Consider the following 57,671-nt stretch of genomic DNA (forward strand, 5'->3'; position numbering starts at 1 on the left):
CCGTAAACTGCTTCGGTAGTCATTAAGTTAGGGTAAGTACGGGCCCAGCCGCGTGGTACGGTAGCGCCGTGAAAGTTAACCAGTAAATGGTATTTTGCAGCATCTTCCAGAATATCTATGTAATATTTCATCATATCCTGCTGGTCTCCCGCAAAAAAATCGACCTTGATGCCTGAAACCCCAATACTTCTCAGCCACGAAAATTCTTTATCTCTTTTCTCTTTTGTCAACAGCCTGTCTACCGGAGTCGCACCAAGCCAATCTGTACCGGAATTGTACCATAAAAGCGTCTTGATGCCTTTGCGCTTTGCATAGCCCAAGGCATCTTCCACCTTTCCTCCATTTGACATTACGTCCCATTCCCAGTCAATCAGTACATATGGCCAGTGCATTTTTACGGCAAGGTCTATGTATTCAATCACTTTCTTATAGTCCTTTGATCCGTGATTATATGCCCAATATACCCAGGCTGCACTACCTGGTTCAATCCATTTGGTGTCTTTAAAGGCAGTAGCCTCACTCACATCGGTAATCAATGTACTCTCTACCAGATCGGCCAACTCCCCAATGATCATCACATGCCACTGCGATTTCCAGGGAAGACTGGAAACAGCTCCGCCCAGCAGCTTCTTTTTGGCCGAAGGATAGGTTACCTTGTATACGTTTTTGTTTTCTTTATTGTTAAGCCGGGCTGCGCAATTTTCTTTGCTGATGCCCGCCTCAGAAATTAACACCCATAATGGCTGACTGTTAACTTTATATAATGCCGGATACCCCCAGTCACTATTGTTTTTTTCGTTGGTTCCTGTGGTAGAAAAAGGAAAAAAATCCTCATAAGCTTGATTATATGGCTGCATCCATCTTTCGCTGCCTATAGGAACTACATAGGCTGTAGTTTCATCTATAATGGAGAAACCAGAGTCCTTGCGATTGGGAAAGCTATACCTGAACGCAACCCCGTCGTTATAAACTTTAAAAGTGATATCCAGGGGCTGATCGGATGGATTCTTATAACTGAATGTTTTTTCAGTACCAAAATTTTCGCAGAATTTTCGCTTTCCAGTCAGCATTTCATATTTGTCATGAACAGCAACGGCCTTACCTTCTCCAATAAGCCTGAGATTTGATGCGAACTGCTGATCTTCCCTTGAAATGCCTAACGGTGAGCTGGGCAGCACTTCAATATAAGCACTTCCTTTTTTATAAAGCACTTTAAAATGTACCTGACCTGAACCTCCCTGACCAGCTTGTTGCATTTCTACAACTACTTTAATTTTTTTATTGGGCGATAGAATTTGCTGGGCATACCCAACTGAACTGAAAATAAGGCTCAGTGCTAAAAAAAGACTTTTCATTTGTTTTTTATTTTTATAAAAGTGTTGCTAAAGTTGAAATATTTATCTGTTAACGCTATTTCGCTCTTCCATTGTCAAGAAAAGAGATTCCCGAAATTCCGTATTGATTTTTTCCATTCCTGATTTGGTATTGCCTCATAATTTATGTTAAACTAAATGAAAGTTCATTAGCTTATCTATGACAAAAAATTCAGCGTTCTATAACATGCTGCTCTTTTATGTCTGGTTTATACTGGTTATATTTTATACCGTTACCATATTACTGAATCAAGGAAGATGCTATTTTCCAATCTCGAGGTCACCTGTCGGTATTATAACAAAGTTATATAAAGCCGCTTTCTAAGCGTTATACTAAATAGACTATATTTTGTACAAAACCGACAAAATACAAGCTGAAAACTAAATCCGTTCTAAAGAAAAAACATGCTCTCCTTACTTAGGATCACACTTAAATCGATTTAGGAAATCAGCTGATTTTGTCCAGAGCCGTTTTTTACTAAAAACAACGGGTAAATTCAGGACGACGGATCAGGTTCATTAGTTTACTGAAAGATATACATTATAAATGTTCATGTAAATGCATGTTTTCAAGGATATTGCCAAACGATAAGGAGCGTATCAGCTACTTTCCTGTCCTGCGGAAAACCACACCATCGACATGGTCGCCTACAAACATATTAGCCATATCTGAGGTCTTAAACCAGGCCGGCTTACTTGGCATATTGTCAGAAAATAATATCCCGTTTATTCTCAGGTCTTCAAATACAATGTTGCTAACCTTTCTCTGTTCGTCATAACCTAAAATGATTGACGGTTTTGCCTTTGTACCATCGTAGCTTACATTTTTAAATAAAACATGCTCAATACCGCGGCCAGGAGAAGTGCAATATTTGGCATTAAAAAACACTCTGATATTCACCAACTGGCCTTCCCTAAAATCCTCAACCCTGATATTCTCGAAACGGACATTGCGAATAAGATTACTGTCACCGGCGTTGAGGCTCAGACAGCCCTGATAATCGACCTGTTGCTCCTTATGGTCAAGGATGTCGATATTGATATAGCTCAGGTCTTCCAGCACTTCAGGCTTGGGTGTATTTCCATGGGTTCCAACCAGAATGGGATGGGCAACATCGGCCCAAAGGGTAGAATTACGCATGGTAACATTTTTACAGCCTCCGGTAAATCCCAAACGGGTACCGTATACAGTGGTGCAATCGTCAGAATTACGGTTGAAAACGCCATCAATGAGCACGTTGTTGCTTGAAATAACATTCATGCCGTCGCCCCATTTGTAGTAACTCATGCACTTAAAGTTGCGTATGGTCACATTGTCCGACCCTCCTGTAAAACACTGTGTACCGAACAGTCCCTCTATTTCGACATTTTTGGAATTCGCAATCCTTACAGCGCCTTTAATGGAGTGATCGATCATTCCCCTCCCGAGAACCTTAACATTTTCGACTTTATCGATCAGGATCTGGCCTTTAAGTACAGCGCCACCTGCAACATATACCGTTTTTCCTGATTGCACGTTTAATTTTCCTCCGGGGATCTCATGTAAGCCCGGCCCAAAAAAAACAACATTTTTATCGGTACTGTCTGGAATGAAAGCCTCTACCGGATTTGCAAAGAGGTGAAGGTTATGAAAGAGATCACCGTTCACCTCAACAGAAAGATTAGCAGGCTTTGCCAGTTTAAAGGTTATTGTGCTCCCCGATACTGTATGCGGAATATTATAGGAAAGCGGACGTATCCGCGAGGTGCTGATTGTTCCCTTATTGAATCTTACAGAAACCTCTACTTCTCCTGAAAAGTCAAAATAGGCCATAGACGCTTTTTCTACTGAATGGTCCAATCCCTTTACGCGGTCTACCATAACGGCATATTCAGGGAGATCCTGCCAGGACTGACCGGGCTGGCGTACCTTAACCGTAAAATCGGTATTCTGCTGAACCGATGGTGGTGCAGGATATGCTTTTAAAATCGGCTTGGTCTGTGCAGTTAAAGATTGTGTACCCGATAGGATTAAACCTATGGCAATAAAACATCCTGTGATGCGAAATAAATTCTTCATAAATTGGCTGTACGATGTAATTAGGCCAGATATTACTGGTCTTGATGATGGCAAAACGTGTTTCAGGCCTTGATGGACCAGACCGCAAAACTCTGCCCTTTTCCATCATAAGACACTCCACTCAGCCTTCCATACTCATTATTTGCCAGATGATTTTCATCACATTTTATAACAGTCTAACAGTTGAATTCCTGACAATGAAATGTGCCGGAACGATCACTTTTTGGACGGCCCTCTCTTCCAATGGTTTGTTGAGCATGCTGAGCAGCACCCTGATCGACTGCCGTGCGAGTTCAGATATAGGCTGAGCAACTGCAGTTATGGTAGGTTCATAAAAATCAAAAACCTGATGGTCATCAAATGCGATAATAGCCATTGTACCTGGGATCTTATATCCAAGCTGGTTAATCGCCTTCACACCACTAAAAGCCAGGTAATTGGTAGCGAAATAAACAGCGTCGACTCTTTTGTTCTGCCTGAGAAACCGAACAAGTTGCTTAACCGTTTGGGCAGGATCATTTCCATAAGGTATTTTTTCTATAATAACTTCCAGCCCGTGCTCAGCCATTGCTTTAGCGTAACCCTGTTTCCTATCTTCCATCTGGCTCTGGTCACTCTCCAGTGTAATGAATGCAATATGGGCAAAAGCATTGTCTGCCAGATATTTCGAAGCATTATAACTGGCTTGGAAATTATCAAGAATCACATAGCTTGATTCAATATCCGGATAATACCTATCGAACAATACAACCGGAGATCCCTCATCAATAAGGGACTGTATTTCTTTTTCCATCCCGGCCGGAGGAGTTATGATGTAACCATCTACATTGCGGTCTCTGAAAAGCTGGATAAGTTCCCTGGTTTTATCCGGATCATTATCGGTACTACAGTAAAATATTTTATATCCGTTTTGATAGGCAATTTCCTCAATATGATAGGCCATCTGGGCAAAAAAATAATCGGAGATCTTTTCTACCATCAGGCCAATAATCATTGTTTTACCAGTACTCAGGCTCTGGGCCAGGCGGCTTGGTTTATATCCGTTTTCATCAACATATTGCAGCACTTTTTCGGTTAAGGCCGAACTTATGCGTTTCTCTTTGGCTTTGCCATTGATAATGAAGGAAATCGTTGACTTTGAAATATTCAGGGCAGTAGCTATATCGCCAATGGAGATCTTTTTTATCATTACCGGAATTGGATTGATTGACCGATCAGTTGGTTATCGAAAATGTCCTTTGCATGGGAACAGCCGATTGGATCTGGCGCGCCAGAGTATTATACCCATATTGCCATGCCACCAGGGTAACCTTTATAGGCAACCTGCTCTTGGGTGGGATCGTCGTAAAATAAAGTTTGCCATCTACGATTTCTGCAGGCCCTTCCTTTACGAAATACTGTAAGGGTAGTCCGGCATCAGAATGGCCAATGAGTTTCAGGAATTTTACAGATTTTTTCTGGTCTCGGATTTCCGGAAAAATAATTTTCTGTGGAGTTCCTTTCAGATTAGAAAGGGGAATCTTCATATTTGCCTGTTGTACCGACGAGCGATATTTAGCATCTCCTTTCTGACTGGCCATTAACCAGATATCGTTGCTCCGCTTGGTATTATTAAATCCCATTCGGTAAAAAGATACCCGAAATGTAGAGTCATTGATTTTCCTGACCGGGCCGCAGATCCTGGAGATCACGATTTTCTCTTCAGGACGGTAAAGCACATCAATTGCGTGGGTTGTGGTATCTGTATTTATTGCTGAAACATGAAAGGTGATCCCATCCGCTAAGGGTTCAAAAACAGGTCTGAAGCCAGCAAAGCCTGCGGGAGGCAAAAGTTTGCCATGCTGGGTGAATCCAATTGACCGTTTTATTTTAGCCCGCGCAGCTTTATACTGATGCTCGGTTAACTTTGCCATCCGCCCATCAAATGCCCATCCGGCCTCCGCTTTGTTTCCCATATAATCATTGTAGGATGCAGAAAGGGCATTTGGCAAGCTATCCCTTCTCCATCTATCAACCAGCCATCCTTTTTTGGGGTCTATGGCAGAAAGTATCGGGAACGTGTTTAAAGGTGTGCTCTTGGGGAGCCGATTTTTTACAGCTTTAGAGATAAACAGATTAAGGTAGGCTATCAGTTCATCTGAATAGTCAAAGTGACCATGACCAGCATCACATAGAAACGCAATGGGAGCATCAGGATTATCTTTTCTATATTTCATAGCCGGGGTAATCCGCCCCTCAAGCCATTCATCTTCACCCATTACCAAAAGTCCGGGGATCCCGTTTTGGTTCCTTCCCTCCCAGTCTGGATTGGGCTTACCGCTACCAGTCATATTGGTTAATGGTGCATCTCCATGTATGGATAACACGGCAATTGTCCGATCGGGATTATAAGCTGCAAAATTCCAGGGATAGCTTGCTGCAGCAGAGTGTCCTATAGGTATAACAGGCGCAAATGCTAGTTCACTGTAACCCGATATTTCTGCCAGGTTTTTCATTGTTGCGAAAATAACTGCCGAGGAGCTAAAATTAAAGACCATATCCACTGAAGGCGTAATCCAGATTTCAGCAAGACCGAGCGCAGAAAGGTTTTTTCTAAAAGCACTGTGTTCCAATATCCCTTCTTCGAGCATATTGTGCTGCCCTATAACTACTCCCCTCACCTGCTTACAATCAGGCGGGATCCATAAAAATGCTGTTGGCAGTTCTCCTGTCTCGGAAGAAATACTGCTCTTTACTGGAACAGACCATTGCCATTCGGCAGCAAAAATGTTTTGGCACAGCAATAAAAAAGTAAAGCAGATAAAAATTATTCTGTTCATACAAATTAATTTAGATTATTACGGCTGTGGCAGGGAAAAGAAAAGTGTTCCGAAACCTGCATTATCGGCATTAAATCCTGCACCTTCTGGTCTAAGTTTATCTGCGGCCTGTTTAGTGTAACGGTACTGATCTGCCGGTATACCCTTTATACGAAAGGCATAATGGTTGTATACCTGTTCAAAGATCGAACGGAGGTTACCCCTTCCACTGGTTGATACCTTATCGGCAGGAAATCTACCACTGATGTCGGTATAAGGCTGAAAAGGTACATCCTCTCCGAGATTATAACGGGCCGTATACTCAAAGCCTTTGAGCAACCTATTCTGCGAAAAACTGTACATGTCCATTCCCTGGTTCCATCCGATTTCGCACATTTCTGCCAGGTGGCCGATCCCGAGCATACTGTGTGGCTGATCTCGTCCGCTCTCCTGGCCCTGGCCCTCTTCATTTACGATATAATGCAGCAGGCTACCGTTTCCAGGACCCTTATAGTAAAAATCAACTGCACGATCGAACATTTCATGATCATCATTAAAAACGGCAATAGCCATCATACCTTTCATGCAGGCAAGATCCCAGTTACCATGGGCCCAAAGTGCAAAATATTGGATCGGAGGATAAAATACTTCCCTGAACATCACTTTGCATTTTTCGATGTCTTCCTGTTTCCATTTTGGATAGGTAGCGCGCATGATCTCTGCGGCACTCGCCATCTTAAAAACATTTAGTCCAGCCCCTAACTCCACATCTGTCCCATCAAACACCTTGAAGGTTCCAGACCAGGCATTGATAATTTTTATGGCAGTTTTAGCATGGGCTTCATCGCCTGTAATACTCCACATCACTGCATTTTGATAAGCGGCACAAACATCTTTCTCCAGGTTTCCGATATTTTTGCCGGCACCAATTAGCAAGCTACGCTCTACATGCTGGACGGCATGAGGTTCCCAGGAAGCGCTTGACCATGGGTGCGATCTGAATTTCTCAAATGCACTCATCCATGGTTCTCTGCCCAAGGCAACCATATCTTTCATCCGCTGGAGATCAGTGCCCGAATGCAGCAGGCCGGGATGGGTAAAAGGCTTGGGATGGTAGGCGACCGGCTTTTCCAGTTTTAGCACCTGCCCGTAAGCATTTACCAAATAGAAAAAGAATATGATTAAGGTTAACGTCCATTTATTGTAGCGGATTAACCTGGTATAAACATTTAAACTATGCATGCTTAATATTTTAAAATAATTTTATTCTTGGTTTAAGGCCCTGCCCTTGATAAAAAGGTCCGGGAGTTCTTTCTAAAGTCCCGCGCACCGCATTGAGGAAATCCCTGTCAATGGTTATCTTTTTTCCATCGGGATACTCTATGTATTGCTTGCTCAGCGCAAAAAAACCTAAAAATTCAGCGGTTAGCGTCGGGATTTTTATTGGCTTGAGGGCTTCGTTTTTCCAAAATAATTCTACCCCTTTCTGGCTATGTTCCAGGCGAAAGGAAAAACTATTTTTGGCTTTTGAGCTATTCAGATCGGCCCAGCTTAGCGGAAGAGCCCCATCTGCATAAAGGTTAAAATCTGCCTCACTTCCTGCTGGCTTTGCTATGCCTGCTCCTTTGCCTATAAAAAGATTACCATACCAACGGTGGTCGATATCCAGTGCGGGGATTGTCTGTTTGATCACCAGGCTATGCGGCAAGAAATTTGAGGTTGATACCGATTTACCGGGTTGCCGACCATTGTAGAAGCTACAGTTATAGAACAGGTTCTGAACAAAAACATTTGCCTCTGATGCCTCCATTTTTACGCCTGCCATGTCTTTATCTGCAGTATCTGCCATTGCAAGTATATTGTTGTCAAATAAAACAGGCCCATGGTTTTTAAACAGGTAAAACAGGCCAGCACCACTGTCTGCAATAATATTTCTTGACAAGCGGGCTCCCTGAAAAATTGGCCCTAAAAATATACCATAGCCATTTTTCCCATAAACCCTACGGATCAGGTTATGCGTAATGGTGGCATCAACCGCCATGGCCAGCCGGATACCTGCAGATTCATTGCCCGTATAACCGCCATCTTGGTTAATGTTCTCTATCAGGTTATCTTCGATGGTGCTTGAAGTGCCACCAATTAACCCAAAAATACCAGCCTGCCCACAGTTGAAAATATGGTTTCCTTTGATCTTGTGATGCCCAACCGAAGCCAGATCTGTATAATCGTTAAACTCTGGCCTTCCTGGATTAGCATCTGTATAAACATGCCCGGTTATGCCTATCGAAATGCCTACAGCGTGGCATTCGCTGATTGAACAGCCTATTATATTCCAGTACTTTCCATTTTTGGTAGCTATTGCGCCGGGCTGTTCTGCATAAATAGAAGCATAATCATTGGAAATCTGACTGACAGCAATCCCTTCAATGGTAAGATAATCTACACCAGACCTGGCACTGATTCCGACATTTCTGACCGAAATTTCCGTTAGCCCGGCATTGGGATCAGATGTACCGAAATTCGCCCAGATTACCGTTTTTCCATTCTCCAGGGTTTTAGTCCACCGCAGCGCGTTACTGCACTCCTGAAGGGTAGATACATTGACCATTTTTTTATCATTAAAGAAGAGCATCATCCCGGTTTGGGAAGAATCCAGCATACATTTCCAGAGTTTGTTCTTGCCCTTTACCCAACCTGTTTTCCGCTCAGAACCTTTGATTGTAACTTTTGCCTGATTTAAGGCCTGCAACGTAATCCTTTTGCGATCCGAACTTCCACCACGTTCAAACACCACCGATTCACGGTAAACTCCTGCCGAAACAAGTATTCTATCTCCAGGCATTGCCTTGGAAACAGCATAACTGATCGTTCTTAAAGGTTTTGCTGCCGAGCCCTCAGCCCTATCGCTCCCAGATACGGAAACATAAATGCTTTTTGGAGGAACTGGAGCAGGAAAATGTTCAAAAGCTTTCCCCGCAAATTGCATCAGCAAGGGAAAAATCAGAAATATGATAATTTTATTCATCAATGGTTATAGGGTTTCTTTTATGTTAATGAAAGATCCGACAGGATAAAAGTTCCGGATTTTATGAAATAATGACACCAGGTTGCCGCTGGGATACTCTAAATATCCAAAAATTGTTTGTCGGAGAATATCCTGGGTATGTGAATTGCTTATATCTGGCTACCCAAACTTAATTAAACAAAACCAGTTTAGCAAAATGAACGTCTTTTTCACGTTTATTATCGCAAACTAACCCAGATGCACAGCATTATTATATAAAAATCAATACGAATGACGGGTGAATTTAAGAGAAATAATATTGCGTGGAATCGTCATTCCCAACTTGATTGGGAACCACGGAGTGTTCATGAATACCTCTGAAAAAAGGAAAACTTATGAATAATCTTAAGCTCATTGCATTACGATTCCCGCCTGAGCGGGAATGACGATCCTTGTATTGGAATCTGCCGATCTTAGCGTAGTTGAAGCGCATTTATTTGCGTTTGATCAATGCCAAGAAGTCTTCGACTACGCTCTCCACAGGAGTCCTTTGGACAGACTGACGTCAACTGTGCTTAACTTAATGACATTGACTACCCCTGGCAATCGGAAAAAAGAATCAGATAAAAAGACGATTGGTAGCGAAGCTATTTGCTACCAAGGTAAAGTAAGCCCCCAAAACCCGGTTGGTCCCGATCATAGCCTTCTGCTCCCATTTTTGCTATTACCTGCTGGGTAAACGGCATTGAAAGCCCTTTTCTGCGCACATAATGGTTATAAACCATTTGGTAGATAGGAATAAATCTTCCCCTTCCCATAACGGATATCTGTTCCCAATCACTATATTTTCCGGTAATATCCTTCCATTTTTTAAACGGTACCTGGTTGCCGAGGTTATAGCTGGCGGTGTATTCAAATCCTTTTAACAGCCGGTTATCAAGCGCACCATAAAGGTCATCGCCTTGTTTCCATGCAATCTCGCAGACAGTGGCCATCGCCCCGATCCCTAACTGGGAATGCCCCTGGTCTCTACCACTTTCCTGGATCTGTCCGGTTTCCCCGTCTACATAGTTGGCTATGGTTCCGTTATCGTTAGCATGGAGATAAAAACGTACAGCTTTATCATACATTTTCTGATCATCAAGATAGATTGCGGCCGAGAGGTAGAATTTTGTCACTATGGGTCCCCAATTGCCATTTGTATAAGCAGGACTTGCATAAAACTGCTCACAGACTGGCAAAAAAATCCCTGTTACCATGCGGGCTATCCGCTCAAGCTTTCTGGCATCAGCCCTTTTGAAATCATGTTTCAGAATTTCAAGGGCATTGATAATCTTGGTCCCCTCCAATCCGACCAATAATGGCGCATCGTTGGTAGCTGGAATGCGCTGCAGGGAATCTGCATAACTCAGCAATATTGTAATGGCCTTTTCAGCATGTTTTTGATCGCGCGTAGCTATCCACATCAGGCTGTTAAGATAGGCCGAGCTGAAGTCTGCTTCCATCAGGCTCTTGGTATTCCCGAACTCCCCATCTCTGGATATTACCCTGAACGGGCCTTTCATCTTATAGTCTGAGCTGGCCAGTGGATTATTCCTTAATAGCTCAAACGATGTATAACCGACCGAACTTTTATCCTGAGCAGCTTGGTATATCCTTTGTAGATCTGAACCTGAAAAGAGGATACCAGGGTGTATGAATTTCTGCTGTGCGGATGAAATGGAACTTAAAAAAAACAGAAAATAAGCTATTAAATAAAGACACTGTATTTTTTTCATTGTTTGGGATTAAATTATTTTATGACCTCAGTTTCTCCTGTTTTCACGTTGATGCGCCATGGTTTAGGTTCCGGAAGCCTGAGTTTGCCATCACCGATCTCAAGGGGCATCCAAAGGTATCGGGAATCCCATTGGGTACGGGGTTTCCATTTGTCTGCCACAAAGATTACAGCAGTTGATTTTGTACCGATAACCTTAAGCATAAAGGTAGACTGTGATCCATAAGTATTGGTTTCAGGTGGAGCAATATTTTCGAATTCGGACCATGGTCCTGCCAGGGATTTAGCTGTTGCGTACTTGTTGGGATTTGGGTTCCAACTGGTCAGTGCCGAACCAATCGCATAATAAAGTCCATTGTATTTTACCACCGCTCCGCCTTCTAAGGGTGCTTTAATGATACAGATATCTTTTTCAACATTCAGGTAATCCTCAGAAAGTTTTGCAATATGGAAGCCTTTAACCGGTCTGTCTTCAAAAATAAGATAAGCAGATCCGTCGTCATCTATAAACTGGCCTATATCACGGCTTTCCTGACCTAAGGGGCGGAAAGTACGAATAAACTTGTAAGGTCCTGTTGGAGAATCACCAATTGCCACACCTACCCGCGCATAGCTATAATTACCTTTCTGGCCCTTTACCTGCCCATCGATATGCATATACATGATGTATTTTCCGGTTTTGATGTTATGGTAAACTTTTGGGCGTTCCAATACCCATTTTTTTCCAAGGCTGTCAGGATCGGTCATTTTAAATACATCTCCTCTGAATTTCCAGTTCATCAGATCTTTTGATGAATAGCAGCTCACATACCTGTAGTTGGAATCCAGTCCCTGGCGGCGCTCTTCTCCATACCAATAATAGGTATCCTTCACCTTAGTAATCCCTCCCCCATGTGCCTGGATATGGTTTCCTTTATCATCTGGCCAAAGTTCGCCGGGAAGGATTGATTTTCGCTGTTGTGCCATACCTGTTGCCGTGTATAACAATGCAAACAGGAAAATGGTAAATTTGAACAGACATTTGCCTCTATGGTTCATTCTCATTTTATATCGTTTCATTTTTTTACTAAGCTGCATAAACGGCTGAAAGGTCTGAGACCTGCCGAAGCGTTTGTACTGCACGGTAAACATGGTTTATTACCGACTGATAGCGGATTTTAAGGATGTCGGCAATCTGTGGATAGCTAAGCTCATCATAAAAACGCATGGTGAGTATTTCCCGCTGTTTGGCAGGAAGCGAATTGAGCGCCGTTACCATCTGTTGCTTCATCAGGGAATCTGATTCATTAGATACCATAATCTCCTCTGCAGAAAAGACTAAACTTGGAGCGGGCATTAAAGTCAGCTTACTTTCGCGGTGTTTGGTGAGACGGATGTGGTTAAGTACAATCGACCTGGTAGATCTATAAAAGTAGGCTTCCACATTCCTGATCGTTCCGATTTTTTCTCTGTTCTCCCAAAACTTAATAAAAAGGTCTTGTAAAAGATCATTTACCAGATCATCATCATCTAACATTCTGGTGGTAAAAACGAAAAGTTTTGGATAAAGTTTTGCATGCAGTTGTGCATAATCGCGCTCATTTCCCGCCAGTGTTCCTTCCCATAGTGCAATCAATTTCTCAGTCATCATAACATATCAATATTTGGTTGATACGAAGATGGCACGAGCTAAAAAAAATGATGGGTATAAATTCGTAAAATAGGAGTGTATTTTCGCCAAACCGCTTTAGCAATGGCAAAAAAGCCATTTTTACGCCTAAAATTGGTAATGTGATGAAATAAATCTACTTCATTTTATACCTTTTATTGAAAGTCTTCCGGTGTTTTCTGATAAACTCAGAGGGGGTTGCGCCAAAAAGTTTTGAGAACTGTTTACCAAAATATTTGGCATCATTAAATCCCGAACGGAAAGCTACTTCGGTTACATTATGATCTGAGTTGATCATCAGTTCTGCAGCCTTCCTCAAACGGATGAAGCGGATGAAGGAATTCACCGATTGTCCTGAAATGCTTTTCACACGCTTATACAAATTAGAGTGGCTCATTCCGATCTCATCGGCAAGCGCTTTTATGCCAAAGTCAGAATCGGTAAGGTGATTTTCAACAACTAAGATGCAGGTATCCAAAAATTTCTTGTACTCTTCTGATACCACAACAGCATTACTTTGAAGGGTAATTTCGTTATAGAAATAGTTTTGGAGATTATTCCTGTTGCGCAGCAGATTGGCTACCCTGGCAATCAGGTATTCGCGTTCAAAGGGTTTGTTAATGTAGTCATCAGCACCACCATGTACACTTTTCAGCTTCACTTCCTGGGATGAACTTGCTGTTAATAGAATAACGGGGATATAAGAAAGCGTCGGATTTGATTTGATCATCTGACAGAATTCTATCCCATCTATCCCTTGCATTTTGAAGTCTGTAATGATCAGGTCTGGAAGTTTTTCCGCAGCGAGCTGAAGTCCCTGTTCGCCATTTTCTGCCTGGTAAACGATGTAAATGCCAGAGAAAAGACTGGAAATATACTGGCGGATATCCCTTTCATCATCAACTACCAGAATAGACTGCCTATCACTAACCAGGTTTACATCCAGACTGATATTATTCTGCGCTGCAGATTCAGGAAGTGCGGTAGCATACATTTCATTAAAAAGCGCTTCTGCCCCTTCCTGTTCTTCTTCAATGACCTGGTTAACAAGATGTTCTTTTCCCTTTAGCAGACAAATATTGAACACACATCCACCTTCGGCCCTGTTTTGATAAGAAATATGGCCAGAATGCGCCTCCATAAACTGTCTGGCCAGATAGAGCCCAATCCCAAATCCGGCTTTATGGCTCTCGTCTTTTCTTTCTGCCTGATAAAAACGGTCAAAAATCTTTTCCCCTGCGATATCAGGAATACCGGGGCCAGAATCCTGGACGGCGATTAAAAGACTTTGATCGTCTTCGGTTAGGCTTACCACTATTTCTCCTCCCTCCGGGGTATATTTCAGCGCATTGGAAATCAGGTTAAACAGCACGATTTCGATCTTTATCCTATCGGCATAAACTTCTTTATCAACAGCAGCACTTTCAAACCTATAATCGATCTCCTTGGCCGAGGCCTGTTGAACAAAGCAATAAAAAACCTCTTTGGATAGTTTTTCAAGATCAAGTTTAGCAGCTTTAATGTGCTCAAAACCTTCTTCTGCTTTTCTAAAGAGCAGCAGCTGATCTACCAGCGACAGCATCCTTTTGGCATTTCGCTGGATCATGCTGAGCTCTGCATTTTCCTTACCTTCCACACTACTGTTTTTGATCAGGTCATTAATTGGATTAATAATCAGGGAAAGCGGAGAACGGAACTCATGCGAAATATTGGTAAAGAACGACATACGCTTTTCGGAAAGTGCTTTTTCCTGCTCATTGATCAATCTCTCTTTGTCATGCGCCAAACGTTCCATATTATGCAGGGCTACCTGCGTATCATATTCAGCTTTTTTCCTTTGGGATTCGAGGCTTACGATCTGAACTTCATATTTTAAACGGGTCTGTGCCGACCGATATCGAAGATATATATAGACAACCGAGGCAATAATGGCCATATATCCGAGGTAGGCCCACCACGTTCTGTACCATGGTGGAAGGATTCTGACCTTCAGGGTAATTTCGTTGCGCCCCCACATCCCTTCCGTATTGGTACTCTTGACCCGAAATATATAACTTCCTTCAGAAATATGCGTATAAGTTGCTTTTCTGTCCTTTCCCGAATTTGTCCAGCCCCTATCCCAACCATCCATAAAATATTTATAGGAAATCTTCTCTGGGGATGAAAATTCAAGTGCCGTAAACGAAAAGGTAAATACTGCCTGATCATAAGGCACTTCTATTTCTCTGATGGCAATATTGTCTTCATCTACAATCAGCTTCAGGTTCTCTTCCAGCGGCGTATTGTTAATGGTTATTCCGGTAAGAAACAGGCTCGGCATCTGGCTGTGCGGAATGATTTCCCGTGGATCGAAAAGACTAAAGCCTTTTATGCCTCCGAAAACGATTTCCCCGGTACCAAGTTTGATTCCCGCATTGATCTGGAACTGGTTGCTCTGCAGGCCGTCACTCTGATAAAAACTTCTGAAAGTACCTCTATCAAGGTTATAGCAAGATACTCCAAAATAGGTGCTCATCCAGATATTTCCCTGGTTATCAGGAATCAAACTCAGTACCGAATTATTGCAAAGACCATTGGCAGTAGTTAGCCTCGACACCACCTTGCTTTTAAAAGGATCAAAAATGATGAGTCCCCCACCTTCTGTCCCAATCCAGAGCAGTCCCTTTTTGTCTTCAAATATCACCCGAACGGTGTAGCCAAGGTTATAAAACCTATGTTTCTTTCGGTTTTTATCAACCTGGATCAACTGATCAAGATTGCCCGCCCAAATCCGGCCATCCCTGGCCTGCATCATTGCAAACAGATCACCCAGCTTCTGATCGAAAAGTTCAAACTTATCCAAACTGCGGTTAAAGCGGTAAAGCCCTCCTAGAAGACTTCCCCGCCTGAGGGTTCCTGCCCAGATGTCATGGTCCTGATCCTCAAATACCGTGAAAGCGACCTTGCTTTCTACCCCTGTCTGCGGATCTATGATCTTATACCTGGTAAATTTCCTTGTCTTTGGATCGAAACGGTTGGCACCTTCAGTAAAGGTTCCCATCCAGATATCTCCATGGCTGTCGGAAACCATCGATGAAATAAAATTACTGGATATGGTGTTAGGGTCTGCAGCGTGCTTAAAATTGGTGAATTGGTTTAACTTCCTATCCCAGATACTAAGCCCGGTACCATCGGTGCCGATATAAAGTTTCCCATCTCTTGGAGCTAAAAACGATGATATTGAGTTTCCGGGAATAGAATTGCCCTGCGGATTGTGTACCCATGTCTGGAATATTTTTTTTACCGGATCAAGAATGGTTACCCCTCCTGAATAAGTTCCGATCCATTTTCTATCCTTTTTATCGATAAATATGGAGTAGATCTGTTCACCGCTCAGACCTTTATCAATTTCATTACCCAACAACTGCACACCCCCACTTACCGGATCATAGCGGAACACGCCATCTCCATTTGTTCCCAGATAAAGAATGTTATGACTGTCAGGGGTGATAGCAAGAATTGACTTTCCTCCGAGTCCGCTGGCATTAATAGCCGTATTTTTGCCTAATACAGGGTCATAGCGATACAAACCGTTATAGGTGCCGATATACACCTGCCCAGCACTTATTCCCAAAGAGAGCGCAAGAACAACATCAGCGCTAGCCAGTACCAGTGCCCGGACTTTGGGATCAAAATAATAAAGTCCGAGATTTTGCACAAACACCCACTCTCTTCCCCTATCATCCAACCTTACTGATTGCACACCATAAGAAAAAGTGCGCCTACCATTTATCAAAAGGGGAATCTGATCACCTACGGTCTTCCCTTTGCTGAACCTCAGAAGCCCAATTCCTTCGGTCGCGACGAGCATGGTATTGTTTATACCAGGTACAAGGTCTCTGATTACTTTTGTAATCGGTAAATCTGTCCCTTTTATAGCGTCATGCCATGAGCCTGCTGTAAAAATGCCTTTTTTATCATTATAGATACTTAAGCCCTGCCTGGTACCTATCCATATGTTATTATCTGTATCACTGTTAATTGCATGTATAATATTATGGATAAGGGAAGTTTTATTACCGATCTCATTCCTGAACACCTTGAATCCATATCCATCATAACGGTTAAGGCCATCTCTGCTACCGAACCAGAAAAACCCTTTTCTGTCCTGATAAACACAGCGGATATAATTATTGGACAGCCCATCTTCTATTTCCAGATGGCGTACACTGAGCGAATCTCGCTGTGAAGCGACACTTAGACCGGCATATAGGAAAAGAAAGATCAGCAGTATTCTTCGCACAGTTTTGCAATTGTTGGTTACTAAAATAATGAAACATTATTATAATAGGGACATATTTAAGCTTAATTCATACTCTGTCGCCCAAAACTAAATGGCTAACTCTAGCCAGGTTGAATCAGCTATTGATACATTGATAAAATCCAGCATTTTTCTAAAAAATTTTAAAGCATGAAAAACCCGGCCACCATTCGGCAACCGGGGAGATAAAGAACTAAAATCTAAAAATTACCACCCAGGATTCTGGATCAGGGCTGGGTTTAAGGTTATCTGCTGTGTAGGAATTGGATATAAATAATTCCGTTCGGAAAAGGTACGGGCTGTATTGTCTAAAATCAAATTTCCATTGGCGTCTTTAGCGTTTGTTGGCACAGGTGCTAACTGGTTAGGCCCTAATTGAGCCTGCGTTCCTGTAAATCTAATGGAAACAGGCCATGGACTAACAAATCCAACGGCATTTCCATAAGCCGAGCCACCAACATTGGTTACCAAATCGGTACCTGCGCTATGCCATCTCTTGATATCATCAAATCTGAAGTTTTCGTAGTAAAGTTCTGTAAAACGTTCTCTTCTGATTTCAGTACGCAAATCAAGTCCATTTGTAGCCGCAAATGCGTTCGAAAGTTTAGGCATTGTCTTGTTGGCACGCAGGCGTACAAGATTTAGCGATTTATCCAAATCGGCATCGCTAATAACCCCGTTTCTTTCGTATACTGCCTCGGCATAGTTCAATAAAACCTCAGCATACCTGAGTACAGGATAATCTTCAGATTCTTTTGTATCTGGCACGTTGCGTTCAGAAACCCATTTCTGGTTAGTATAACCTCCTATCTGGACCACCTTACCTGTAGAATTGGCATTATCAGCAGCATCGTTCAACCAGGTCACCCTAAAGTTGGCGTTACCATACCAATAATAACCGTTTAATACCCTAATGGTATACCTTAACCTATTATCTCTGTTGGCAAACTGCGAACCATAAGTTTGAAAACCCTGGAAAAGAGGAGATTTTTCGATAGGTAATCCATCCTGGCAAAGAAAAGCATTTACAAATTTCTGTTGTGGGCCAATTTGGGTTCCCTGCCTGCTGATGTTGGTACTAATCGTTTTTATTACATCATCGTATCGGTAAGAAAGGATATATTCATGATTGGCCGACTTGTTTACTCCAGCCGGATTGGATTTTGGATTTTCGAGGATAAACAGGTATTTCTGCGCTGAATCTCCCAGAACGGTACTATTACCGCCTAAGGCATTAGATGCTGCTGTGCCGAACAATGCAAACTGGTTACTTAAGATTACCGCATTGGAGGCAGCTGCAGATTTATCAAGGAGGTTGTTAAACCTGGTAGCATCACCATTCCTAAATTTAAGCCAGGTTCCTTCATAAAGCGCAACCCGGCCTAAAAAAGCCTGTGCAGCAGTCTTGCTTACCCGTCCGAAATCGGTCGATGTTGACGTAATTGATGCCGGAAGATCAGGAATGGCCGCCTCCAGATCAGCAATAATTTGATCTGCTATTGCTTCTCTAGCTGCTCTTGCACCATAAAGCTCTGGCGATTCCAGATCCAAAGTTTTTGTAATAAGAGGTACGCCGCCATACAGTTGTAATAAGTCGAAATAGGCATATGCCCTGAAAAATTTTGCCTCTGCAATATATTGTGCTATACTCGCCTTATCTGCAAAAGCTGCTGCTTTTTCAAGCAAAAAATTGCAGGCCCTAATCCGGGTATAATTGCTATTCCAATTTGCGTCCGTAACAGGAACGGTGTTTGTACCTGAGCCAAAGGCACCTCCGCCACCAAATACATCGGCCCTGCCATCATAATGTGGGTTATCGGCAAAGGAATTATTAAAATTCCTCAGATAACCATAATATTGGTTGGCAAAAGTTTTAAAATCATTTGCATTTTTAAAATATGCAACCTCTGAAAGCTGATCCTGAGGAAGGAGATCCAATGATTTTTTACATCCCGATGCAGCCATCAGGAAAATCATCGCCAGGGAGAATACTGTTTTATATGTTATATTTTTCATGACCTTTTTATTAAAAAGTAAGGTTGGCACCAAAAGTTAGATAACGGTAAAAAGGGTAACGCTCATTACCTGAGGTAGTCCTGGTAACTTCCGGATCCCAACCGTCCTTGATTCCGCTAACTTCCCATAAATCACTTCCAGAAGCATAAAGTCTGAGACCGCTAAAAAGATGTGATTTGGCCATTAGCGCTTTTGGAAGGGTATAACCCACTACAACATTTTTCAGGCGTAGATAAGCGCCATTCTCAACCGACCAAGTAGATGCCTGATAATTATAGCTATTAATGGCCGTATTGGCATGAAGATTCGGGTAATAAGCACCGGTATTTTCAGGCGACCAGGTATTTCCTATCCAGGCAGTAACCTGTGATTGGCCAAGTGACTGATAGGGTATCCGCCAGTTATTTGCGCTTCCATTTGACCTGAAAATAGTCCGTTTTCCAACGCCCTGAAAGATGGTTGTCAGATCAAAACCTTTCCACTGCATACTCAGGTTTAAACCGAATGTGTACCGTGGAATATCACTTCCCAGGTAAACAAAGTCACCCATATCAGATGTAGATGTGCCATTTGTCAGTTTTCCATCACCGTTTACATCTGCAAACGAATTGTCTCCAGGCCGAAGGCCTGATAACTGCCCTGGAAGGTTGGTCAATGGACTTGCAATCGGAATACCTATCCCGTTTACAACCCCTCCTGGAGCATAAAATTTATTATAGGCATCAACCTCGGCCTGTGTTTGAAGGCGGCCGGCATATTGGAGGCCAAAATAAGATCCAAGTGAATAACCTTCTACTGCCCCGTTGTATCCAGCATTTATTAGGGGGGTCCCGTTTAGGTAAATAATCTTGTTCTGGCTATCGGTAATGTTGGCCGAAACAGAATAATTTACGCTTCCGATCTTATCCCTCCAGGTCACGATCCCTTCCCATCCCCATGTTTTTAGCTCCCCGTTGTTTGACTGCGGTGCACCGATTCCAAGCGTTCCGGGGTAGGTTATGCTGATAAGCATATTCTTGTTGCGTTTTTCGAAAAGTTCGAAAGTCCCTGTCAATTTTCCTTTTAAAAGTCCAAAATCAAGACCAAGGTTTTTGTTGACAACCGTCTCCCATGTCCTGTTCAGGGAAACCAGGTTTCCCGTAGTGGTTGTTGCTGTTGCGATGTTCGGGCCCAATAGTACACCACTGCTTCCTACATTCAATGATTGGAGGTAGTCATATAACCCGATACCTCCCTGGTTACCTGCTGTACCATACGATGCCCTGATTTTAAGATCAGAAAACACATCCAATTTCTTAATAAAATCTTCCTCTGAGAGCCTATAACCCACTTGGGCACTGTAAAAAGTTTTCCAGCGTTTATCATCTATAAATTTGGACGACCCATCGTACCTTATACTACCTTCAAAAAGATATTTACCATCATAATCATAAGTACCCTTTGCAAAATACGAACCAATGGCATAATGGTTCCTGGCTTCATCGTTGGTAACAAAACCCGCAGTTCCGTTACTCAGACCAAGGTTCAACGAGGGGATATCATCGCTACCCAGGTTATAGGTGCGGGTATTGAACATGTTATATTCATCCCTTTCATATGATCCGCCCGCAAGCACAGTTACATTATGGTGTTTCGCAAATGTATTTTCATAGGTTACCCTACCAATGAGGTTATAATATTTATCGTTAACCGTCTGCCTAAAATAATTGGCATTTGCGGTAGCATTACCAGCTGTCCCCCTGCTCGGCGTAGTTGAGATCAGGTAACGGTCATCATAAGAATAGAACTGTACCGCTTTTGCCTGCACCTTATTATCCTGATACCACATGTTATACCCTGCCGTACCCGAAAAGGTAAGGTGTTTTACAGGTTTATAATTTATTGTAGAATTCAATAAGATCCTGGTGTTATTTTCCAAGTTATCACCGCCATCCCTTAATGACCCTGGTGGACTGATTACACCACCCCATTGGTAAGGCCTGCCAGATTGCGTAAATGCCGGGATTCCGGGTTGAAAGCCATTCCCCAGGGCACTGTATGAACCTGTAGTGTACAAAGTTGGCTGTTGAATATTATTTTGTTCAAGTGAGACATTGGTTTCCAACTGGACTTTTTCACTGAATCTAAAACCATTGTTCAACCTAAGGTTATAACGTTGGTTTCCGTTATTCCCAAACTGAAGCTGACTGCCGTCGTTAAGATAGCCCAGCGATGCACGAAAGGTGTTTTTTTCGTTTCCTCCTGCCAGGCTCAGGTTATGCTGTGTAGAAGTGGCTGCGCCCCAAAGGATTTCCGACATCCTGGTATCGGTAAAATTAAGCTCTTTTACATCGCCGAAAACGGGTACCGGCACTCCGTTATAAAAAAGTCCGGGAGTGATAGCCGATCCGTTATAACCGGGAATCTGTGAAGCTAAAATCACATTGCCGTTGTTCGCAATTGCAAAATTGGCCATTTGGTACCACAAATCTGTTGCAGGTATAACACCATAATTATCGTTTATTTTGGCCTCAATTAAACCTTTTGCCCACTGCTCCATATTTGCCATTTCAGGCTGAAGACCAATCAGTTTGCGCGAAATTGTTGGGCTATACTGTACAACGAACTGTCCGCTCTTGCCTTTTTTCGTCGTAATCAGCACAACACCGTAAGCTGCCCTTGCACCATATATTGATGCTGCCGCATCCTTTAAAATTGATACATTATCAATATCATCTGGATTAATTGAATTTAATGCATTGTTGTTGTTCAATGCTACCCCATCGAGGATGATCAATGGATCCTGGTTATTAATAGATGTTGCTCCCCTGATCTGAAAATTCCAGTTTTCCCTTCCTGGCTGTGCAGAGGTTCTGGTTACCACAACCCCCGGAACCTGTCCTTGGATGTTGGCAATCGGATTATTGGTAGGCCCACGATCCTGAAATGTTTTTGAATTGATGGTAGAAATCGCACCGGTAACCGTTGCTTTTTTCTGAGTACCGTATGCTACTACCACAACATCATCCAACTCTGTACTGGAAAGTAATTTAACTAACATCGGCCTGCCTGTTTCCGCCTTCAATACTACATTTTTATAACCAATGCTAGTAAACTGTATTGAAGCTCCTGCAGGTACATTAAAAGTGAAGCTGCCATCACCATCGGCCGAAACGCCTATATTAGAGTTGACCACTTTAACCGTAGCGCCTGGAATAGGGTCGCCTGTTGCCGCATCCACGACTTTCCCAGTCACTACCTGCGTTTGTGCAAAAGCAGTGGTGCAACAAAAAAACAGCAGTAGAAATAAGTGCACTGCACTTACCTGCCGTAATTTTTTGTAAAAAATATCCATAATTTCTGTATTTAATATTTGGTTTTTGCCCTCCAACAACCAGAGCGAGTTTATTATAGCGTTGGAAGACTGGATTATCTTAAAGACACAGGGAAATGATCTGTATACTCAGTTTTTTAGATTTTTTTCCTAATTGGCAAATTAATAAAGATCTCATCTCGCTAAGAACTTTTTTTTCTTAAAGCTGTATGATTAAAAAGCCATAAAAATCAAAAATTGCATTAATTCAAATAGACTGGGTAAATATGCTGATGAGGTTATATCATAAATATTGATTTGTCATCCTAAGCCTGTTGAAGGACTCATTTAAATATGTTTTAAAGTGTTTCGACATGCCCTACGTAGGAGTCCTTTGGACAACATGGCAGCATGTTAGGTGAAATTGCCTTTATAATAGAGCCTCATCACACCAAAATCCACTCCGGCAACCCTTATCCGCAATATCAGCATATGTCGAATTTCATACCCGATTAGAGGTAGAAAGCAAAAACATGCTGAAAATTACCTATCTGATTACCTTAAAAAATCTGGCTGCAAAAAGAAAGATCACTACATAACAGATGATGGGCAGATAATATGCATGGGCGACATCCACATTGGCTATCTTACCCATAAAATAAGGCATTACAGCTCCGCCAACTACACCCATTGAAATAAATGAGGAAGCCTGCTGTGTATGTGGACCGAGATTTTTCAGTCCGAGGCTGAAGATCGTAGGAAACATAATACTAAAGAAAAAATTAATGCTCAACAGGGCGCAGTAGGATGTCCAGCCCCAGCTTTGGGCTACAATAATACAGGCAATGATGCTGCAAATGGCGAATGCTGCTAGGATCTTATTTGGCGCTATAAATTTCATCAGGTAAGTTCCAGCGAATCTTCCAAGCGCCATCATTACCATAAACAAAACCATAAAATTCCCTGCCTTCTCATCAGAAAAGCCCATTTTTTCATGCCCGTAGTTTATAAAATAACTCCAGGTGCCCGCCTGTGCCGCTACATTAAAAAATTGAGCAGCTACTGCCCAAACAAAATGCCTGTGCTGAAAGAGCCTTTTTCCCGGCGCAATGTCGATGTTCTGCGCAGCTATCGGTGCATCGGAAATACTGTGTGGATCAATCAGGTCCGGAATGCGGATGAAGAAAAAAGCCACCGCCACGATCAGGATAAATCCTCCTAGCCCTGCGTAAAGCAATTTTACCGAATCTAGCGAGTTTTCATGACCACCGGAAGTTGCCCGGAGCAAAAAGAATGTTCCTATTGCCGGACCGATTATCGCCCCTATTGCATTGAAAGACTGCGAAAAGTTTACTCTTCTATCACTGGTACGCTGATCGCCCAGTGAGGCCGCAAAAGGGTGTGCAACAGTTTCGAGCGTCGCCATTCCGCAGCCGAGAATAAAAAGTGCTATCCTGAAAAAACCAAAACTTTCAGCATTTGCTGCAGGGACAAAAAGAAAAGTCCCGGTAGCAAAAAGTCCAAGCCCTAATATTACGCCTGCCTTGTAGCCAAAACGTTTCAGAAATATCCCAGCAGGAATACTCATGATAAAATAAGCCCCAAAAACGGAAAACTGGATCAGACCAGACTGTGCTTTTGATACATTGAGTACATTTTGAAAATGTTTATTGAGTACATCACTCATCGAGTGCGCTACTCCCCACAGCATAAAGAGGGAAGTAACCAGGATAAAGGTGAAGAGGAATCTTTTTTCGGTAAAAGCAGGTTTATTGTTCATTTTATGTTGTTGTAACTCATTATATAATTACTTTTTGTGGAGCCAGATTGCAGCACCTCCTGAAGCCTGTAGATCCAGTTTCAAGATGGTTTTTGAATCAACCGCAATATCTTTTATCCCTACCTTGGTGGCGGTGGTAACCGTGTTGTCGTCATTATAAATTCTGGCGACGAATTTTTGCCCTTTGGGAAGAAAATCAAGCTTCAATTCTACTTTACGGGCCTCATTATTGGTTATGCTACCTAAAAACCATTCCTCGCCACTTCGTCTCGCCGTTGTGACATACTCACCAGGTTTTCCCGACAAAACCTTTGTTTCATCCCAGGAAACAGGAATCTTGTCCCAAAATTCGAGTTCGGGTTCCCCTTTATAAAAGGCCGGTTTATCGTACCAATATAGGGTTTGGATGGGGCTAAAATAAATTGCAGCAAGCGCGAGCTGGTGGGCATGGGTAGTTTTTATCCTTGGATCGAAATAACAGATGGTATAATCCGCAGCTCCTGCAATATACCTGGTAAAGGGCATTACGGTGTTACTGGTGGCATCGGGCATTTCTTCATTCCCCCTTATTCCCTCCGAGGTCATCAGATTAGGCCAGGTGCGCTGTTCGCCCGTTGGGCGCCAGTCATCGTGGATGTTTACCATTATCTGGTTTTGTGCAGCCTGTTGTATGGCTTTTTCAACCCAGCTTGTCCATCTGTGTGATCCTGATTGTACAAAGCCAAACTTAACGCCGGCAATACCCCACTTTTTATAGACTGAAAAAAGGCTATCGCTCTGCATCAACAGCGCCTGTTGGTTCACATATAACCATACCCCTATTCCCTTTTCTTTTCCATACCTGATGATCTGAGGCAGATCGAAATCTGCGATGGCAACTTTTGAGGCATCAGAACTGAAACTAAAAGCAGGGCCGTACCATTTCCAATCGAAGAGAATATACTGCAGGTTTCTTTTTGCGGCAAAATCGATATTCTCCAGTGCATCTTTTGTAGTTTGCGACATCACCCGCATAATCTTTCCAGGTTTTACCCAGCTTTGATCTTTTATCTTTGATGGTTCATTCAGGTTTAGAATCAGGTCTGTTCCCTCGGCAATCCCAATGGCAGTTTCAGCTACCATTACCGCTCTCCAGGGCGTAGCTACGGGAGAAATCAGATCTACAGGGGTGAACATGGATGTACTTATTGTATTTTTACCACTAAGCTTGAACTTGGTCCTTGAATAATCCACCATCTGTGCCTCTAACAGCGATACAAACAGACCGTTTTTTAATTCAAGAGTCAGTGGCCGCTCAGCCTCACCATCCCAGTTCTCCAACGTAACCTTATGATATGGTGCCTGTGCCCAGTTTGCTTTCCAGGCCAAAGCGCCTTCTTCAAACTTGAATTCTGTATTTTCCGACATGATCCGGTAATATGTTCCCTTAACATTTTCCGGAAAGAAAAATCGGAATGCAATGCCCTGGTTATAGGCCCGGAATTCGATATTCATCTCGTATATCGGATTATCATCCTTCACCGTTTTAATTACCAAACTGTTGTAATGGTCACGGATTAATTTCCTTTCTCCATAAACAGGAGTCCAGGTTGTATCTTTTTCCGTGCGTACTGAATTCTTTATCTCGAGGTTCTCAAACCAATTTTGATGCGTATCTACTTTTAGTGCCATTGCACTTTCTGAAAGGTGATTATCAAGCTCCAGATCTAGTTTTGATTCTTGAATAACACTTTTTCCTTTATAGGATAATTGATAAAAAAAAGCCTTTTTATGATCTGCGGCTTCCTTTTGAAAAAAACGGATCATAAGCGCCTTATCCGGAGAATAAAGTATTTGTTCAGAAATCACAGAGGCTGTTTGCGCCGATGCCCAAAAAAATGCAAAAAGGGAAAGTAGTGTCAGAAAAGTGTGCTGGTAAAATTTCATAAAAATGTTAGGCGTATTGGTGGTTGTTTTTAAAAAGTATGTGCGGCGAGCAGCAAATTATCCTGCTGAACGGGTAAACCTGCAAGGTTATATCAAGCCTTATTCTCTCCCTTGTTATCCTTTGGCTCCAAAGGATATTCAGCTTCTCCACCGCTAAAAATTCTTGTCGCTATGCGGTCCCAATGCTTTCTGATATCTTCATCCGAAACTAACTGCCGCTTAAAGTTGAAAGGCGGGTTCTCATTATCTATTTTTTCTGGCAGATTTTCGTTTTTCATACTGGTATGACACCCGGTAGCGTTTTTAATACTCTATTAATCGATAAAAAGAATAATTTGAAAAAATGCCCTATACAAAGACGTTGTATATAAATATAGATTTGTCATCCTGTCCAAACGACTCCTACGGAGAGGGTTAATTTATTGTATAAAATCAATATTAATGACAGGAGAATTTAAGAGATTAAATCTCTTCAGATTATCGTCATTGCGAGAAGGCTTTTTCAGCCGACAAAGCAATCTTTATGGCAAGGATCACTAGCATGAAAGATTGCTTCGTCGTTCCTCTCACAATGACGACCTTTCTTTTGAATCTGTCAATGATAATCTGCCGAAGGCCCCATTTAAATACGTTTTAAGTTGTTTCGACCCAGCATCTGAAGTGAATTGTCTTTATGATATTCTGTGTGCAGATGCTATCTGGTTATCCTAAAATAATCGAAATCAGCATAGCCACCGGTACGTACGTCGCTACCGCTTGTACAGAAAATTCCGATTTTTGCGCCTATCCACTTATCAGGCTGCGCTTTAAATGTTTCCCCTATTTTGTGGTACAGTTCGCCATCTTCACTATATGAAAAGGTTACCTGCCCTTCCTCAACAACCTCGGCTCTAAGATAAACTGTACCCGACTTCAACGCCCTTTGAGTCAAAACTTGCTCAGTTCCGTTATTTGGAGCGTCGTTACAGATTATCTGTCCGATCTGAAATCCTTTTTCATTTTTAGAGACAGAGAGATAGGAATAGTCATTTCCCATAATGAGCAGTCCCGTCTTTTTCTCTTTCCAGGTATCCCATTCCACACTATAGTTAAGCTTGGTGGTGGCAGTGAAAGTAGGTGCAGGAAACTTCTGGAGAAGCAAATTCGGCACATTCCACAGGCCTTTATTAATTTGCGGATTGGGAAAGGCAAAAAGCCTTAGGTACCCGTTATTAGGGATCATTGCCGACCATTGCATTTTTTTATTGGCGTGCCACTGCCATTGCAGGCCCGGCTCAATGCCGTTAAATTCATCACTTTCTGATGGTACGGAGATTGGATGAGTTCCTGAAACCGATGGTTTAGTATAGACAGAAACCGGCTCTCCTATCCCGTCGCCATCCCCATCCGAACCGATAACCGGCCAGTCGTTCTTCCAGATTACAGGCTGAAGGTGAACTACACGGCCATAAAGTCCCTTGTCCTGAAAATGAAGGAACCAGTATTCATCCTTTGGCGTACGGACCAAAGCCCCTTGATGGGGCCCATTGATCGCTGTTTTGCCCTGCTCCATAACCTTACGCTCTTCATATGGACCATAAATATTTTTTGAGCGCATTACAAGCTGCCAGCCAGTTGCCACTCCACCGGCAGGCGCAAAAAGATAATAATACCCATTACGTTTATAAAATTTCGGTCCTTCTACCGTATGGTTTTTGCCATGTCCATCAAAAACGTGTTTTCCTTCATCTTCTACCTGAGTACCATCACTGTTCATCTTGAAAACGGTTAACAGGCTATTTACACCAGCCCGGCTTGCTGCCCATGCTACTGCCAGATAGGTCTGTCCATCATCATCAAAGAATACACTTGGATCGATAATCCCCTTGCCTTTAAGGATAAGTACAGGTTTTTCCCACCTTCCGAGGGGATTTTTGGTCCTGACCATAAAGATCCCATAATCGGGATCCGGATAATAGATCCTGAACTCTCCTTTATGGTAATTTATACTAGGTGCCCAAACGCCCTTTCCGTGCTGAGGAATATCATAAACCTCTGCTGGTTCCTGGATTTTGAGTGCATGGTTAACCAAGGTCCAGTTTACCAGGTCCCTGGAATGCAAAATAGGAAGTCCTGGAATACAGTTGAAACTTGAGGCGGTCATATAATAATCCTCTCCGACCCTGATCGCGTCGGGATCGGAATAATCAGCATGTATAACCGGATTTTTATATGTCCCATTTCCCAGGTCGGCAGTCCATACTTTTGATAGATTATCCTGACCATAAGTCAGGTGCGCACCTAAGATTAAAAGTATGATTAAAGAATATTGTGGTATTTTCATTTTTACATCATTATTTTATTTATGGAATAATCCGTCCCGTTTATAGTTATTATAGTGCTGAAACCTGAGCAGTTTTCCTAAGTTCATTATGGGGCATCAATTTTATTAAAATATTGTGAGCGAGACTGTTGAATTAAGTCTCGGTTTTCCGGCTGCAGCAGGCATATGGGTCTACTAAAACTAAATATGAAAAATGGCAGCCAAAAATTAAATCAGACGTCCCGCCCAGCAATATTCCGCAAAGAGAGCTACATAGGTTATTAGTATACTAAAGGTTTAATTTAGCTTCATTCCTTTTTGAAGTTTTTCCAACCTCAACAGCGCTTCTATATAATAATAATCTGCGTATATAATCGATGTATCAATTTCAGATCCATTGGGCTTATGCCCTGTTGAATGTAGCAGAAAGGCTGTATTCTTATTTCTACTCTGGTATGCTGATGAAGAAAGGGAAGTGAGCATGAGTACTGCAGCTTTCCTGTATTTTTGTGATTTCGCCTTATCCTTAACAAAAGTAGAAAGCTCCAAAAGTCCTGATGCGACCACTGCCGCGGCAGATGCATCTTTAGGGGCATTGGGGATTGAAGGATCATTAAAATCCCAATAAGGAATTCCATCTGCTGGCAATTTTGCCAGATAAACGTCGCTTACCTTTTGGGCAAATTCAAGAAATGCAGGATTACCTGTCTCACGGAAACACATGGTATATCCATAAATGGCCCACGACTGGCCACGTGCCCACATGGAGTTATCGGCATATCCCTGGTGGGTTAATCCTTTAATTTTTTTCCCCGTCTCCCTGTCATAGATCACCGCATGGTATGCAGAATAATCAGGTCTGAAATGATTCTTCATGGTTACCTCGGCATGGAAAAAAGCAATATCATATAATCTTTTCCCTCCTCCGTTTCGGGATGCCCAAAAAAGCATTTCCAGATTGATCATGTTATCAATAATGGTATTATGCTGTGGCCATTGCATTCCGGGAACTTCCCTTGGCCATGAGCGGATTGTTCCCACCTTTGGGTTAAACAGGGTGGCCAAAGTATCGGCTGTTTTGAGTATAATCTCTTTATATTTAGGGTTTTTGGTAAGTCTATATCCGTTCCCATAGCTGTTAAATATCTGGAAGCCCAGGTCATGGTCGAAAGCCGGCTGCTGCGAAAGAGGTATAAGCGCTGATGAAAAAACCTCAGCCTCAGCAAGAAACGTTTTTGATTTTGTTGCTTCATAACTATACCACAGTATTCCAGGCCAAAAACCACTACACCAGTCCTTATAACCTACAAACTTCCATTCAGATGAACCGGGAATAATACTTCTTGGAATATTGTCTCCATGATGAGGAATAATTTTCAAAGTCTTTTTTGCCTGTTCGGTACAGTAAGCCAACTGCCTGGCCGCATTAATCTGCGCGAAGGCAGGCCTGCCGAAAAAAAGCAGTAAGGTAATGATGGCAAAAGCTGTATATCTCATGTTGTGCATATTACCTAGACAACAAATACAGAAAGATATACTCACCAAATTCGAACTGGCAGTATAGGTTATTGCCTGTACTATTCGAAATAACTACATATTTCTGTTGGCAACAGAAGTATCCATCTTAAATCACATGGATAAGATATACGAGCATGCTTTTTTATGAAGCCAAAATTCCTGTTGCGTGTGAGTAAGCGGCACCAAGCATTGCAGCGTCTTCCCATAATGCGGTTATCCTCAATTCGGCCCGAATTCCCTGCTGGTGCAGTGCATTCTGGGTCTTGTTCAGAAACAAAGGATGTGCTTTAGCTATATTTCCTCCAATGATGACCACTTCTGCATCGTGCGCCTTGATAAAAGGAAAAAGAAAGTCTGCAAGGCTTCTGGCAAAATCATTAAAAAGCACAGGCACCATAGGATCACTTTCATATAGATCGACCAGTGCTTTTGTATCTTTTACCTTCTTTCCGGAGAGTTCTTCGTAACGTTTCACAAACCATCTGGTGGAAATATAATCCTCTGCTATCCCCTGCTTAAATGAACTCACCCCGAGGTTTGCATCGGTAGTTTTCCTTCCAATACTCACGGCCGATCCCAGACCGGTACCCAATGTGATGCCTATCGCCCTGTTGAATCCCAAAGCATTGCCGCCGTTAACTTCTCCATGGAGAAAAGCCTCTGCATCATTTCTAAAAATAATATTCTCTGGCAACAGCCCCAGCTGCTCGATCAAAACAGCCTTAATATCTGTAAGATACAGGGATTCATATTTATTCATATTCTTGATCAACGATATCCCATTTACATAATCGAAGGGGCCAGGCATGGCAATCCCTAAAAGTATTTCGTCTGGGGAATGGTTCCCGATAATATTTTTAAGTACACTGATCCATGACGCTAATATATCTTCCTTTGTGCCATGTGTATTAACGTGGCTACGCACACGGGAGTGATCTACCACTGAATGTGACCTGAAATCAATGATTGCAGCTGTAATATGTGATCCACCGATATCAACACCTATCATAAGTGGTTTTATTTTTTTATTCATTTAGTTGAAGTATTTTTTCCTGACACTGTTCATTATCGTTTTAACAGTATCGACCATATGAACACAGACATAAAAATCGCTGTTCAATACTCTTTCAGGTTTTATTTCGTAAAGTCAATACAAGCATATTAGTTCGGCTCCCCCCATGCCCAATATCATTAAGTTAGGCACCCCGGTCGTCAGTCTGTCCAAAGGACTCCTGTGGAGAGCGTAGTCTAAGATTTCTTGAGATTGATGACCCGCAAATAAATGCCCTTCGACTACGCTACCATTGACGTTATTCTATAAACAACTATTAATCAATATTTTAGCCACCGTCAAATTTCCATCCAGCTAGGCCATAGCACGGTATCCCCGTTCTACTTAAATCCGGCCTAACAAATTTTTCGGGCTCCACCGACCCAGCCTACCCACTAGCTTTGAAAGAAAAATTTTCAGCCGGTGTTTTTTGTTTCTTTTTGACAGCAAAAAGAAAGAGCCCCATCGGCGGCGGCGAGCCGAGGCAAGGATGAGCCTCTGGGCAAAAAAAGATATGCGTCATTCATATTGATTTTTATACAATAAATTATCCCTCAGGGTGACATCTTTTTCCGACTTATTCCTTAACTTAAAGACATTACGCCCATACCAAGAATATTCTATCTTTATTTTGAACTTTTACTTACAAAACCCATTAAAAACACCAACCAGATCTAGGAAACAGATATAACAATGGCAATGCCCCTACCATCTATCATAGCGTGCCCGCTACCATATTTTTTCTAAAATTAAATAAATCCCCTATGCTCCATCAGGTAAGCCAATGCTTCCTTTACTGCCTGTTGACCATCTTTCGGATTAAATCCTAATTCGTTTCTTGACTTCGAAATATCAAAATCCTGCTGCAATCCTGAAAACATAGCAATATCTTTAGTAGTGAGCAGTGGAGGTTTTCCAATTATCTTAGCTGAAAGCTCCATAAAACCTGCAATAGCATATAAAATAAACTTTGGCACAGTTCCAGGTACTTTGATCTTCAATTCAGGATAAAGTTTTTGTGCCAATTTAGTTGTATCGGTAATGGTCATACATTTTTCGTTGGCAAGGATATAACGCTCACCAGACCGGCCTTTCAGCGCAGCAAGGTAACAGCCTTCTGCTACATCTTTAACATCTACCCAGTTAAGGGTAATTCTGGTATCCATGGGGATCTGCTTGTTAAGAATCAGTTTTAGCACATTATAGGAAACATTTAACGGAAGAAACGCTTCACCTCCTATCATTGCTCCGGGCATAACCGATACCAATTCTATACCGAATTCTCTTGCCAGATCAAAAGCCAGCTTTTCACCGTCATTCTTGGAATTGTAGTACATATCTCTCCGGTCGGAATTGTATCCGTTGCTTTCTTTTGTTGGAAGATTGGTATAATCCAGTGCAGCAATTGAACTTACATAGACGATTCTTTTTACGCCCGCTTCTGCAGCTGCTTCTATCGTATTCCGGGTCCCCATCATATTCACATCGTAGATTTCTTTCTTGGGGTTTTTAGCCCACAGCTTGAAGGCGGCACCCACTGCAAAAAAAGTATCAACATCCTGCAGTGCGCGCTTAAAGGAAGCTTTATCCGTTATATCTGCCTGAACGACCTCGCAGTTCAGATCCTTGAAACATTCCTTGCTTTTGATATTACGGACTGAAGCCCTTACCGGGATCCCTTTTTCGATCAAAAGTCTCACAAGGTTGTTGCCTAAATGCCCATTGGCACCGGATACCAGTACTAGTTTTTTATTTGTCATAGCCGTTGATTTTAAATGCTGTGACAAAGTTGAACTTTGCAGATTTAAAACGACTTCACAAATGTTACCTAATGATCTTCTTTCTGATACGGCTCAGACTTTTAGGGTTCATCCCAAGAAAAGACGCAATGTATTGCATGGGAACATTCTGGAGAACTTCGGGGTACTGGTTCATCATTTTTAAATAACGCTGTTCCGCATCAAGGGTGGCCAGCTCCCTGGCACGTGTTTCATTATAGGATAAGGATTGTTGAAATACCAAAAAGCTAAAATCCTTAAAAGTGGGGCTCTGTTGTATAAGCTGATCAAGATCTGCTTTACTGATGCGCAAAAGTTCACATTCGGTAATACATTCCAGATTTTCTTCAGACTTTTTCTGGTTCGTAAAATCAGCATAGGAGGTAATGAAACCAGGCGGACAGTTTATATGCGTTGTAACCTCATCGCCCTTATCATTGTAATGGAATAGCCTCGCAAAACCCGAAACCACAAAATATAGATGCCCGGGTACCTTCCCTTCTTCTTCGATTATCCGGTTTTTCGGATAGCTCACCGGATCAAAGTACTGTACACACAAATCTCTATCCCGGTTAGAAAGTTGTAGGCTTTTTGTAATAAGACTTATAAGTTGACCGTGCATGGTACAAAGATAAAAAAACAATGCTGATCAATCCCAAATGAAACCTGTTCCGCACTTCTAGGAGAAAAGAAGTGCCTGAGTCAGAGTTTTAATAACCTGGCTTAATTTTTAAACTCGCGGACTTCCGAATAACCGGCAGATTCATAAATTGGACATGACGATGCGATCTCTGCCGCCTCATCCAGATTATTTGCCTTTAATAATATAAATCCACCTACGATCTCCGTCCCCACTTTATGGGTTGCTAGGATGATTGTTGTGCCATCACCCCTGATGAGTCTACCCTCTAATGTTAAGGAGCTCCCCCCAACTAAACGGCCATCAACTTTTAACCGGGTAAGCCACTCGCTCCAGTGCTGCTGATGTATCCGTAGATATTCATCCGAATGTTCATCCATTCTCCCGTCAGGTTCTCTGAATAAAATGATATAATCTTTCATAAAAAAATAATTTCGGTAAAAATAAAACGAATCCGATATAAATACAACGAAAATATTAAATTTGTTATTTTATATTAGCCACATGAAACCTTTAGTAGAACTAATTACCGCCTGGCAGGCTTTTGCTGATGCACATCGCGACGCAGATGTTGAAAGTTTCTGTTACGATTACCTAACAAATAAAAATCAGAAAGATGGTCCTGATCCCGAAATGGATATTTTGCTTTCAAAACTGATAGGCAAATCGGGCAGTCTGATTAAAACATACCTTAAGCTGGCATTAAGGCAGATCCCGGACATGGAAATGGAGTGGTTTTATATCTTAGATACGCTTAACGACCATAAGGAAATTAGGAAAACAGATGTGATCAGTTTTCGTCTCCTATTGGAACCCACAACAGGTATAGATATTCTGAACAGGATGCTTAAAGCAGGACTGATCAGTGAACGCGTTGACCCGGCAGATAAAAGAGCACGTTTAATTAAACCGACAGATAAGGGCATTGAAATTTATAATAAGGTAAACAGCTTGTTTAACCAGGTTATCTCCTTACTGTTTACATCTCTGAACAAAGAACAAAAGACCATGTTAATACGCTCATTGGGCAAACTGACCAATGAGCACTATGAAAAGATTGTAGAAAATAAAACACAGACAATAGCCGAGATTGAAACCTTTATAAAAAACTCAATTAAGTAGTCTTAACTGAGTTGGGTTACCAGATTATTCTCAGGTGACCGAAACCTCATAGTTCCGTAGTAAACAATTAATCTATTGATTTAAACATTTGATTAATTCAAATTAAATTTTATATATTTGCTGTATCATATGATAAATACAAAATGGCAAAACAGATAAAAGCTGAAAGTAACCTATCGACAGAAGAAAAAATTAAGGAGGCAGCACGTGTTGTATTTACTAAAAAAGGTTATGCAGGCACTAAAACCCGTGATATTGCAGAAGAGGCTGGATTAAATCTTGCGCTATTAAACTATTATTTCCGAAGCAAGGAAAAGCTATTTGAAATTGTTATGATGGAAAAGGTTAAACAACTTTTTTCATTTATTGCGCCTGCATTAAATGAAGAGGAAACCTCATTAGATGAAAAATTAGAACTGATTGCAAGCAGTTATATTGACATGCTTATCAAAAATCCCGATCTGCCTATATTTGTACTAAGTGAAATCAGGAACAACGCTGAAAGTTTTGGAAAAATGATACAATCAAAAGGATATGTCCTAAAAACACACTTTATACAGCAACTTGCAGAGCAGAAAAAGGATATCAATCCCATCCAGTTCTTTCTTAATTTTATGAGCATGATGATCTTCCCTTTTATTGCTAAACCTATTTTAACTGTGGCAGGCCCGGTTAACGATGAAACTTTCACTCAACTGCTCAAAGAACGCAAAGCACTGATTCCTAAGTGGATGAAAATGATGCTGGAATAGCTCATTTTTTTTGCCCATAATTTAATCAAATGAATAAATCAAAATATTAAACAAAATGATTAACCATGAAAAAGCAATTCCTTTTTTGCGCGTTTCAGTTATTAGTTCTTGTCAGTGGGGCACAAACTGCCAATAAGCTAAGCTTGCAGGATTGTTACCAACTTGCCGAACAAAATTACCCGCTTGTAAAACAGCGTGAACTCATTACAAAAACGGCTGGCTATACCATCGAAAATATACGGAAGGGTTTGCTGCCGCAGCTCAACATTTATGGACAGGCTACCTACCAATCGGCAGTAACGGCAATACCGATTAAACTACCAGGCGTAGACATTCCGGTTTTAAGCAAAGATCAGTACAAACTCTTTGCAGAACTTAATCAGGCAGTATATGATGGCGGTGAGATTAAGCAGCAGAAACAACTGCAAAAAAATAATGAAACATTAAACCAGCAACAGCTCAAAGCCGATCTTTACCAACTAAAAGATCGCATTAACCAGTTATTTTTCGGTGTACTGCTGCTTGATGAGCAGTTAAAACAAAATGCATTGGTTATAAAGGATATGCAGTTAGGTTATCATAAAACTGTTGCGTCGATAAAAAATGGCGTTGCTTTTAAAAGCAGTGGTGATATCATAACAGCCGAAATCTTAAGAAACAAACAACGTTCCATTGAGCTCATTGCCTCGCGTAAAGCTTATACCGATATGCTGGGCTTATATATTAACAGAGACGTTGATGAGCATACCGTTCTGATAAAACCTCAATCTGTAACCGTTTCGCATGAAATCAACCGACCGGAACTGCAGGTGTATAACCAGCAGATTAAAAATCTTGAGGTACAGAACAAGCTTTTTACCGTTAAAACCCTTCCTAAGCTGAACCTGTTCTTACAGGGCGGCATAGGGCGTCCGGCGCTGAATATGCTGAGCAATAACGTAGACGCTTATTACATCGGCGGGATTAAACTTACCTGGTCTCCATCTATATTTTATACCCTTAAAAAAAGCAGGGCACTGATTGATATTAACCGGAAAAGTATAGACATACAAAAAGAAACATTTCTTTTTAATACCAATTTGGTTTTAAAACAGCAGGATGCTGAGGTTAGCAAGTACAGGCAATTGTTAACATCGGATGATGAGATTATTGATCTCCGTACCAAAGTTAAAAGCACCGCTTTGGCGCAGTTGGCTAACGGTGTAATCACCAGCCGCGATTTTTTGAGTGAGGTAAACAACGAAGATCAGGCCCGTCAAAATAAAATCCTACATGAAATACAACTCTTAATGGCCCAATATAACCAACAGACTACAACTGGTAACCAATAATAACCCATCATGAAAAGAACACTATTACCACTCGCAGTACTCACATTAACAAGCCTGTTTTCATGCAGTAAAAGTGAAGACAGATATGATGCATCAGGTACTTTTGAAGCAGTTGAGACTATTGTTTCAGCTCAGGCATCCGGCATAATAAAGGAGCTTAACCTGGAAGAAGGTCAGGTATTAAAAGCCGGACAGACCATAGGCTATATTGATAGCATACAGCTCTATTTAAAAAAACAGCAGTTACTTGCACAGGTAAAAGCTACTTTGAGCTCGAAACCCGATATCCACGCCCAAACAGCTGCCCTGCAGGAACAGCTTTACCAGGCCCTGCGCGAACAAAAACGTACAGCCAGCCTTTTAAAATCAGATGCGGCTACACAAAAGCAGCTTGATGATGCCAACACACAGGTAGGCGTGATCAGAAAACAGATTACCGCACTCCAGTCTTCATTAGGTATTACTTCTGCAAGTTTAAACGATCAGACAGTACCATTAAGCGTACAGATCCAGCAAATTGACGATCAGCTCAGCAAATCCAAGATAGTTAATCAGGTTAACGGCACAGTATTGACTAAATATGCTGAGGTCAACGAAGGAACAGATGTTGGCAAACCTATCTACAAAATAGCAGCGTTAAATACCATTACCCTGCGCGCCTACATCACTGGGAACCAGCTCATCCATATCAAAGTTGGCCAGCAGGTAAAGGTATTGGTTGACGATACCAAGGACAGTTATAAAACTTATCCCGGTATAATAGAATGGGTGAGCAATAAAGCAGAATTCACACCAAAAACCATCCAGACCAAAGATGAAAGGGCCAATCTGGTTTACGCAATTAAAATAAGGGTAAAGAATGATGGGTATCTGAAAATTGGAATGTACGGAGAGGTTAAATTATAGACAATGGAAGCAGTTATTGTAAAAAACCTGGTAAAGATTTACGGTAAAGACAAAACTGCCGTTGATGATGTTTCTTTTCGGATAAATCAAGGTGAAATATTTGGACTGATCGGTCCGGATGGTGCAGGGAAAACAAGCATTTTCAGGGTACTGACTACCTTGCTGCTGCCTGATGGCGGATCGGCTAGCGTTGATGGTTTTGATGTGGTAAAGGATTACAAACAAATTCGCAGTAAAGTGGGTTACATGCCCGGAAAATTCTCTTTATACCAGGATTTGAGTGTGGAAGAAAATCTGAATTTCTTTGCGACGATTTTTAATACTACAGTAAAGGAAAATTACCACCTTATCAAAAATATTTATATCCAGCTGGAGCCTTTCAAAAGCCGCAAAGCGGGGCAACTATCAGGGGGCATGAAACAGAAACTGGCATTATGCTGTGCGCTTATTCATAAGCCCACCGTTTTATTTCTCGATGAGCCAACAACTGGAGTCGACCCTGTATCCCGTAAGGAGTTTTGGGAAATGCTCAAGCAGTTAAAGTCACAGCAAATTACCATTGTTGTATCTACTCCATATATGGATGAGGCCAATATGTGCGACAGGATAGCCCTTATACAGTCGGGAAAGCTTTTATCAATTGATAGCCCTAAAAACATAATTACATCGTATCCGGAACAACTGTATGCTGTTAAGGCCAACAATATGCACGTTCTTTTAAAGGTACTGCGCAAATACGAGCAGGTAATGAGTAGTTATGCTTTCGGAGAATTTGCACACGTTTCATTCAAGGACCCAGGATTTAATCCAGATCAGGCGATTACCTACTTAAAAGACCAGGGATTAAGTGATATTGAACTTAAAAAAACAGCAGTAACCATTGAGGATTGTTTTATTAAACTATTGTAATCATGAGCGAGGCCGTAATTAAAACAGATAAACTAACCAAACGTTTTGGTGATTTTATAGCTACCAACGAGATTACCTTTGAAGTGAATAAAGGAGAGATTTTTGGATTTCTTGGTGCAAACGGTGCAGGAAAAACGACTGCTATGCGTATGTTATGCGGGCTTTCCTTACCCTCATCAGGCGAGGCTACCATAGCTGGATTTGATGTTTATAAACAGACCGAGCAAATCAAAAAAAACATTGGCTACATGAGCCAGAAGTTTTCGCTTTATGAAGACCTTACAGTACTGGAAAATATCAATTTCTTTGGTGGAATTTACGGTTTAACTGATAAAGAGATCAAAACAAAAAGCATTGAGCTGATTGAACAATTGGGTTTACAACAACAGGCAAAAAAACTGGTGGCCTCCCTACCCCTTGGATGGAAACAAAAACTCTCCTTTTCAGTGGCGGTAATACATGAACCAAAAATTGTTTTTCTGGACGAGCCGACTGGTGGTGTTGACCCTGTAACCCGCAGACAGTTCTGGGACCTGATCTATGATGCAGCCGACAGAGGGGTAACCATTTTTGTAACCACCCATTATATGGATGAGGCAGAATATTGTAACCGGATTTCCATCATGGTTGACGGCTCTATACAGGCATTGGATACACCGGCGAATTTAAAGAAGGCTTTTAAGGCCAAAGATATGGACGAAGTATTTTACGAACTGGCACGTGGTGCAAAGCGAAGTGAATAAAACTCAAGCAAATGAAACAGTTTCTGATATTTATAAAAAAAGAGTTCGCACACGTAATCCGCGACCGGAAAACGCTCCTGATTCTGTTTGGAATGCCCATTGTGCAAATTCTGATATTTGGTTTCGCACTCACCAGTGAGGTAAAGAATGCCAAAATAGTGATTATGGACCAGGCGAATGATATTTCCTCAGAGCAAATTATAGCTAAAATAAAAGCAAGCAGATATTTTGAGGTAGAAAAAACGGTAATGAGCCACCAGCAAATGGAAAATGTGCTTAAACAGGGAGATATCAGGCTCGCTGTGGTTTTTCCTGCTAACTTCAATAACGACTTATTGCATCACAATCTTGCCCATATCCAGGTAATTGCCGATGCCTCCGATCCCAATAGTGCTACCACCTTGACCAGCTATATCGGTGCTATCACTCAGGATTATATGACAGGTATCCTTACAACCAATAACATACCTTACCGGATAACGCCTGAGATCAGGTTTCTATATAATCCCCAGCTCAAAGGCGCACCCAATTATGTACCCGGTGTGATGGCCCTGGTACTAATGCTGGTCTGCGTTATGATGACGGCTGTTTCCATTGTAAAAGAAAAAGAAACAGGTACAATGGAAATCCTTTTGGTATCGCCGTTCAGTCCTTTCAAAATAATCGTATCTAAAGCTGTCCCCTATCTGATCCTGTCACTTATCAATGTAACCTCTATTTTATTACTTAGTGTTTTTGTACTCGATATGCCTATAAATGGCAACATATTGCTACTCTTTGCCGAAAGCACATTATTTATCATTACCTGTTTAACAATTGGAATTTTCATCTCGGTAAAAACAAATAGCATGCAGGTGGCCATGTTGATTTCTTTAATGGGTATGATGCTGCCCACTATCCTATTCAGCGGTTTTATGTTCCCGATAGAAAATATGCCCTTACCCTTACAGGTTATTTCGAATATCATCCCTGCAAAATGGTATTACATTATTGTTAAAAGTATTATGATAAAAGGCCTTGGTTTTAGCGCTATATGGAAGGAAACACTTATCCTGGTGGGAATAACTGTATTTATGTTAGTTATCAGTTTAAAAAATTTTAAAATCCGCTTATCATGAGAACTATCAAATTTTTACTTCAAAAAGAATTCAGACAGATCTTCCGCAACCGGTCAATATTGGGGATGGTCATCTTTATGCCGATCGTGCAGTTAATCGTTCTGCCGTTAGCGGCCAATTATGAGGTAAAAAACATTAGCGTGGCGGTAATCGATAATGATCATTCCTCGTTTTCGAGGAAATTAATCGCTAAAGTAACCTCATCAGGATATTTCAGATTAACCGGGTACAATTTTTCATTTAACCAGGCATACCAACTGATCGAAAGGGATAAAGCTGACCTTATATTGGAAATACCCCAAAATTTTGAACGGAATCTGATCCGCGAAAATGAGCAGAAATTATTTGTAGCCGTAAATGCAATAAACGGTACAAAAGCCAACCTGGGAAGTGTCTATCTTATGAATGTAATCCAGGATTTTAATGGAGAAGTAAGATTGCAATTTATTCAGTCCCATAGGTTTAACCAACAGCCGATAATTGATGTTGCCGCGTCAAACTGGTACAACCCTATGCTTGATTATCATATTTTTATGGTTCCGGGAATTCTCGCTACACTCGTAACCATGATAGGCTGTTTTTTAACCGCGTTAAATATTGTCAAAGAAAAAGAAGTAGGTACCATCGAACAAATTAACGTAACGCCGATAAAGAAACATCATTTCATATTGGGCAAATTGATCCCATTCTGGATTTTGGGTAACGTGGTATTCACGCTTGGGCTTATCATAGCCTGGCTGGTTTATGGCATTGTTCCAGTTGGCAATTTATTATTACTATATGGTTTTATCACAGTTTACCTATTGGCTGTTTCAGGTTTTGGCCTGTTGATCTCCACCTTTTGCGAGTCGCAGCAACAGGCAATGTTTGTAATGTTCTTTTTTATTATGATTTTTATCCTGATGGGCGGCTTGTTCACTTCCGTTGACAGCATGCCCGACTGGGCAAAAATTGTTACCAGGTTTAATCCGGTCAGTTACCTGATCGAAGTAATGCGAATGATAATCCTTAAGGGAAGCGGACTTAAAAATGTATTACCACAGCTTGGTATTATTAGTTTGTTCGCCATCATATTTAATGGCTGGGCCATCTTTAATTACAAGAAGACTGGTTGACAGGTATCCGCTAGGGGTATTACAGTAAGCAAAGCTTTGAAAACCAGATAAACGATAATTTTATACCAGAATATGCAGATAAAAGAGGCTGTATCATAATATAGAATTATCATCCTGTCCAAGGGCTCTCCTTAGGAGAGCCTGTCAAAGGACCTTTTTTTAATATCTTAAAAGGCATTTCGACAGGCTCAACGTGACAAATTCGAAGTAAATTACAATTTATGATACAGCCTCATCTCTTTTGTTGATTTAATTCCAATCACTACCAATATCCTTACCAACATTGGGGTTTGCGTTCTTTTCAGATAGTGGGATAGGAAATAAAACATTTTTATCCTGAAAAGGCTGGGTACCATCTTCTATCTGCCTTTGCGAATTAATGGTCTGCTTAGCTATGCCCCAACGGATCAGATCAAAATAACGGGTCTGTTCGCCGGTCAGTTCCAATTGTCTTTCGCGCATCAGAATGGTCATTGCCTGAGATTGGCTGCCCAAACTGATATAAAGCGGCGCATTAACGCTCGGCCTGCTGCGCACCTGGTTAATCAGTGCCAATGGCTGCGATCCGGTATTGCCCTGTTGTATGTAAGCCTCGGCAAGCATCAGCAATACATCTGCATAGCGGATCACCTGCCCATTGATGCCACTTTGCGGGCCACCAAAGCTTGCTACTTTATTATAATACTCATATTTTAAATATTTGTATCCGGCTGAGGCATAGGGAAAGGCTACTGGCCCGGTTGCGCATTGCTGGCAATATTGGGTTTGCCCGCCACTGGCAGCATCTCCATAAAAAGTATAAGCTGCACGTGGATCGACGTAAGTGGCATTGGTTTGTGGGTTAGTGTAGGTAAAAGCTTTAACAGCAGTAGTGGTAATAAACACATTATTCCAATCGTTAAAGCCATATTCCTGTGCACGGGCAGAGTGGCTTGCTTTCCCACCCCACGTTTCCTGACCGCCAAACGCGGCATACTGGTTACCGATACCCCAATCGGTCCAAGCCTGGTTCATTACCTGAAAAATAGTTTCCTTATTAAGGGCTGTATTATTCTGATTCGGATCATCAAACAAGTTATTATAGATGGGCGCGAGCGCATAGGTGTATGGAGCCTGTGTCAGTTTGCTTAATTCAGTAACAGCATCTCCCCATTTTTTTTCGTACAGGTATGATTTACCAAGCAATGCAACCGCAGCCCCCCGGGTAGTACGCCCAAAACTGGCTGGAGCATATGAAATAGGAAGGTCAGCTTGTGCGTCTTTTAAATCCTGTTCAATAAAAGCCCATACATCTGCTACAGCTGCACGGGGCAGATTAATTTCTTCTGGTGTTGGCAAAGGGATATACGCTTTACGCAAAGGTACACGGCCGTACAGATTAACCAGGTTAAAATAAGCATAAGCCCTTAAAAATTTAGCTTCGGCAATATATTGCTTTTGATTGGCCTGTTCGGTTGCATTGGCAGGAGCCCAAGCCTGGGCACGGTTAATCACAACGTTTGACCTCATAACCATTCGGTATAACGATGACCACATGGCTTCTAACTGCGGTTGGTTAGCGGCAAAATTATATTGTGCCAGGGCCAATAAATCCCCCTGGAGTGGTTGAGCATTTTTGGCATCATAGCCCAGCAGATCAAAAATATAATACCATTCGCGGGCCCACAAACCAGAATGCAATAAAGTAGCGTAACTGGCTATCACGGCTTGATTTATGGCTGCATCACTTGTGAAATAAGTGTCATAGGTATATGCGCTTTTATTCTGTAAATCCAAATCCTTCTTACATCCCCCGGTTGCAATCATTAAAACTACAACAATCAGATATTTTATATATTTTTTCATCATTATGTCTTTAATATTTTTCATCATTAAAATCCAACTTGTATGCCCGCCAAAAATGTACGTGGCTGTGGTATCTGCCCATCATCAATACCCCGGTTAAATATATAATCGCTGGCCCCGCCATTAACACCACCATTGGTTTGGGTGCTTATTTCGGGGTCATATCCAGTATATTTTGTGATGGTAAATAAGTTTTGAGCTGCTACATAAACCCGCAACCTGCTTAATACATTACCGGAGAAAGAATTTAACGCCGTTTTTGTAAAAGTATAACCTAAGGTTACGTTACGTACCCGCAGGTATGATCCATTTTCAACAAAAAAATCAGAAGGCCTCAAATTCCCTGTTGCCGTAACATTTTGGCCTGCCCTTGGCAAAGCGGCAATATCACCCGGTTTTCTCCACCTGTTTAAAATGGCGGTAGAAGCATTATGTCCGGTTGAGGCATTTTCGGTGTAAAATTTAAGTGAATTGGCCAATTGAACACCCTGAACACCAGAGATGACGATATTTAGGTCGAAGTTTTTATAAGATGCCCCGGCATTAAAACCGTACGTAAACTTCGGAATTGGACTGCCCAGTACCTTCTGATCCTTACTATCCACAACACCATCGTTGTTAAGATCTTTAAATACAAAATCTCCTGGCAATAATCCATCCTGATATAGACTGGCTGGATTTCCAGTTTTTTGTCTGGTAGCTGCATTTAATGCATCAATTTCTGCTTGTGTGCTTGCTACATGATCAACCGCATAACCATAAAAAGCGCCAATAGGTGAACCTGGTTGTGTTAATGTAATACCATTTAAATTATTAAAGTATCCTCCAATTATAGGGGTTGACGATTGTGCACCTAGTGATAATGTTTTATTTTGGTTATAACCTCCATTTACACTTACATTGTAGTTAAAGTCACTGGTTTTATCAGCATAGGCCAACTGAAATTCGAAACCTTTATTTTGAGCATCTGCAGCATTGGTAATTAAGGTACTGCTGAATCCGCTTAATCCGCCAATGCCTACGCTGGTCGGTACCGGAATTCCCACTAGCAAACCACTGCTTTTTCGGTTATAATAATCAAAGGTAAGCGTAAGTTTGTTTTTCAGGAAACCCAGATCAAGCCCGATATCGGTCTGGTCTGTCTGTTCCCATCTCAACAATGGGTTTGCAATGGAAGTTACCGTAGTTCCGTTTACAAAACTTTTGTTATCCCCCAGTGAATAAATCAGGTTGCCGGTTGGCGAACCGCCAAAAGTAAATACCTGTGTTGTAGTTAAACCAAACTTATTATTACCTGTACGGCCCCACCCTATGCGAAATTTTGCATCGCTGATAAACGGAAGTGCCGATTTGACAAATTCTTCTTCGCTGATACGCCATGCAAAGCCAATTCCCGGAAAGTTACCATAACGGCTTTGAGGCCCAAAGTTTGAAGATCCGTCACGGCGGATACTTCCCGATAAGATATAACGATCGTTAAAGGTATATACCAAGCGGCCATAATAAGAGATAGCCCTGCCAAACTGTGTATAATAACCGGATGTGTTAGCCTGACTGGTGATGGTTGGCGCTACACCTATATCTTTTACATTGTCATTTAACATGCCTGTGCCCAATACGCTCAGGTATTTACTCGATCCGGCATCAATATAACTGGTACCTGCAGTTGCCGATATATTATGTTTGCCAAAAATACGGTTGTACGACAGGTAGTTTTCAAAAGTATAATTGGAATAACTGTTAAATGCACGGCCCGCCTGCCGACTGAAAGCCAGGTTGTTGGATGTAATATAAGGTATCTGGTATGAATCGTTTGTCGAAGTACCATATACACCCGCCAGCTGCGACCTTAAAGTTAAACCTTTAATAATATTTACTTCGCCAAAAACCTGCGGATACAATACCAGATCGTTGCTTGATAAGGTTTGAACGCCTAAACTCTGCAATGGATTTACGGCGTTACTGTTGTCATCAACATTGGTAAGGATAGAGTAGCCACCTAAAATAGCGGGATCGTATATCGGCTGATAAGGTGCATAGCTGATGGCGTTTAATATGCTTGCTGTCTGCCCGTTAGTGTTGGTATAACGGATATTAAGGCTTTGGCCGAAATGAAAACGCCCTAGTTTCTCATCTAGAGAAAAACGGCTGTTTAATCTTCTTAAACGGTAATCTTTAACAATAGCCTGCTGGGTTAAATAACCTAGTGAGAGATTATAGGTCACCTTTTCGCTGCCACCGCTTATACTTGCATTGTTTTGGGTGGATAAAGCCGTTTTAAATATTTCTTTTTGCCAATCGGTACGGTCAACACCTACAAAAGGAGTATTTAGTTTGGCCGGAGGCGTAAGGTTATTGGTAGCGGCTATATCTTTTATAAGATTGACATAGTCGTTTGCATTAAGCAGGTCAAGTTGTTTGCGCACCGATGAAGTACCAACCTGCGAGTCAAATAATATCTGCGGGATGCCACTTTTAGCCTTTTTAGTGGTAACGATAACCACACCATTAGCGGCAGCAACACCATAAATCGCGGTAGAGGCTGCATCTTTTAAAATCGTAATATTATCAATGTCCTGTGGGTTGATTGTATTAAAAAGATTGGCATCACCCTGTATGCCGTCAACAACATACAATGGTTCCACATTGGTAAACGAACCAGTACCGCGTACAATAATCTGGGCATTTGAACCCGGGGTGCCATTTGAATTTAATACCTGTACACCCGGGGCCTTACCGATAAGGAGCTGTGCGGCACTGGTATTGGTGTTAGCACCTGCATCCTTCGCGGCCACAACATTTACCGAACCTATCAGGTCCTTTTTTCTGGCAGTTCCATAACCTATTACCACTACATCATTAAGGGCACTTACATCACTCTGCAGTTTTATGTTCAATACTGTTTTTCCGTTTAATTTAACTTCCTGCTTTGCGAATCCTATGGAAGAAAATACGAGCGTAGCATCCTGTGGTACATTAACAGAATAAGAGCCATCGGTGCCAGTAACCATACCATTCTGCTTTCCTTTTTCCAATACAGTAACTCCGGGAAGCGGACTGTTATCATCGGCTGATGTTACAACTCCTTTAATGGTGACTGTTTGTGCCGTAACGCGCAATGCACTCATCGGCACAAGCAACAGCAGCAAGAGCCATAATCTGGCTGGTCCTAGCAGCCTTGTTAAATGGGTAATTTTCATGCTCATAATTGTTTTTTTGTATATAAATGGTTATTTCTAAATATTTTAAATGTCGGACTGAACCATGACAGAAATCTACAAGTCCGGGAATGCTTTGCATTAAAAGTGAAAGACGGTCTATATGGTCAGCGTTTCTAAAATAGCCATAAGCTGGTTTCAGAAAGGGCACATTTGATAAAAAATAGGTATATAAATGTTAACCTATTTGTTGCCTTAGCCTTGCCAGAAAATGGCAAATTGGGTATAAACATGGAATACTTGCATCAAGTCGACATGGAAAAACAAAGTCTAGAGGCATCCAAACAGGCATATGGAAAGAAAAAGCACTATCTGGTAAGGAAAAAGAAGACGCTGATACACTGCAGATGAACAAATCGAAAGCAGGTTCTATTTTATCTATAATAGGTACAAATGATAATCAGATCTTTACCCATGAAACAAGACAGGATTATCATCATGGTCATCATTTTTTTGTGGCTGTAAACTATTAATCCAGCGATGTGTTGCTCCAAGGATTTAGCGATAATCAGATCCGTTATATCATTCAGTTACCTAATGCTAAATGAGGTTTTAAAGCAATTGGTAATATTAACATCAGTACAAATATTTAGTTTAATGGTTAAAACCAACCTGATAGATCTGTTTCTTATATATGCTCGGTGCCATGCCAGTTAACTTTTTGAAGGTTTTAGAAAAGTAGGAAAGGTTATCAAATCCGGTCTGGGCACAAATCTCTGAATATGACATTCTACTTGTCGCCATTAGATACTGTGCCCGTTCAACGCGTTTTTCGTTTATATAATTCAAAGGCCTGGTTCCCGTATACTGTTTAAACTGCCTTGAAAAATAATCGGGATTTTGATTTACGCGAGAAGCAAGCTGATATACAGAAAGATCTGTATGCAAATTGATAAGGATATAATTTAAGGTTTCTGCAATTTTTACCGGTATAAGTTTGTGTTCCGGGCTTTTGAAAAGCTGGGGATTTAGGAACCTGGCAGTTAACAGCATCAGAATCCCTTGGGTTTCCAGATAGGCCGAAGCGTTCTGTTGATTGTTAAGCTCCTGATATTCTTTATAATAAATATCTTTTTCATAGATTTTAGGATTATCAGACCGGTTTATTCCTCTTCCAGGGTTAATCTGGAGCAGCCTGCCAAAAAGATTAAGGTCTGTTTCGGTGGCCGCTGTTTTCAATACATTTCTGTTATTGGCAAAAAGTGAACTTCCATCTGTCGAATCCTCAAAAAACTGGACAAAATACTGGCCCAGAGAATTCTTACAATTTAAATTACATAGGGTGAAACTGGGAACAATGTACAAATAGTCCGGCTCTAGCTTTAGCGAGCTTTCAGCATCTGATATTTCTCCTTCTCCCTCATCTATATAGTAAATGCGGTAGTACGGGCTGATCACATTCTTATAATTCCATTTGGCATTAAGTCGCACATAGTCAACATTGAGAAGTGAAAAGCTATGCCGTAAGTTTCTTTTGATCATTTCAAGTACAAATATGCAAACTGCTTTAATATCTCTGAACGTACGCGTAAAGATTTCAAATATAATAAAAATCGGTTTTTTACAACCGCCCTCTCCTCGATTAAATATGAAAGGGGATAAATTGAGAGCACCGATCAAAGGAAAGTACTTAAAATAATTGCAATCAAGCACTTTCAAACGCAGCTTAAGCTATTTTTTTTTTGCAATGATACTTTTTTAAACGAAAAAGACGAGCAAAGGAGGCGACAGAATAGAAATTAACAACGCTGCTTACAGGCATAGAAAAACACAAAAAGTCGGTTTTTAGCAAAAAAATCAGATTTGATCACTATTTCGAGATTATTTCATACAAATTCAAATATCAATTACTGACGGGATAATCTGAACTGATAATCAACCAAATAGAACAACACTAAGCCAATAATCGGCAATGATTACGTACTGATACAGCTCTATGTGGATGAGAAAACAGAACTGGCTCCAGAAGATATGATGATTGCAAAGCATATATGGCGGTTTATACTGTAATGAACAGGCGGATCAAACGTTTGCGCAGTCTTTATCCTTTTACATCAATGTAATTATGAATACATTGTATTGACGTTTTAAACAGACTCACACCACCTGTTTTAGAATAAACTGGCTGACTAGACATTACAAATGTAATTATTACCATAATCCATTTATTGGAATATGGCTACCTATAACCAAATATTAACAAAAACCTAAAAAATGAAAAAGAAACTATTACTCTTAACCGTATCAGCGATTGTAGGCCTTTCAGCCTGTAAAAAAGCGGCTGTATTACAAGAAGAAGTTGTAAACAGCAAAAAAACTATGGGCAGCTTCAGTGTGCAATCCCTCACTCAAACCAATGTTTTTAATGTCACCGAAAAAATTAGCGCATCAATCGAAAGAGACCGCCTAAAAAATGGATACTATTTAACCGATTTTACTGCAACCGGTTTATACATGGCCCCAGGTGCTACTTTAGATATCACCGTAGAACAAACCGCAGGCACCAGCTTGCCAAAATTATTAATTGGCACCTATTCTCGATATGGCACCTGGAACACCCAGCCCACATCCGTGCAGTTAACAGCGGGTACGAATACCATTACCAACGCTGTTGGGGGCTTATTGTGGATCAGGTACACCAATTCTACAACTGGCTCTACCGCTAAAGTAACTTTTAATAGCGGTTACCAATACGCTCCATATTACAAACTCGGCGTAACCACCAATTCAGACTGGATTAATCAATTACAAACTTACACTACTCCTGATGTTGTTTTAGAGGGCTCAAATTGCTTTATCGTGGTATCAAGAACTAAAGCAATACAATACCAAGCAGAAGACCAGGGTGCTATATTGAACAAAATTACGCAGGTTATTGCGCTAGAGGATGATTTGAACGGCTTAGACAACTCTTTGCCCGCACATGCGAAAAATGTGCATACCTATCTTTTAACGCAGCATGAGGATCCGGCCTATTATTTTTTCGCTTATGATTATCGTACAGCTTATATCACCTCAGATGTTAATGCCATTTTAACTTTAAGCGCAGTAGGCACCAATGGTTGGGGATTATGGCACGAACTGGGCCACCAGCACCAAATGATGTGGCGTTGGGGAGCTTTAGGTGAGGTTTCGGTAAATCTTTACAGTTTATATGTGCAACGTACCCTTACCCCGTCTATCAACAGGTTGGTAAACGATGGCGTGTGGCCAAAAGCTTTTACCTATTTAGGAAAACCTGCCGGTACAAAAGATTATAACGGATCAGCAAGCTATACCAATCCTTTAACCGATCTGTTTATCAGACTCTGTATGTTTCAACAATTAACCTTAGCCTATGGTGATAATTTTTATAGAACCCTGGCCAAGGATATGCGTGTTGAAAATCCAACCTTAGCTAATGATGATGCCAGGATGCGTTATTTCATGCTGAAGGCATGTAGTATATCGGGCAAAAACTTAACTGGTTTCTTCCAAAAATGGGGATTAAATTTATCTACTTCAGCAGCTACAACTCAAATATATGCAGATATAGCTGCTTTGGGTTTACCTGCGCCAAGCACTGATCCCTCTACCTTGCAAGACAATGTTGCACCTTTAACAGAATTAAGTAAAACTGGCTGGAGCATTAATTCTTTCAGCTCCGAAGAAACCAGCGGCGAGGGCGCTATCAATGGTAGGGCTGCTACATTAATTGATGGTAGCCACAGTACGTTCTGGCACTCACGCTGGACTACTTCTGCAACAAGTTATCCGCACCAGATAGTGATTGATTTAGGAGCTTCGAAATCGGCAAACGGCTTAAGTTTAGTGCAAAGAAGCGGATTGAGCCGTGCGATTAAAAACTTTCAGGTTTTAACAAGTACCGATAATATAAATTTCACATCGGTAAACAATTATGTAGCTCAAAATGCGGCCGGAGTACAATATTTTGCGTTTGGCAGCACCAAAACCTTAAGATATCTTAAGATAATTATGAACTCTGCACAAGATGGTTTACAGTTTGCATCACTGGCAGAACTGGGATTATACAATTAACGATTTCATAAAAAGAGGGCCTATAGGTGGTCCTCTTTTTATTTATCGTTACAGACATTGTATTTTTGATTAATATTTCCAGTCAAAAAAATGTTTTAAGTATAACGGAAATAGCATTTTAACAATGAACCTGGTGGCAGGTTGATTATAAACCGGAAAATCGGTTTTTGGCTTATAGGTTATTTACTTCAAAACCGCGATAGCTAAGCATTTCTGCATTATGCGAAACAATTAGGCGAAGTTTTAATCTTTCGATGATTGCTCTGGCTTGGGCAATATTTCTTTGCATATCGTTTATTCCCCTGATTTCGATTCCTCCAGACATGAGTTTAAATTTACTGGGTTCAAACTTATCAATAAACTGCTGGAGATCCGGGCTAACTGTTACCTGATTGTTTTGCATAATCAATTATTATTTCTTTTGCCACAAAGCAAAACAAAGCATTTTAACTTATCAGCGCTTTCATATTAACTTATTAAGAAATGTTAACAAAAGCTTCTTCAATACGATCAATCCAACCGTATTATGTAGCGCATTTAATTGCACTTAAGCTGAAAATGCAATAAATTAGCTTAAAAATCAAAGCCGATCAAATTTGGCTAGTAGCGAACCTCTTCCTAAAAAATAGATGATGCCCAATAACAAAGTATATCCGCTAAGTTTACTGTTCCTCACGCTTTTATTCAGTTCTCTATCTTCAATTGGGCAGATTGTACTCAAGGATAAAAAATATCGTGTAGATACTAAAATATTTTCGCAAACAGATTCAGGCGCACTAAAGTTAGATATTTATTACAGTGGCAAAATAACAGAAACGAAGCCAACGGTACTTTTTGTATTTGGTGGTGGCTTTGTAATGGGCCACAGAGACAGTAAGTTATTTGATCAATACTTTAACACTTTAATAGGGCATGGTTTTAAAGTGGTGTCTGTTGATTATAGATTAGGCCTTAAAGGAAAGAAATTTCCCAGTCCCTTTAATACTTCAAATTTAAAAGCTGCTATTGATACCGCTACGACTGATGTTTTCGAAGCAACAGCGTATCTGCTTAAAAATGCAAAAGAACTCGGTATCGATACGGCTATGATCATCCTATCGGGATCAAGTGCGGGCGCTATTACGGCACTGCACGCCGACTATAACAAGCGGAATGCGACAGCGTTATCGGCTAAACTCCCACAGCATTTTCAATACAAAGGTGTAATTTCTTTTGCCGGAGCAATATTAAGTTATCATGGTGCGCCAAAATATGCTACGCCACCAGCACCTACAATGCTTTTTCATGGCACAGCCGATAATCTTGTACCCTTTAACAAAGTGAGATTATTTAATAGGGGCTTTTTTGGCTCTAAATACCTGGCACGCACCTTCAAAAAAAATGGTTATCCATATTATTTTCAGTATGTACAAGGTATGGGACACGAAATAGCAGGCTCGCCAATGGTCGAAAACCTGCCAGATATTTTGTGGTTTATCGAAAATTACATCATTAAACAAAAGCGCTACTTCATGGAAGTAGACTTTAAAGATGCCGACAAAAAACCCACTTTTAGCATACCCCCTGCTTTAAAAAAGAGGTAGTGTAAATCATATGGTTTCGCTATTTTTTCAATTCGAGCACTGCAACGATAGGCAAATGATCAGAAGCATAACGCTCAGAAATAACCTCGTGCGAAACAATTTTAAAAGGATTTCCTGTTTTAAAACCAATATGATCAATTGTTTTCCGCGGGTTGATCACAGGAATGGTAAAACCACAATTGCTACATGTTCTGGTGAAATTAGAATCGAATATTTTAATGCTTTCTGAACTTGGATCGGCGTTTAAATCACCTGCAACAATTAACGGCAGGGTTTCTTTTGCTGTTAACCGATTAATCTCCTTAGCTTGAAGTATACGGTTATCTTCCGGGCGTTGTGCATCAAGATGGGTAGAAGCAAAACGGATAAAAACTCCTTTGGCAATTTTGGCAGTTGCAATGGCCAAAACCCTTTGTTCTGCTTTGGCATCATTATTTTTAGGCAACATAAAAGTCTGCTGTGCAGATAAAGGAAAACGTGATAAAATAGCTACGCCGTAGTCACCCCCATCATGGTCTATCGCTTTACCAAAATAAAAATTCATCTTTAATTTGGTGGCCAGCAAAGCGGCCTGGTTAACAGTGCCCGATCTTTTGGTATTCACGTCTACTTCTTGTAAAGCCACAAGATCAGGCTTTTGTTGTGCTATCGCTTTGGCAATGGCATCCACATCAATAAGGCCTTCTTTCTCTTTTGATGGCGGGTTACAATGGTGAAGGTTATAAGACATGATGCGCAGTACGTTACTGTTTGATTCAACTTGTCTGTTGATCTTACGTGAACAAGCGCCCAAAAGGCAAATACTTAGGATTAAAAAAGAGTATAATTTCATATCGGTTAAATCCTTAAGATTAATATCAAAAACTATCTCTTTATCTTGGTAAGTTAGTTTTCATGCGTTCCAGCTTCGCCAGCCAATATCCTTTCCATTTCTATCATCATCTGCTCGGCCAGGCGTTGTTTAGCTTGCAACTTCGACAGGTAAGCATCTGCAAATGTTACTTCCAGTTCATCCATAATAAAGGCATATTTTGCCTTAAGTTCTATAAGATCAATCTGAAGTTTCTTGGAAAGATTTTGCATAATACAAAGCTAAAAAAAGGAAGGCTATATTCCGGATAAAGGTTTTATTTTTCTTTTTAAAAAAATACACTAAATAGACAAAACCGTTAAAACAATCTCCTAATTCTTTCGTTTATAAATTGATTCCGGCGTGGTTTCCGGAATAGTTTGTTTGGTTAGTTGATTAGGGATCACTCCCAAAGTGAATCCCTTTTCTTTTTTACAAAGCTTTCTATCGATTGAGCATGTTTTCCAGGCAATATTTTCTAAATTCAACCTTTCAAATCAATTATACAATGGAAGAAATCAGATGGGGCATTATTGGCTGTGGAGATGTGACCGAAGTAAAAAGCGGGCCAGCTTTTAATAAGGTAGCCAATTCTAAATTGGTGGCCGTAATGCGCCGTGATAGTGCCAAAGCAGCAGATTATGCAAAAAGACACCATGTTCCGAAATGGTATGACAATGCCACTCAACTGATTAACGATCCGGAGGTTAATGCCATTTACATTGCTACTCCACCCCTACAGCACGAAGCTTATACCATCGAGGCTTTAAAAGCCGGCAAGCCGGTATATGTAGAAAAACCTATGACTTTAGATGCTAATGCTGCTCAACGCATGACTGATGCTGCTAATCAGCTAAAGATAAAGCTTTGCGTGGCTCATTATCGCCGTGCACAACCCATGTTTTTAAAAGTTAAAGAACTATTGGCAGCACATACCATTGGCGACGTTCGTTTAGTTAGGTTAAAAATGCTCCAGCCGCCTAACCCCGCACTAATTGCCAAAACAGCCGATAATTGGCGGATCAATCCAGCCATTTCTGGTGGTGGTTTATTTCATGACCTGGCGCCACATCAATTAGATCTCATGACTTATTATTTCGGTGCTGTAAAAAATGCCATGGGCCTTGCCATCAGACAACAGGAAAACACTGGGGTTGATGATCTGGTTGCGGGAAATATCCATTTCGAAAAAGGAGTTGTTTTCAGCGGCACCTGGTGTTTCTCTGTTGCCGCACAAGATCAGGCCGATGTTTGCGTAATTTATGGTTCAAAAGGTAACATCAGTTTCCCAATGTTTGGCAATAAAGTCACGGTTACAACTGATCAAACGGAAGAATTTATATTTAAACCTTTGCAACATGTGCAACAACCTATGATTGAAAAAGTAGTTGATTACTTTTTAGGCAAAAGAGAAAACCCATGCAGTGGCGAAGATGCATTGATTACAATGAAGTTAATGGATGATTTTACGCGGAAGTAAGAGTAATTCGACGAAGGATCATTTTAATTGAACCATGTTAGACATAGATGGGTACTTCTTTTTAGTTTATGCGGTAAAAATGGCTCAACGGACAGTTTACACAGATTTTTGTCGATCTTATCTGTTATAATCCTAAAATTACTGAGAAACTAAAATCTACGTATTATGATGCCTATAATTCTATTGTAAAACGATTTCTTACTGTTTTGTGAAGAGGTGGCATCTTTCTTATCTAATAAATGTGGTAAAATCTCCTTGGGTATTCTCCAAAAATCAGGAGGAGGGTTTTCTTTGAAAATAAACAGATAAAGTTTTAATGTTTCCAAATACCAATCCTGATGTTTATTGTATTCCACAATCCCCCCCACATTGGGATAATGATGTAAATTCCGGCCCAAAACCAACGGGCAGAATTTTTCCCAGTACTCTACCGTATACAACAGGTGCATATGCCATACCTTATCAACCACAATAGAAGGCGATGCCCCGTTCTGCGATATGCAGCAGAGATACACAAAACGCTTATACTCTGCTATCGCCAGCAAAGTAAACCGTCTTGTCCAGCCCTCGGTAACTGCTAATTTCCGTGAAAAAGGGATTGCAAAATCTTCATTATCCGGCGAATAGTTATAAATCCGTTGCCATAAAGGATCGTCTGCGTAATTTACACCTCTTTCATCAGGTAATATCGTTATATATTCAGGTTTCATCATGAATTATTTAGCAGCCACAAGAAACTGAAGATTCATAGATATAAACGGTTTTGGGATAATAATACCGGTTAAGCAACTGGCAGAAATCGTCGAACGTTTCCTGTAGGTCGGTGTCTAATAAATTTAATGTAAAATCCAATGCAGGTGTGGCACCAACAGAAACCGAAAGTTCACGGTTAACAATCTGTATATCGGCTATAACTTTCCATTGGATAAGAGTGGTATGTTCATGGTAATGAATTCCTTCTTCACATACCGTTAATAGCACTGTGTTTTCTTCACGCTTTGCCCAATAACCCACTACTCTTACAGTTACTAATATAAAAGTGAGTACCGCAGAAACATAAAGGGAGATAGATAAGGCCTCTTTTTCTTCCGAAAAAAAGGAAACAAGGGCTATAATGATAAATGTAAACAAAAACATGCTGGCCATAAATGAACAACTGCCAGGGTCCCAAGCCTTTTTATACAAAATCATTTCATCTCTTACCATAAGCTTCAAAATCTGAAGATAAGAAAATAACAGATAAAATTTACGCTTCAGTTTTCGTACCTCAACCTGCAAGGTAACGCTCAATTGTCATTAAGTTATGCCATTCGGCACAAGCAAAAATAATTTAGCCACAGATAGAAAAGATGCACACAGATATGAAAATCTGTGTTTAGCTGTGCTAATCTGTGGTTAAAACTGTTAACTTAACGATATCGGGGTAATGCTTCACCCGCGGCTTAATCGCTAAAATTGTATTTCATTTTTGGGGTTGCAAGGCGCAAAACACTGTCTATAAACCTGATTGTCGGGGAAAGCTCCCGATTCTTCATCGGGACTTGTACCAAAAGCAGGACTGCAGCGCGCTAAGCGTTACTGCCCTTCCATTTCCAAGCAAAATGGACATGACCGATCGATCATCTAAATTTTATTTAAAATGTCACCTCGCAACAATAAAAAAATTATACTATACTTTACCTAAAGTTTCGAAAGTAAAAGTTTTACAGAAGCTCTTTTTTGATAGTTGGGATCGAAATGAACATATTTAATTTTCCCTGAACGATCGATGATATAGGTAGCAGGAACCGGTAAGGTATGTCGGGTATTGCCATTGTTGTCTTCTAAATTTATACCATAACCCTTGTATTTCGTAAAAGTAGCTTCGTCCATCATAAAGTTAACGTTGTAGGCTTTCATAATCTCATCATCTTTATCCTGAAGGATAGAAAAACCAGCACTGGTTTTTTTGATGGTTTTATCGATATTTTCTTTGGTTTCAGGCGTAACACCGATTACATAAGCATCTTTTCCACTTAATAAACTTAAAGAATCTTGCAGCTCTTTAATGTGTTTATTACAATAAGGACACCATTGGCCGCGATAAAAAAACAACACTACAGAACGGTGGGCTTTAAGCGCACTTTTCAAACTCACGGTTTTACCGTTTTGATCCATTCCGCTAAACATAGGTGCTTTATCACCTTCTTTTAAACCTTTTTGTGCCTTTACCTGAAAGGATAATGTAGCAATTAAGCCAACAAATAGTATAATTCTTTTCATTTTATATTTATTTAACAAAAGGCAGGAAAAGCGAGTTCCCTGCCTATTTTTTTTACATTTTACTTTTCGACATTTTTTCTTTAGCCATTTTAGATTTTTCCATTTTGGCTTTTTTCATCGAATCGGTTTTCATTTTATCCATCTTGTTTTTCTCCATTTTGTCCATTTTTTTCTTCTCCATTTTGTCTTGTTTCATTTTAGACATCTTTTCTTGTAATGGACTGTTAACCGAAGCAAAACTTGGTAACGAAAGGCTAGCCACAACTAAAGTGGCCATAAACAATTTTCCTGCTGATCTTAAAATTTGATTTTTCATGTTTTTTATGCGTTTTGTTTATCCCTTAGTCGAAGTAATAACCATAACCTTACAAGAAAAATCAATTTTTATTGATTTCTTTTTCAATCTTTTCTGTTAATGTTTTTTTAAAGGCCTCATCAAGTTTAAAATCAGCATTTCCAAACCCTACAAATACCTTGTTAATTAATATACTCTGCTGTTGATAAATTTTGCATACCGAACAGCCTGCCAAATGTACATGCAATTGTAACGTTTCGGCAGCTGTAATTTTTCCAGCAATTCTTTTTTCGATCAAAAAAGTTGCTTGCCTACAGTTATAGATTATATTTTTTAGCGCGCTCGTCATATCAGTTCCAGTTTTTTTGAAGGCAGGCCCTCAGGTTAAGTTTTGTGCGGTGCATAATTACCCAGAAATTTGCCGCTGTGAGTTTAAGTTCGGTACAGATCAGTTCCGAAGCCAGATCGTCCATATGTTTCATCGAGAATACCGAAAACCATAATCCGGGAAGTTTAGCCAAACATTCATTTAATATGTTCCCCAGCTCTTTCATCATCAAAGGATTGTCTACCTCCAAACCAAATGCTCTCGGGTAATCTTTTTCAGTCCAATGCCCTGATTCTGCATCAAAAAAATCCTGTCGTTCATCTTCTATACCTACTGCCTTTAAATTAATGGCAGATCGTTTTCGGTAAAAATCGGCAATCTTGTTTTTAAGGATGGCTGTTAACCATGTTTTTTCCTCACTATTACCTTCAAAACGGTTTAAACGCTGCAATCCTGCCAAAAAGGTATCCTGCACCAGATCTTTGGCCACATCTTCATCTCTTAATCTCGACAT

Annotated in this window: 44 protein-coding genes (2 of these 44 cut by a window edge); 11 read left to right on the forward strand and 33 right to left on the reverse strand. The window is 40.9% G+C overall.

The genetic code is table 11. The features are described from left to right. From LQ201_RS20720 to LQ201_RS20820, 21 genes are all read right to left on the reverse strand, one after another. A protein-coding gene (locus tag LQ201_RS20720; protein WP_230145277.1) for a glycoside hydrolase family 97 protein crosses the window boundary here: on the reverse strand, nt 1-1,355 show its 5' portion. It extends 559 nt beyond the left edge of the window; only the first 1,355 of its 1,914 coding nucleotides appear in the window; its start codon is at nt 1,353-1,355; its stop codon lies beyond the left edge, outside the window. Between the two features lie 622 nt (nt 1,356-1,977). Beyond that, nucleotides 1,978-3,432 carry a glycosyl hydrolase family 28 protein gene (locus LQ201_RS20725; RefSeq protein WP_230145276.1) on the reverse strand — a complete coding sequence of 485 codons (1,455 nt, stop codon included), beginning with the start codon at nt 3,430-3,432 and terminating at the stop codon, nt 1,978-1,980. 166 nt (nt 3,433-3,598) lie between these two features. Then, nucleotides 3,599-4,621, reverse strand: a complete 1,023-nt coding sequence (locus LQ201_RS20730; protein WP_230145275.1) for a LacI family DNA-binding transcriptional regulator — start codon at nt 4,619-4,621, stop codon at nt 3,599-3,601. A gap of 25 nt (nt 4,622-4,646) precedes the next feature. After that, nucleotides 4,647-6,251, reverse strand: a complete 1,605-nt coding sequence (locus LQ201_RS20735; protein WP_230145274.1) for a hypothetical protein — start codon at nt 6,249-6,251, stop codon at nt 4,647-4,649. An 18-nt stretch (nt 6,252-6,269) separates the two neighbouring features. Then, nucleotides 6,270-7,472: an alginate lyase family protein gene (locus LQ201_RS20740; protein ID WP_230145273.1), complete on the reverse strand. Its 1,203-nt coding sequence runs from the start codon at nt 7,470-7,472 to the stop codon at nt 6,270-6,272. Nucleotides 7,473-7,482: 10 nt separating this feature from the next. After that, a complete protein-coding gene (locus LQ201_RS20745; protein WP_230145272.1) occupies nt 7,483-9,255 on the reverse strand; it encodes a right-handed parallel beta-helix repeat-containing protein in 1,773 nt (590 codons plus the stop codon). A 626-nt stretch (nt 9,256-9,881) separates the two neighbouring features. After that, nucleotides 9,882-11,012 (reverse strand): alginate lyase family protein, encoded by a 1,131-nt coding sequence (locus LQ201_RS20750; RefSeq protein ID WP_230145271.1) that lies wholly within the window; start codon nt 11,010-11,012, stop codon nt 9,882-9,884. 14 nt (nt 11,013-11,026) lie between these two features. Further along, a complete protein-coding gene (locus tag LQ201_RS20755; protein WP_230145270.1) occupies nt 11,027-12,070 on the reverse strand; it encodes a family 43 glycosylhydrolase in 1,044 nt (347 codons plus the stop codon). Nucleotides 12,071-12,077: 7 nt separating this feature from the next. Further along, nucleotides 12,078-12,641, reverse strand: a complete 564-nt coding sequence (locus LQ201_RS20760) for an RNA polymerase sigma factor (RefSeq protein WP_230145269.1) — start codon at nt 12,639-12,641, stop codon at nt 12,078-12,080. Between the two features lie 154 nt (nt 12,642-12,795). Further along, entirely contained in the window at nt 12,796-16,941 is a 4,146-nt protein-coding gene (locus LQ201_RS20765; protein ID WP_230145268.1) for a two-component regulator propeller domain-containing protein, read from the reverse strand. A 225-nt stretch (nt 16,942-17,166) separates the two neighbouring features. After that, complete coding sequence (locus LQ201_RS20770; protein ID WP_230145267.1) at nt 17,167-18,975, reverse strand: RagB/SusD family nutrient uptake outer membrane protein; 1,809 nt, start codon at nt 18,973-18,975, stop codon at nt 17,167-17,169. A 10-nt stretch (nt 18,976-18,985) separates the two neighbouring features. Continuing rightward, the gene (locus LQ201_RS20775) at nt 18,986-22,309 is read right to left on the reverse strand and encodes a TonB-dependent receptor (RefSeq protein ID WP_230145266.1); all 3,324 of its coding nucleotides are present in this window, start codon (nt 22,307-22,309) and stop codon (nt 18,986-18,988) included. A 505-nt stretch (nt 22,310-22,814) separates the two neighbouring features. After that, nucleotides 22,815-24,047 (reverse strand): L-fucose:H+ symporter permease, encoded by a 1,233-nt coding sequence (gene fucP / locus LQ201_RS20780; protein WP_230145265.1) that lies wholly within the window; start codon nt 24,045-24,047, stop codon nt 22,815-22,817. Between the two features lie 27 nt (nt 24,048-24,074). Beyond that, complete coding sequence (locus LQ201_RS20785) at nt 24,075-25,973, reverse strand: glycoside hydrolase family 97 protein (protein ID WP_230145264.1); 1,899 nt, start codon at nt 25,971-25,973, stop codon at nt 24,075-24,077. Nucleotides 25,974-26,065: 92 nt separating this feature from the next. After that, a complete protein-coding gene (locus LQ201_RS20790) occupies nt 26,066-26,251 on the reverse strand; it encodes a hypothetical protein (RefSeq protein WP_230145263.1) in 186 nt (61 codons plus the stop codon). A 416-nt stretch (nt 26,252-26,667) separates the two neighbouring features. Then, nucleotides 26,668-28,296, reverse strand: coding sequence for a glycoside hydrolase 43 family protein (locus LQ201_RS20795; protein ID WP_230145262.1), 1,629 nt, complete (start codon nt 28,294-28,296; stop codon nt 26,668-26,670). Nucleotides 28,297-28,572: 276 nt separating this feature from the next. Then, entirely contained in the window at nt 28,573-29,772 is a 1,200-nt protein-coding gene (locus LQ201_RS20800) for a glycoside hydrolase family 88 protein (protein WP_230145261.1), read from the reverse strand. A 163-nt stretch (nt 29,773-29,935) separates the two neighbouring features. Then, nucleotides 29,936-30,826, reverse strand: coding sequence for an ROK family protein (locus tag LQ201_RS20805; RefSeq protein ID WP_230145260.1), 891 nt, complete (start codon nt 30,824-30,826; stop codon nt 29,936-29,938). 767 nt (nt 30,827-31,593) lie between these two features. Then, the gene (locus tag LQ201_RS20810; RefSeq protein ID WP_230145259.1) at nt 31,594-32,604 is read right to left on the reverse strand and encodes an NAD-dependent epimerase/dehydratase family protein; all 1,011 of its coding nucleotides are present in this window, start codon (nt 32,602-32,604) and stop codon (nt 31,594-31,596) included. A gap of 64 nt (nt 32,605-32,668) precedes the next feature. Next, on the reverse strand, nt 32,669-33,244 hold the full coding sequence (locus LQ201_RS20815; protein WP_230145258.1) for a Crp/Fnr family transcriptional regulator: 576 nt from the start codon (nt 33,242-33,244) through the stop codon (nt 32,669-32,671). A gap of 101 nt (nt 33,245-33,345) precedes the next feature. After that, the gene (locus LQ201_RS20820) at nt 33,346-33,684 is read right to left on the reverse strand and encodes a YciI family protein (RefSeq protein WP_230145257.1); all 339 of its coding nucleotides are present in this window, start codon (nt 33,682-33,684) and stop codon (nt 33,346-33,348) included. A gap of 82 nt (nt 33,685-33,766) precedes the next feature. On the opposite strand from LQ201_RS20820, the gene LQ201_RS20825 reads away from it, so the two are divergent. The 8 genes from LQ201_RS20825 to LQ201_RS20860 all read left to right on the forward strand — a co-directional run bounded on the left by LQ201_RS20825 (nt 33,767) and on the right by LQ201_RS20860 (nt 41,258). After that, on the forward strand, nt 33,767-34,384 hold the full coding sequence (locus LQ201_RS20825; protein WP_230145256.1) for a MarR family winged helix-turn-helix transcriptional regulator: 618 nt from the start codon (nt 33,767-33,769) through the stop codon (nt 34,382-34,384). A 143-nt stretch (nt 34,385-34,527) separates the two neighbouring features. Then, nucleotides 34,528-35,136, forward strand: a complete 609-nt coding sequence (locus tag LQ201_RS20830; protein WP_230145255.1) for a TetR/AcrR family transcriptional regulator — start codon at nt 34,528-34,530, stop codon at nt 35,134-35,136. Nucleotides 35,137-35,201: 65 nt separating this feature from the next. After that, entirely contained in the window at nt 35,202-36,467 is a 1,266-nt protein-coding gene (locus LQ201_RS20835; protein ID WP_230145254.1) for a TolC family protein, read from the forward strand. Nucleotides 36,468-36,476: 9 nt separating this feature from the next. Then, nucleotides 36,477-37,373 (forward strand): HlyD family secretion protein, encoded by an 897-nt coding sequence (locus tag LQ201_RS20840; RefSeq protein ID WP_230145253.1) that lies wholly within the window; start codon nt 36,477-36,479, stop codon nt 37,371-37,373. Nucleotides 37,374-37,376: 3 nt separating this feature from the next. After that, nucleotides 37,377-38,282 carry an ABC transporter ATP-binding protein gene (locus LQ201_RS20845; RefSeq protein WP_230145252.1) on the forward strand — a complete coding sequence of 302 codons (906 nt, stop codon included), beginning with the start codon at nt 37,377-37,379 and terminating at the stop codon, nt 38,280-38,282. Between the two features lie 2 nt (nt 38,283-38,284). Beyond that, a complete protein-coding gene (locus tag LQ201_RS20850) occupies nt 38,285-39,025 on the forward strand; it encodes an ABC transporter ATP-binding protein (protein ID WP_230145251.1) in 741 nt (246 codons plus the stop codon). Between the two features lie 11 nt (nt 39,026-39,036). Then, nucleotides 39,037-40,143 (forward strand): ABC transporter permease, encoded by a 1,107-nt coding sequence (locus tag LQ201_RS20855; protein WP_230145250.1) that lies wholly within the window; start codon nt 39,037-39,039, stop codon nt 40,141-40,143. Further along, nucleotides 40,140-41,258, forward strand: coding sequence for an ABC transporter permease (locus tag LQ201_RS20860; RefSeq protein ID WP_230145249.1), 1,119 nt, complete (start codon nt 40,140-40,142; stop codon nt 41,256-41,258). The genes LQ201_RS20855 and LQ201_RS20860 overlap by 4 nt, the downstream gene beginning before the upstream one ends. Before the next feature lie 249 nt (nt 41,259-41,507). Here the strand turns inward: LQ201_RS20860 and LQ201_RS20865 are convergent, their stop codons facing one another. From LQ201_RS20865 to LQ201_RS20875, 3 genes are all read right to left on the reverse strand, one after another. Further along, complete coding sequence (locus tag LQ201_RS20865) at nt 41,508-43,103, reverse strand: RagB/SusD family nutrient uptake outer membrane protein (RefSeq protein WP_230145248.1); 1,596 nt, start codon at nt 43,101-43,103, stop codon at nt 41,508-41,510. Between the two features lie 26 nt (nt 43,104-43,129). Continuing rightward, a complete protein-coding gene (locus LQ201_RS20870) occupies nt 43,130-46,303 on the reverse strand; it encodes a TonB-dependent receptor (protein WP_230146685.1) in 3,174 nt (1,057 codons plus the stop codon). A 612-nt stretch (nt 46,304-46,915) separates the two neighbouring features. Next, the gene (locus LQ201_RS20875; RefSeq protein WP_230145246.1) at nt 46,916-47,803 is read right to left on the reverse strand and encodes an AraC family transcriptional regulator; all 888 of its coding nucleotides are present in this window, start codon (nt 47,801-47,803) and stop codon (nt 46,916-46,918) included. Nucleotides 47,804-48,535: 732 nt separating this feature from the next. Between LQ201_RS20875 and LQ201_RS20880 the strand changes: the two genes are divergently transcribed. Beyond that, the gene (locus tag LQ201_RS20880; RefSeq protein ID WP_230145245.1) at nt 48,536-50,359 is read left to right on the forward strand and encodes a M60 family metallopeptidase; all 1,824 of its coding nucleotides are present in this window, start codon (nt 48,536-48,538) and stop codon (nt 50,357-50,359) included. Nucleotides 50,360-50,531: 172 nt separating this feature from the next. Here the strand turns inward: LQ201_RS20880 and LQ201_RS20885 are convergent, their stop codons facing one another. Continuing rightward, a complete protein-coding gene (locus LQ201_RS20885; RefSeq protein WP_029278309.1) occupies nt 50,532-50,762 on the reverse strand; it encodes a hypothetical protein in 231 nt (76 codons plus the stop codon). A gap of 229 nt (nt 50,763-50,991) precedes the next feature. On the opposite strand from LQ201_RS20885, the gene LQ201_RS20890 reads away from it, so the two are divergent. Next, nucleotides 50,992-51,942 (forward strand): alpha/beta hydrolase, encoded by a 951-nt coding sequence (locus LQ201_RS20890; protein ID WP_230146686.1) that lies wholly within the window; start codon nt 50,992-50,994, stop codon nt 51,940-51,942. A gap of 19 nt (nt 51,943-51,961) precedes the next feature. Here LQ201_RS20890 and LQ201_RS20895 read toward each other — a convergent pair whose 3' ends face one another. Both LQ201_RS20895 and LQ201_RS20900 read right to left on the reverse strand, forming a co-directional pair. Further along, nucleotides 51,962-52,774 (reverse strand): endonuclease/exonuclease/phosphatase family protein, encoded by an 813-nt coding sequence (locus LQ201_RS20895; RefSeq protein WP_230145243.1) that lies wholly within the window; start codon nt 52,772-52,774, stop codon nt 51,962-51,964. A gap of 53 nt (nt 52,775-52,827) precedes the next feature. Then, nucleotides 52,828-53,025: a hypothetical protein gene (locus tag LQ201_RS20900; RefSeq protein ID WP_230145242.1), complete on the reverse strand. Its 198-nt coding sequence runs from the start codon at nt 53,023-53,025 to the stop codon at nt 52,828-52,830. 275 nt (nt 53,026-53,300) lie between these two features. Here LQ201_RS20900 and LQ201_RS20905 point away from each other — a divergent pair, with 275 nt between their 5' ends. Continuing rightward, the gene (locus LQ201_RS20905; RefSeq protein WP_230145241.1) at nt 53,301-54,272 is read left to right on the forward strand and encodes a Gfo/Idh/MocA family protein; all 972 of its coding nucleotides are present in this window, start codon (nt 53,301-53,303) and stop codon (nt 54,270-54,272) included. 149 nt (nt 54,273-54,421) lie between these two features. On the opposite strand, the gene LQ201_RS20910 is transcribed toward LQ201_RS20905, so the two are convergent. The 6 genes from LQ201_RS20910 to LQ201_RS20935 all read right to left on the reverse strand — a co-directional run. Next, a complete protein-coding gene (locus tag LQ201_RS20910) occupies nt 54,422-54,982 on the reverse strand; it encodes a hypothetical protein (protein ID WP_230145240.1) in 561 nt (186 codons plus the stop codon). Between the two features lie 10 nt (nt 54,983-54,992). Then, complete coding sequence (locus tag LQ201_RS20915) at nt 54,993-55,562, reverse strand: hypothetical protein (protein ID WP_230146687.1); 570 nt, start codon at nt 55,560-55,562, stop codon at nt 54,993-54,995. Nucleotides 55,563-55,952: 390 nt separating this feature from the next. Next, nucleotides 55,953-56,534, reverse strand: coding sequence for a peroxiredoxin family protein (locus LQ201_RS20920; RefSeq protein WP_230145238.1), 582 nt, complete (start codon nt 56,532-56,534; stop codon nt 55,953-55,955). A 52-nt stretch (nt 56,535-56,586) separates the two neighbouring features. After that, nucleotides 56,587-56,850 (reverse strand): hypothetical protein, encoded by a 264-nt coding sequence (locus LQ201_RS20925; protein WP_230145237.1) that lies wholly within the window; start codon nt 56,848-56,850, stop codon nt 56,587-56,589. 61 nt (nt 56,851-56,911) lie between these two features. Further along, on the reverse strand, nt 56,912-57,178 hold the full coding sequence (locus tag LQ201_RS20930) for a zf-HC2 domain-containing protein (protein ID WP_230145236.1): 267 nt from the start codon (nt 57,176-57,178) through the stop codon (nt 56,912-56,914). A gap of 1 nt (nt 57,179) precedes the next feature. After that, a protein-coding gene (locus LQ201_RS20935; RefSeq protein WP_230145235.1) for a sigma-70 family RNA polymerase sigma factor crosses the window boundary here: on the reverse strand, nt 57,180-57,671 show its 3' portion. The gene runs 99 nt beyond the window's last position; 492 of the gene's 591 nt are visible here — the last part of the coding sequence; its start codon lies off the right edge, out of view; the stop codon is at nt 57,180-57,182.

Source organism: Pedobacter sp. Bi126 (genome assembly GCF_918698245.1).
In the GTDB taxonomy this organism is placed as follows: domain Bacteria; phylum Bacteroidota; class Bacteroidia; order Sphingobacteriales; family Sphingobacteriaceae; genus Pedobacter.

What these genes read in the sequence shown, in the direction of transcription:
- LQ201_RS20725 (WP_230145276.1), bottom strand. Translation starts at nt 3,432, where the DNA reads ATGAAGAATTTATTTCGCATCACAGGATGTTTTATTGCCATAGGTTTA.
- LQ201_RS20730 (WP_230145275.1), bottom strand. Translation starts at nt 4,621, where the DNA reads ATGATAAAAAAGATCTCCATTGGCGATATAGCTACTGCCCTGAATATT.
- LQ201_RS20735 (WP_230145274.1), bottom strand. Translation starts at nt 6,251, where the DNA reads ATGAACAGAATAATTTTTATCTGCTTTACTTTTTTATTGCTGTGCCAA.
- LQ201_RS20740 (WP_230145273.1), bottom strand. Translation starts at nt 7,472, where the DNA reads ATGCATAGTTTAAATGTTTATACCAGGTTAATCCGCTACAATAAATGG.
- LQ201_RS20745 (WP_230145272.1), bottom strand. Translation starts at nt 9,255, where the DNA reads ATGAATAAAATTATCATATTTCTGATTTTTCCCTTGCTGATGCAATTT.
- LQ201_RS20750 (WP_230145271.1), bottom strand. Translation starts at nt 11,012, where the DNA reads ATGAAAAAAATACAGTGTCTTTATTTAATAGCTTATTTTCTGTTTTTT.
- LQ201_RS20755 (WP_230145270.1), bottom strand. Translation starts at nt 12,070, where the DNA reads ATGAAACGATATAAAATGAGAATGAACCATAGAGGCAAATGTCTGTTC.
- LQ201_RS20760 (WP_230145269.1), bottom strand. Translation starts at nt 12,641, where the DNA reads ATGATGACTGAGAAATTGATTGCACTATGGGAAGGAACACTGGCGGGA.
- LQ201_RS20770 (WP_230145267.1), bottom strand. Translation starts at nt 18,975, where the DNA reads ATGAAAAATATAACATATAAAACAGTATTCTCCCTGGCGATGATTTTC.
- LQ201_RS20775 (WP_230145266.1), bottom strand. Translation starts at nt 22,309, where the DNA reads ATGGATATTTTTTACAAAAAATTACGGCAGGTAAGTGCAGTGCACTTA.
- fucP (WP_230145265.1), bottom strand. Translation starts at nt 24,047, where the DNA reads ATGAACAATAAACCTGCTTTTACCGAAAAAAGATTCCTCTTCACCTTT.
- LQ201_RS20785 (WP_230145264.1), bottom strand. Translation starts at nt 25,973, where the DNA reads ATGAAATTTTACCAGCACACTTTTCTGACACTACTTTCCCTTTTTGCA.
- LQ201_RS20790 (WP_230145263.1), bottom strand. Translation starts at nt 26,251, where the DNA reads ATGAAAAACGAAAATCTGCCAGAAAAAATAGATAATGAGAACCCGCCT.
- LQ201_RS20795 (WP_230145262.1), bottom strand. Translation starts at nt 28,296, where the DNA reads ATGAAAATACCACAATATTCTTTAATCATACTTTTAATCTTAGGTGCG.
- LQ201_RS20800 (WP_230145261.1), bottom strand. Translation starts at nt 29,772, where the DNA reads ATGAGATATACAGCTTTTGCCATCATTACCTTACTGCTTTTTTTCGGC.
- LQ201_RS20805 (WP_230145260.1), bottom strand. Translation starts at nt 30,826, where the DNA reads ATGAATAAAAAAATAAAACCACTTATGATAGGTGTTGATATCGGTGGA.
- LQ201_RS20810 (WP_230145259.1), bottom strand. Translation starts at nt 32,604, where the DNA reads ATGACAAATAAAAAACTAGTACTGGTATCCGGTGCCAATGGGCATTTA.
- LQ201_RS20815 (WP_230145258.1), bottom strand. Translation starts at nt 33,244, where the DNA reads ATGCACGGTCAACTTATAAGTCTTATTACAAAAAGCCTACAACTTTCT.
- LQ201_RS20820 (WP_230145257.1), bottom strand. Translation starts at nt 33,684, where the DNA reads ATGAAAGATTATATCATTTTATTCAGAGAACCTGACGGGAGAATGGAT.
- LQ201_RS20825 (WP_230145256.1), top strand. Translation starts at nt 33,767, where the DNA reads ATGAAACCTTTAGTAGAACTAATTACCGCCTGGCAGGCTTTTGCTGAT.
- LQ201_RS20830 (WP_230145255.1), top strand. Translation starts at nt 34,528, where the DNA reads ATGGCAAAACAGATAAAAGCTGAAAGTAACCTATCGACAGAAGAAAAA.
- LQ201_RS20835 (WP_230145254.1), top strand. Translation starts at nt 35,202, where the DNA reads ATGAAAAAGCAATTCCTTTTTTGCGCGTTTCAGTTATTAGTTCTTGTC.
- LQ201_RS20840 (WP_230145253.1), top strand. Translation starts at nt 36,477, where the DNA reads ATGAAAAGAACACTATTACCACTCGCAGTACTCACATTAACAAGCCTG.
- LQ201_RS20845 (WP_230145252.1), top strand. Translation starts at nt 37,377, where the DNA reads ATGGAAGCAGTTATTGTAAAAAACCTGGTAAAGATTTACGGTAAAGAC.
- LQ201_RS20850 (WP_230145251.1), top strand. Translation starts at nt 38,285, where the DNA reads ATGAGCGAGGCCGTAATTAAAACAGATAAACTAACCAAACGTTTTGGT.
- LQ201_RS20855 (WP_230145250.1), top strand. Translation starts at nt 39,037, where the DNA reads ATGAAACAGTTTCTGATATTTATAAAAAAAGAGTTCGCACACGTAATC.
- LQ201_RS20860 (WP_230145249.1), top strand. Translation starts at nt 40,140, where the DNA reads ATGAGAACTATCAAATTTTTACTTCAAAAAGAATTCAGACAGATCTTC.
- LQ201_RS20865 (WP_230145248.1), bottom strand. Translation starts at nt 43,103, where the DNA reads ATGAAAAAATATATAAAATATCTGATTGTTGTAGTTTTAATGATTGCA.
- LQ201_RS20870 (WP_230146685.1), bottom strand. Translation starts at nt 46,303, where the DNA reads ATGAAAATTACCCATTTAACAAGGCTGCTAGGACCAGCCAGATTATGG.
- LQ201_RS20875 (WP_230145246.1), bottom strand. Translation starts at nt 47,803, where the DNA reads ATGATCAAAAGAAACTTACGGCATAGCTTTTCACTTCTCAATGTTGAC.
- LQ201_RS20880 (WP_230145245.1), top strand. Translation starts at nt 48,536, where the DNA reads ATGAAAAAGAAACTATTACTCTTAACCGTATCAGCGATTGTAGGCCTT.
- LQ201_RS20885 (WP_029278309.1), bottom strand. Translation starts at nt 50,762, where the DNA reads ATGCAAAACAATCAGGTAACAGTTAGCCCGGATCTCCAGCAGTTTATT.
- LQ201_RS20890 (WP_230146686.1), top strand. Translation starts at nt 50,992, where the DNA reads ATGCCCAATAACAAAGTATATCCGCTAAGTTTACTGTTCCTCACGCTT.
- LQ201_RS20895 (WP_230145243.1), bottom strand. Translation starts at nt 52,774, where the DNA reads ATGAAATTATACTCTTTTTTAATCCTAAGTATTTGCCTTTTGGGCGCT.
- LQ201_RS20900 (WP_230145242.1), bottom strand. Translation starts at nt 53,025, where the DNA reads ATGCAAAATCTTTCCAAGAAACTTCAGATTGATCTTATAGAACTTAAG.
- LQ201_RS20905 (WP_230145241.1), top strand. Translation starts at nt 53,301, where the DNA reads ATGGAAGAAATCAGATGGGGCATTATTGGCTGTGGAGATGTGACCGAA.
- LQ201_RS20910 (WP_230145240.1), bottom strand. Translation starts at nt 54,982, where the DNA reads ATGAAACCTGAATATATAACGATATTACCTGATGAAAGAGGTGTAAAT.
- LQ201_RS20920 (WP_230145238.1), bottom strand. Translation starts at nt 56,534, where the DNA reads ATGAAAAGAATTATACTATTTGTTGGCTTAATTGCTACATTATCCTTT.
- LQ201_RS20925 (WP_230145237.1), bottom strand. Translation starts at nt 56,850, where the DNA reads ATGAAAAATCAAATTTTAAGATCAGCAGGAAAATTGTTTATGGCCACT.
- LQ201_RS20930 (WP_230145236.1), bottom strand. Translation starts at nt 57,178, where the DNA reads ATGACGAGCGCGCTAAAAAATATAATCTATAACTGTAGGCAAGCAACT.